The sequence below is a fragment of the Pseudomonadota bacterium genome (genome assembly GCA_030859565.1).
Classification (GTDB): domain Bacteria; phylum Pseudomonadota; class Gammaproteobacteria; order JACCXJ01; family JACCXJ01; genus USCg-Taylor.
On the sequence record JALZJW010000006.1, the window covers coordinates 1 to 52,716 of the forward strand.

A 52,716-nucleotide genomic window follows, 5' to 3' on the forward strand; every position below is an offset into this window, starting at 1 on the left:
CCGCGAGTCCGTGCTGAAGCGCTTGCTAGACCCCGCTTCGGCCCTGGTGCGGCGGCAGCACAGCATCCGCATCAACGACCAGTGGCGCGTGTGCTTCCGCTGGTCGGAGGGCGACGCGGAAGATGTCGAGATCGTGGACTATCACTGACGGAGAAAACGCATGCGCAAAGTGCCTTATCCCACCCCCGGCGAGATCCTGCTGGAGGAGTTCCTGAAGCCGAGAGGCATAACGCAGTACCGGTTGGCGAAGGAGATCGGCGTGCCGCAGCGCCGCATCGGCGAGATCGTGGCGGGCAAGCGGGCGATCACCGCCGATACCGGCCTGCGCCTGTCGCGCTTCTTCGGAATGTCGGACAGCTTCTGGATCGGCTTGCAAGCCGACTATGACCGCGAGACGGCCAAGGACGCCTTGGCCGAGACCTTGGCGCAGATCAAGCCGTGGCGAGCAGGAGACGCACATGCCGGTGGCCAGGGTTGAGTTGTGAAATGGCGGTCCAACGGCTATTCATCGCCGAGTGCCGCCTATTCATTCCAGCGGACATCGAAAAACGCCGTTGATATCACCCCTTATCCGTCACCCCGGCAGGATCGCCGGGGTCCAGTGGCATGACCATCCCTCGCGGTTTCGCATCCCTCCGCCGTGGGGCCGGTTAAGGTGCGTGAGACTGGCATAGGCGTTGGGTCCTTAGCGCGAAAAATACCGCTTCAAATACTCCTCGAATGAAATGTGATCGGCCGCTTCGATCTTCTGCTGTTTCAGTAGAGATTGCCGTGCCGCTTCGATAAGCGCGTTCGAGCGATCGTCGGGTAGGCTTAATTGTTTGAAGTATTGGATGTGTTGATTTGACAGGCGCAAGGAGAATTCCAGGAAAGACTCGTGCTCGTGCCGCATCTCGGCGAGCATGCGCGCGGAGGGAAGCAGGTCGGGCGACGCCGCGGCGTGCCCTTGCGCAATGAGCGCCGCGGAATAAGGATGTTCGGGATCGCCATCATCAAGGATCGCGCACACCGCCGCGGTCCGAGCAAGGATGTCGGCCGCCCAATCCGTTGGTACGCGCGCCTGGTCATGATCACGGAGTATCAAGTCGGGTTGTCGTCCGCGGGCCGCGACCAGCAGCTCGTTGCGTTCGAATTCACGGCGGTCGTTCTCGCGTAGGGGCGGGCTTTCGGAGAACAAGCACATGAGCAAGAAGCCCTCGAGGAATCGGAGTTGCAGCAGGTTCACCCCAGTCGGATCGTACGTTTGGACATCGAGCGCTCGAACCTCCACGTACTTCACACCGCGCCTCGTCAACGCGACGGTTGGGCGCTCACCGGACGCCGCGATCTGTTTGGGCCGCACAAAGCTGTAATATTCGTTCTCGATTTGGAGAATGTGGGTGTTGAGTTGCCGGTACTCGCCATGGACCTTGGCGCCGATGCGTTCGTAGTCCGGATTAGGCGTGTCGATCGCATGAGCAAGTCCGGCGACGTACTCCGCCAGGCTGTTATAGGAGATATTCAGGCTTGACTGGGTGCTGTTCTTATAACCAATATCGCTCATACGCAAGGAGGTAGCATCCGGCCGAAACAGCGTTTCCGCATCGAACTGCTCGAACTCCCGGCTATGGCCTGTCAAGAATGATTTGGAAAAGGCCGGTGAAGCGCCGAACAAATAAGGAATGATCCAGCCCCAGCGCTGCAGATTTCGAACCAAGGCGAAATAGCAACTAGAGATGAAGCCCTGCAGCGGCTGCGGATCTGCTTCTAAATCCTTATAAATGGGCCAGAACTCCTCGGGTAGCGAATAGTTAAAATGTACCCCGGCAATCGCCTGCATCGCACGCCCATAGCGATATGCCAGGCCACGGCGGTAGATGTGTTTCATGCGGCCGACATTGGAACCTCCGTAGTGTGCAATCGGAATACTCTCGTCACCTTGCAGCTCACAGGGCATGCTCGATGCCCACAGCAGCTCGACGCCGAGGCGCCCTTCCGCGAACTGGTGCAGTTCGGTAAGAAAATCCAGCGTCTCCTGCGCGTGCTTGCAAGGGGGGGTGCGGAACTCGAGCAGGGCTTCCGAATAGTCGGTCGTGATATAGGGGTGTGTCAGCGCGGAGCCGAGCGCGGCCGGATGCGGCGTCTGCGCGATCTGCCCGCCGGGAGTTACGCGCAAACATTCCTTTTCAAGGCCCTTCAGTCCTCGGGCTAGCAAGCGGCCGAGCGCCAGGTCCGTGAGGCGCCGCAGGCGGGTTTCGAAGAGCGTGGACACTTAGGCTAGGGTGTACAAAATAACCGCATAGCGCGCGGCCTTACCGATGGCGATCGCTGTCAACGATCTCAAGAAGGGAAGCCGCAACCATCCCGCGGCCAGGCACAACGCATCGCCGATGAGAGGCAGCCAGGACAGTAACAACACCGGTGTGCCCCAGCGGCGCACCATCAGGAGAGCCCGCTCACCCTTTCCCTTCGCGAAGCGTTCGATGGGATAGCCGCGGGCGGCGAAATACCCAAGGAGCCAGGTCGTCAGGGCACCGAGGGTGTTGCCGGCGGTTGCTACCGATAGCAATAGGCTGGGCGCAATTTCCGAGCGCAGCGCGAGCCAGGCAAGGACCGCCTCCGAGCCGCCGGGCGCCACCGTTGCCGAAATGAAAGCGCTGACAAAGAGCGATATTAGCCCGAGATCGGGCGCGCTGTCGGTCATGGCCGCATTCCGTGGTCACCGTGGTGCTTTCGAAGGATCAACCGGCAAGCTGCCGCAGCACGTAGGGTAGGATCCCGCTGTGCTGGTAATACTCCCACTCCTTCGGCGTATCGACGCGCACATCGGCGGCAAAACGCTGCGTGCGGCCGCCCGCTCCCGCCGCCAGAACCGCGACGTCGCGCGCGCCGGCTTCGATCTCCTCGATATCGTAACTCTCCGCGCCGGTGAGCCCCAAGGTCTCGGCGTTCTGCCCGTCCTTGAAGGTCAACGGCAGGACCCCCATGCCGACCAGGTTCGAGCGATGGATGCGCTCGAAGCTCTCGGCGAGCACCACGCGGACCCCGAGCAGCCGCGTGCCCTTCGCGGCCCAGTCACGGGAAGAGCCGGTGCCGTATTCCTTGCCGCCAATGATCAATAACGGGACCCCTTCGTCTTGATAGCGGACGGCGGCGTCGTAAATGCTAAGCTGCTCGCCGGAGGGCTGATACCGCGTCCACCCCCCTTCGGTTCCGGGCGCCAGGCGGTTGCGCAAGCGTATATTGGCGAAGGTGCCGCGCATCATGACCTCATGATTGCCGCGGCGCGCCCCATAAGAATTGAAATCCTTGGGTTGCACTCCGCGCTCGATCAGATAACGCCCCGCCGGGCTATCGACCTTGATTGAACCCGCAGGAGAGATGTGATCGGTGGTGATGGAATCCCCCAAGAGGGCCAGCACCCGCGCCCGATTGACTGGATGTATCTCCGGTGGCTCCCTTCCCATGCCGTCGAAGTAGGGGGGATTCTTGATATACGTCGATGCCGGGTCCCACCGGTACAGCGTGCCGGTGGGCACGTTCATGCCGGCCCAGCGCGAATCCCCCGTAAATACACCGTTGTAACTCGCCGAGAACATCGCCGAGTCGAGTGTGCGCAGGACCGTATCGTTGATTTCCCGTTGGGTGGGCCAAATGTCCTTGAGATAGACCGGCGCACCGGACTGGTCCGTTCCCAACGCATCAGTATAGAGGTCGATGTCCATGGTGCCGGCGATGGTATAGGCAACGACCAGCGGCGGCGAGGCCAAGAAGTTCATTTTGACCTCGGGGTGAACGCGGCCCTCGAAATTCCGATTTCCCGACAGAACTGAGCATACGGCCAGGCTGCCTTTCGTGATGCCTTGACTGACCGCATCGGGTAAGGGACCCGAGTTGCCGATGCAGGTCGTGCAACCGTAGCCGACAACGTGGAAGCCAAGCTCTTCGAGGTAAGGCATGAGCCCCGCCTTCCGCAAATACGCGCTCACAACCTGCGAACCGGGGGCGAGACTGGTCTTGACCCAGGGCTTGACCCGCAGGCCGCGCTCGCACGCTTTCTTTGCCAGCAGACCGGCCGCCATCATCACGCTCGGATTGGAGGTGTTCGTGCAAGAGGTGATCGCCCCGATCACGATGGCGCCGTCCTTGAGCGCCGCGTCGTGCCCGTTGATTTTGATCATTTCCACACCCGTGTGATGGGCTTCCTCGCCGCCCACCGCGGTTCCGCCGCCCTCATTGTGAAAGCGTGCCATGTCCCGGTCCTTTCCGGCCGCCCCCGAGCGCTCTTCCTGATAGACGCGCAGCACCTTCGACACCACCTCCTTGGCGTTCTTGAGCGCGATCCGATCCTGGGGCCGCTTGGGTCCGGCAAGCGACGGTTCGACGCTGCCCATGTCGAGCGCGAGCACCTCGGTGTAACGAGCGGTGGGGCTCTTAGCGTCGCGCCAAAACCCTTGTGCGCGCGCATAGGTCTCCACCAAAGCGACCTGTTCCGGGGCGCGGCCGGAGAGCCGCAGGTAGTTGATGGTTTCCCGATCGATGGGGAAAATACCGCAGGTCGCGCCGTACTCGGGCGCCATGTTGGCGATCGTGGCCCGATCGGCCAAGGGGAGGTGGTCGAGTCCCTCGCCGAAGAATTCGACGAACTTACCGACCACGCCCTTTTTCCTGAGTATATGCGTGACGGTGAGCACGAGATCGGTCGCGGTCGCCCCCTCCGGTAGACGGCCGGTGAGGCGAAATCCGACCACTTGCGGGATCAGCATCGTGATCGGTTGCCCTAACATCGCCGCCTCGGCCTCGATGCCCCCGACGCCCCACCCAAGCACCCCGAGCCCATTGATCATCGTCGTGTGCGAGTCGGTTCCGACCACGGTGTCCGGATAGGCTTGGGCGGTTCCGTTGACACCTTGAGAGTAGACGGCACGGGCGAGATATTCGAGGTTGACCTGATGGACGATGCCGGTGTCGGGCGGCACGACCTTGAAGTTCGAGAAGGCCTGTTGCCCCCAGCGCAGAAACACGTAGCGCTCTTGATTGCGCTCGAATTCGATCGCCGCGTTTTTTTGCACGGCACCCGTGCTGCCGAAGACATCGACCTGAACGGAGTGGTCGATGACCAGCTCGGCGGGAGACAAGGGATTGATCTTGGCGGGATCGCCTCCGAGGCGCTGCATGGCTTCCCGCATGGCGGCGAGATCGACTACCGCCGGCACGCCCGTGAAGTCTTGCATCAGGACGCGTGCCGGCGTGAAGGCGATCTCTTTACTGGGTTCGGCCTTCGGGTCCCAGGTGGCAAGCGCCTCGATGTCTGCTTTGGTAACGTTAAGGCCGTCCTCATGGCGCAAGAGGTTTTCCAAGAGGATCTTGAGGGAGTAGGGGAGCATCCTCGTGGGATAACGGCGCTCAAGGGCCGTGAGATTGTAGATTTGATAATGCGCGTTAGCGGCCTCGATGAACTCCCGCGTGTTATAACTGTCGTTCATGATCCCTCCCAGGTAAAGGAACGAGGAGCCGCGTAATACTAGCCCGCAGGCGATATTATCAATTATCCGCTATCCGGCGGTGAACCGATAGGCTATCCAGGGGCGCCGTGGAATACGCGATCGATGCTCGCGCCGCCTAAACACACTTCCTCCTGATAGAACACCGCGGCTTGGCCGGGCGTGACCGCCCACTGTGGCGCCTCGAACACGAGCCGGCAGCGGCCAGCGCCGATCGCGGTGATCGTGGCCGGCTGGTCGGCTTGGCGGTAGCGGATCTTCACCGTACATCGCAATGGAAGCACCGGGGCACGACCGGCCACCCAGTGCAAAGACGACGCCTCCAATGACTGGCTGAGAAGCCGCGGATGATCATGTCCTTGCCCCACCACGAGCACATTATTTTTCAGGTCCTTCTCCAAGACGTACCAGGGCGCTTCTAAGGCTCCCTTGACGCCGCCGATCCCGAGCCCCTCGCGCTGGCCAAGCGTGTAATAGACGACCCCGGGGTGCTCTCCGATCACCTCGCCTTCTAGGCTACGGATCTCGCCCGGGGCGATGGGAAGGTAGCGGCTGAGAAACGGCCGAAAGCGGCGCTCGCCGATAAAGCAGATCCCGGTGCTGTCGCGTTTTTCGTGTACCGCGAGCCGTGCCTCGGCGGCCGCCGCGCGTACTTCTGATTTACGCATGGACCCGATCGGAAATACACTATGAGCTAACTGAGGCTGGCCGAGCATATAGAGGAAATAGCTCTGATCCTTGGCCGGGTCGATCCCTCGCAACAGTTGTAACTGCCCATCGCGATGCGCGATCCTCGCGTAGTGTCCCGTGGCCATGGAGTCACCACCCAACGACAGCGCGTGGTCGAGGCAGGCCTTAAATTTGACCTCGCGGTTGCATACCACGTCCGGGTTGGGCGTCCGTCCCGCTTGAAGCTCAGCTAGAAAACGGCTGAATACGCGCTGGCGATACTCGGCGGCGAAGTTGACGACTTCGATATCGATGCCGACGCGCTCGGCGACCGCCACGGCGTCGATGAGATCTTCGCGGCTCCGACAGTCGCTTTCCGTATCGTCGTCCTCCCAATTTTTCATGAACACGCCGCTGACCACATAGCCTTGACGCCTCATGAGCAGGGCCGCGACGGCGGAGTCCACCCCGCCCGAGAGGGCGACGATGATGCGTTGGTTTCGGCACGCGTCGAAGAGGTACATTCCGCTCATGCGCCGCGTTCCGCCATACGATCGAGCGGAAAGCGGCCGTCGCGCTCGCTGATGACGGTAACAATTACTTGAGAATTCCATTGCATGGCTAGACTTTATCATAGATGATGCGGCACACGTTTTGCCTTTTCTAAACCCGGCGCTGGCGAGATCCCACCTACCGCCCGCACAAATTGTTTATCTAATAGCGAACAACGTGCTATCTTTTACCCTGCCGACGAGGTGAGAGGCTTTAAGCTTTGCCGAACCGCGATAGCATACTCCCGCAACCTTTAGAATCTTACGACACTACCGGCCTGCCGCAGTGACGGAGGCATGTCCATGATGCCGAAAATTCGATGGCTGCTGATTGCGTTCCTGGTTGCTCTCACGCAAGGGAGCTGGGGCGCCTCACCGCGTGTCGGCGATGCCGAGCTGATTGCGGCACCCGAGCATCGGCGCACCACCAAACTCATCGCGCATTACCTCGCCAATTACCATTACAAGAAGGTGAGCTTCGATGATGCCATGTCGGCCGAGGTGTTGAAACGCTACGTCGAGTCTTTGGATCCAAATCGCAGTTATTTCCTGCTCGAAGACATGAACCGCTTTGCGGTCTATCGAGACCAATTGGACGAGGCCGTGAAGGAGGCTAAGCTTGAGCCGGCGTTCGAGATCTTCAAGGTGTTCCGCGGGAGGCTCGAGGAGCGGGTCACCTACGCCCGTGAGCTGCTCGCGCAGCCGCTTGATTTCACCGTTGATGAGGCGTTTGTGCTCGACCGCAGCCGCGCTCCGTGGGCGCGCGACCGCGGTGAGCTTGAGGGCCTCTGGCGCAAGCGCGTTAAGAATGACGTGTTGAACCTCGTGATCACCGGCCAGGATAAAAAGGAAGCCGTAAGCACCGTATCCAACCGATATCAGGTGCTTGCGCGCCATACTTATCAAATGTCGGCCGATGACGTTTACGAGGTCTTCATCAACTCCTACACGGCGAGTGTGGAACCGCACACATCCTACTTTTCACCGCGCAACTCCGAGGACTTCAAGATCCGCATGAGCCTATCGCTGGAAGGCGTGGGCGCGGTGTTACGGAATGAGAACGAGTACACGATCGTACAGCAGGTGGTTGCCGGGGGGCCCGCGGCCAAGAGCGGGCGGCTCAAGCCGGAGGATCGGATCGTCGCCGTTGCGCAGGGGGCGGCGGGTTCTTGGGCCGATATCATCGGATGGCGCCTGGAAAAAGTCGTGGACCTCATTCGCGGGCCGCGCGGCACCGTCGTCAGACTACAGCTCATTCCGAAGGGTGCGGCCACGAGCGCGCCGACGACGGTGATCGCCCTGACGCGCGAGAAGATAACATTGGAAGATCAAGCCGCGAAGCAGGCCGTGATCGAGGTGCCGCACGAGAAGCCCGCCATGCGCATCGGCGTGCTCACGCTCCCCGCGTTTTATATCGACTTTGCCGCGCGGGCGCGGGGCGAGAAAGATTATCGCAGCACCACCCGCGATGTGAGAGCATTGATCGTCAAGTTGATGCAAGCCAAGGTGGATGGAATCGTCATGGACTTGCGTGGCAACGGAGGCGGATCTTTAGTCGAGGCCACGGAGCTTACGGGCTTGTTTATTCCCGAGGGCCCGATCGTGCAAGTGCGGGACGCCTCGGGTGCGATCGATGTGAATGAAGATCCGGACCCCTCCGTGGTTTATAAGGGGCCGCTTGCCGTTTTGGTGAACCGGCAGAGCGCCTCCGCCTCGGAGATCTTTGCGGCCGCGATCCAGGATTACCGGCGCGGGATCGTGGTCGGCGAGCCCACGTTCGGCAAGGGAACCGTGCAGAATCTAATCGACCTCGATCAAATCGATGGCACCGAGGGCGACGAACTCGGCCAACTCAAGGCCACGGTGGCGCAGTTCTTCCGTATCAACGGCAGTAGTACACAACACCGCGGTGTAGTGCCGGATATCGTGTTCCCGGCGGTATTACACACCACCGATCTGGGCGAACGGACGTTCGACAACGCCTTGCCCTGGGATCGGATCGGAGCGGCCAAGTACGCCCCGTTGAGCGCTCCGCTGCACACGCTTCAGGAGGCCCGGTGGCGCCACAAATCCCGGGTTAGCCAGGCGCCTATCTTTTCGCTGTTGATTCATGAAGCGCAACGCCAGCGGCAGGAAGAGGTGCGCAATCGCGTCAGTCTCCTTGAGCGTAAGCGCCGCGAACGGCAGGAAGCCGATGCGAGCTGGCAAAGCGAAGTGGAAAAGCGTTATCGCGAAATTTTTAAAGCGACGCCGACACCTTACCGCAAAGCAAGCGATTCGAGCGCCGCTAATGACGATAAACCTATTGATATCGGCCAGGTGACGCTGTACGAGACCGCCCATGTGCTCCACGACATAATTGAGTTGGCGCGGAGCGGGGCGGCACGCGCGGCGAGCGCGGGCGGCAAGCGGAGGCCGGGCTTGGCGAAGCGGTAGTTTTCCCCTGCACGCAAGCCGCTTACACGGCCCGCTTGAAATTCGTGCCGTGATCGTAGAACAAAGACACTAACTCGTTCAGATAGCGGAGACCGAGCGCCGTGGGTTGGATATGCCCAGCTCTGTAATCGACGAGGCCGCGTTCGGCGGCGTCGATCAAGGAAGGCTCGATGATCTCTATGGGAAAGCCCGTGTGCTGGTTGAAAAGTGCCGAGGGGAATCCGTGTCTCAGCCGCAGGGCGTTGATCATGAACTCGACGATAATTTCGTCCGCGCCGACGCGGTGTTCATCCTGGATCGCGGCCGCGGTCCCGGCGCCGTCCATGAAGATCTTGGGGTTGCGGCGCTTGGCCGTGCGCACGATCCGCTGTTCGACCGCATCGCTGATTTTTCCGTGGGCGCCCGCGCCGATGCCCAAGTAATCGCCGAAACGCCAGTAGTTGAGGTTATGCCGGCAGCGGCGCTCCCCGCGCGCGTAGGCCGATACCTCGTACTGGACATAGCCGTGCGCGGCGAGCGCGGCCTGGCCGTCCTGGTAGATCTCCCAGAGCGCGTCGTCATCGGGAAGCGGTGGCGGGCGGCGGAAAAACGCGGTGTTGGGCTCGATGGTCAACTGGTACCACGACAGGTGCTCAGGCCCGAGGGCGATGGCTTGCGTTAAATCGTAAAGCGCGCCTTCGCGAGTATCTTCCGGGAGCCCGAACATCAAGTCCAGGTTGATGTTGTCGAATCCGGCCTCGCGCGCGGCGTGGAACGCACGCCGTGCCTCTACCCCGCTGTGGATGCGGCCGAGCGACGCCAATTGGGGATCGCGCAGGCTTTGGACGCCGATCGACAAGCGGTTGACCCCGGCGTGCTTGTAGTCCCGGAGGTGCTCGGCGGTTAGCGTGCCGGGATTGGATTCCAAGGTGATCTCGGTTTGCGCGCCGAGCCGCAGCCGCCCGCGGATCCCATCCAGCAGAGCGCTCAGCGCCTCTCCGGACAGCAGGCTCGGCGTGCCGCCCCCGATAAACACGCTCAGCACCTCGCGCTTCGGGACGCGGGCCCGTTCGTAGGCGAGATCCCGCAGCAAGGCTTGTAAGTAGTCTTGCTCAGGCAGATCGCCGCGGACTTCGTGCGAGTTGAAGTCACAATACGGGCATTTGCGCACGCACCACGGGAAGTGGACATAGAGCGAAAGCGGTGGCGGCTCTCGCAGCTTCATGGGCTACGGCAGGCGATAGTGCGCGCATAGCAGCGCGTAGAGTTGTCGCAACGCGTGACCCCGGTGGCTCAAGCGGTTCTTGGTTTCCGGATCCAGATCGGCGGCCGAGCACGCATGGTGCGGTAGGTAAAAGATAGGGTCATAGCCGAACCCATTGCGGCCCTGGGGGGCGCGAAGCAGACGGCCTACCCAAACGCCCTGGGCGATGAGCGGAGTGGGATCGGCGGCCTGCCTGAGATAAACCATGGTGCAATGAAATCGAGCCTGGCGGCGGTCGTCCGGGACCGGCGCCGCTTCGCGCAATACCTTGTCTACATTCTCTTGATCGCTAGCCTCCGGTCCGGCATAGCGCGCCGAATAGATCCCGGGAGCGCCGCCGAGGGCCTCGACCTCAAGGCCGGAATCATCGGCGATGGCGGGAAGACCCGTCCGGGCCGCGGCCCAGCGTGCTTTAATAATAGCATTTTCAACGAACGTGAGCCCGGTTTCCGCGGCCGCGCCGAGGTGAAATTCCGACTGTGCGAGAACCTCGATTCCCACGCCGCCGAGGATCGCCGCGATCTCTTGAAGCTTGCCGCGATTGGCGCTCGCGACGAGAACCCGGCGCGGAAGGATCTCGTTTGCCGCGATCGTCACGCGGCTAATATTTGGCGTTGCAGCGCGATAAGCTTGGCGGTTCCTTGACGGGCGAGGTCAAGCATCTTGTGCAGCTCATCCGTGCGAAAGGCGTGACCTTCGGCGGTTCCTTGCAGTTCGATAAAGTTACCCATCTCGTTCATCACCACATTCATGTCGGTTTCCGCTTCGCTGTCCTCGCTGTAATCGAGATCCACGACGGGATTGCCGCGGTAAATGCCCACCGACACGGCGGCGGCCATGCCGTGGATCGGGCTTGCCTTAAACACGCCTTTGCGGACCAGCATGGCGATCGCGTCGGCCAGGGCCACGTAGCCGCCGGTGATGGAAGCGGTGCGCGTGCCCCCGTCGGCTTGAATGACGTCACAGTCGATCGTGACCGTGCGTTCGCCTAAAGCGCTAAAATCAACCACCGCGCGCAAGGATCGGCCGATGAGCCGCTGGATCTCGAGCGTCCTGCCGCTTTGCCTCCCGTCGCTCGATTCCCGTCGCATGCGGCTATTCGTGGCCCGCGGCAGCATTCCGTACTCGGCGGTCACCCAGCCTTTCCCGCTACCGCGCAGAAACGGAGGAACGCGCTCATCGATGCTCGCGTTGCAAATGACCCGCGTGTGCCCGTATTCGACTAACACAGAACCTTCGGCATAGCGGGTAAAGTTGCGTTTGATCGCAATCGGTCGTAATTCATCGGCCTTTCGTCCGCTCGGACGCATATTTCCCTCTCCTTCAAACTGAATCGGCCGGGCATTATAAACTGGAACCGCAGCGCGAAGCTCAAGACCAACACGGTGTTATAGACGGGGTAAAATCTTGGACAGGTTGGTACACAAAGCCGTATTATTCCCGTTCAGTGAAGAGAGCTGTCCAAGGACCCGTGGGAACTGAATGAACCAAGCTGGTCCAGCGGCTGCGGTGCAACATTGAGCGGACGGAGCAGGGGGAAAGTTATGAACCAGAGAAGATCTAAACCCGTAAACGCGGCGCTGGTGATCGTCGTCATGACGTTCGGCGTTTCGTGCGCGGATTCGGCTTCACTTGCCGGCGAGCAGGCATCGAGTTACGCGCCCGTCGATATCAAAGAGGCCTTCGCCAACACCATGTCACGCACGAAGGCAGCGAAAGGGGAGGTCATGCAACGGCAGAAGGATTTGCTGGAGGAGCGTTATGACCTTTCCGACCGCCCGGCCGAGGGCGTGACCATGACGGGCGGCAAACGGATCCAGGAAGGGGTGCGGGTCCAGCTCCCCGAGGGAGTGACGTGGGCCAGGCTCGCGGCGATGAGTCCGGCCGAGATCCAGAGCCAGGACGCCTGGCCCGCGGGCCTCTACCCCTTGCCGCATCCGAACCATCCGGAGGGCGGCATGGTCTTTCCGGAGTTTCACATCAAGGAGATCAAGAAGCAAGAAGACCGGGACCTCACCCGCTTCGATCTCGACTTCGATCTGCCGGACCATTTTCTGCCCGAGTTTCCGCCGCCGATCTTTCTGACCACCCGCCCCGACTTGGGCGATGTCTCGCATGGCAAGCTCGTGACGATTGAAAACTACTATGAGTTCTTCAACGGCATCCTGAATCCCAAGCAGATCGAGGGGCTGCGCCTGCTGCTCACCCCCTTTCCGCAGCAGCAATTCAACCAGACCGAGGACCGGCGCAGCGAGCGCCCGAGCCGCGGTGTGACGTGTTTTGAGTGCCACGCGAACGGCCATACGAACGCGGCGACGCATCTCGCCGGCGATGTCCGCCCGCAGGAGTTTCGCCACCGCATCGACACGCCTACGCTGCGCGGGGTCAACATCCAGCGGCTCTTCGGCTCTCAACGCGCCTTGCGGAGCGTGGAAGACTTCACCGAGTTCGAGCAGCGCGCCGCCTACTTCGACGGCGATCCGGTCATCGCCCAGAAGAAGGGCGTTAACATCCTCGAGCGCGGCAGCCAGGTCCACTTCATGGCGGAACTCCAAGAGCTGCTGGACTTCCCGCCCGCCCCGAAGCTCGATGTCTTCGGCAAGCTAGACAAGCAAAAGGCCGCGGAGGCCGAGATGCGCGGCCAGCGGGTGTTCTTCGGCAAGGGCCAGTGCGCCACCTGCCACACGCCGCCGTATTACACCGATAACCTCATGCACAATCTCCAGGTGGAACGCTTCTACAAGCCGCGGATGATCAACGGCAGGATGGCCTCCGCCGATGGCCCCATCAAGACCTTCCCCTTGCGCGGCATCAAGGATTCACCGCCGTATCTGCACGATGGGCGGCTGCTGACCCTGGAGGATACCGTGGAATTCTTCAATCTGGTACTGGCGCTCAAGTTGACCGACCTGGAGAAAAAGGACCTGGTCGCGTTCCTATGGGTGTTATAGGCCGCCTCTCAGGTCCTACCTGAGCCTAGTATGTATACGTATTACTCAATTAAGATAGATCGAAAGGAGAAAACGATGAAACAGGCAATCTGGATTAACTCAGTCATCGCGTTGCTGGCGGCAGCTTCCGTGCACGCCGCGGAAGGTGAATTCAAGAAAGATTGCACCATGGGTCTCGCGATGAAGCAGCACATAGCCACCGACTGCTCGGTCAACTGGGCCGGGGAGGACGGCAAGACCTATTGCTTCGGCAACGAAGCGGCCAAGACGGAGTTTTTGAAAGACGTTCCGGGCAATATGAGCAAGGCGCAAATCTTCTGGGAACAAGGCAAGACGCGCTGAGATGGTGGCTAAGCCCTTCCTAACCGACATCAAGGCCTTGCGCGAGCGCGCCCGCCGGCACCTCGAGGCGGGCGCGGTCACGGAAGGCTACAAAGCCGACCGGGCGACGGTGCTGAAGCTACTCAACGAGGCGCTCGCCACCGAGATCGTCTGCGTATTGCGCTACAAGCGCCATTACTTCATGGCCTCGGGCATCAATGCGCAGAGCGTCGCCGCGGAGTTCCTGCAACATGCGAACGAGGAACAGATGCACGCCGACCAGATCGCCGCCCGCATCGTGCAGCTCGGCGGGGAGCCGAACTTCTCCCCCGAGGGGCTCCTTACGCGCAGCCATGCCGAGTACGTCGAGGGTGATTCGCTCATCGACATGATTAAGGAGGATCTCGTGGCCGAACGCATCGCGATCGATAGCTATCGCGAGATGGTCGCTTATCTCGGCAGCGATGACCCGACCACCCGCCGGATGCTGGAGGGGATCCTGGCTATGGAAGAGGAGCATGCCGATGATTTGGTGAGCCTGTTGGAGGAAATGGGCAGCGGCTGAAATTTCACCCCGCACTCTTTGAGGGAGGCGCCCATGATCTTCCGGCAACTCTACGACGATGCGTCCTCGACATACACCTATCTCATCGCCGATCGCCATACCAAGGAAGCGGTTTTGATCGATCCCGTCGCCACCAACATCAGTGATTACGTGGCGCTGCTCTCGCAGCTCGGCTGTCGGCTGAAATACTCGATCGAGACCCACGTGCACGCCGATCATGTCACCGCGGGTGGGCTCTTGCGCGAACGCTTGGGCGCCGAGACTGCGGTCAGCCAGCGCTGCGGGGCGGTATGCGCCGATCACCAGCTGCGGGACGGCGATATCCTGCGCTTCGGGGAAGCCGAGGAAATCGCGGTCATCGCCACGCCGGGGCATACGCCGGGCAGCGTGTCCTACCTATGGCGTGAGCGCCTGTTCACGGGCGACAGCCTCTTGATCAACGGTTGCGGCCGCACCGATTTCCAGGACGGGGATGCCGGAACGCTCTATGACACTATCACCAAGCGGTTGTTTCGCTTGCCGGGCGAGACGCTGGTCTATCCCGGCCACGATTATCACGGCTATCGGGTTAGCAGCATCCAGCAAGAGCGTTCGATCAATCCGCGCCTGGCGGGCAAGACCCGCGAGCAGTTCATCGCGATCATGCATGCGCTGAAGCTAGCGAAACCGCGGCTCATCGATCAGGCCGTCCGGGCCAACCGCCTGTGCGGCTTGTCTCAGGCGGAGATGCGCCAGGGCTGATCTCGGGCTCGGCGGCGCGCTTTAAATGGAATTGCCCTATCCAGCGGTCCCAATCGCTGAAGCTGGTCGGCTGGAACGGTGTTGTACACAGGGGTCGATCGGCGGTAGAGGCCTGAGGCGGCCCGGCTTGGGCCCTTGTGGCAGGCGGCTTGGCGAGGATTAAACCTCATGCCAGGCGCAACTTTTAATTAAAACTCTGGAGGCAGATATGAAGAAGAAACTTACGCTCATCACATCCCTGGGGGCAGCGACCTTGGCATTGACCCCGCTCGCTAGTTCGGAGGAGCAAACACCGGCCGAGGGCTTCAACATCCACGTCGTGGCGCCCCATCGTCACGAGGACGGCACGGAGCACGGGCCATATCACCATTACTGCAAACAAATCAAGCCCGAGATCCTGCAGTGCATGATCTTCCTCTCGGCCGATCCCAACGCCGAGCTGGTGGAGATCGAGTACTTTATCGACAAGAAGCTCGCACGCACGAACGTGACCTTGGAGCAATGGAACAAACACTTCCACGACCACAAGGAAGAGATCGCGAGCGGCCGGGTGCAGGTGCTCGATGTGCCGCCCGAGAAGGCCAAGGAGATCGCGGAGGCGGCCTCCAAGACCGACGGCATTATCTTCCATCTCTGGCCGGTCGGGAAGAAGATCCCGAACGGTGAGGTCATGTTCCCAACCGCGGTCAGTCACAAGCCCGTGGCGAAACTGGAGATCCCGGAGTAGGGATTGAGGGCGGTGGTGCTCGAGGTGGGCAACGCATCGAAGCGCTGCGCAGGCGTCATATTGGGTTCGATCGCTTTGTGTAGTTTGCCGGCATTCGCGCAGACGCGCATCGCGGTGCTGGAGTTCGAGTTGAACGATTTGACGCTCCTGCCGCGTACGCCGGAGGAGTTGGAACGGACCGCCTCAGTTGCGCCTTTGTTGCGAGCGGCATTGGTAAAAAAAGGCGGTTATGAGTCGGTGACGATCGCGCCAGACACCCAAGCGAAAGCGAACGCGGCGTTTGGTTACCTTTTCGACCACCCGGAGGTCGCAGCCGAGCTGGGCGCCCGATTCGGGGCTGAATGGGTTGCGATCGGGCGCCTTCATAAGCCGAGTTTTTTGTTCGCTTATTTGATGGTCCATTTAGTGAACGTTAATACTCAGCGGCTTACCGGCGATTTCGTGGTCAGAATCGAGGGTCGCGTGAAAAAAGTGACTGAGAGAGGAGTAGTACACTTAGCGGAGCGGATTGTTCAAACAATTAATGCGAAAGCTGAGATGTTTCAAAAGCTTGCCCGGACGCAGGCTGCAGCAATCAGCGATTTTCCCGGGCCCGGGCGCCGGGTTGCAATGACGGTATTCCGCACCGGGGGCGGGATATGGTAAGCAGCATGACGGCATTTTCGCGCCAGGCGGGACAGGGGGAATGGGCCGGCGCTATCTGGGAATTGCGCTCGGTCAATCATCGTTACCTGGAGATCTCCGTGCGTCTTCCGGAGGAGTTACGCGGTCTCGAAGGGCGCGTGCGCGATCTGGTCGGGAGCCGTATCCAACGCGGAAAGATAGACTGTGTGTTACGGTACAGTCCGGCGGAGAGCGACTCGATGGCGCCGGTGCTACGGTTGGAGCTGGTGCGCCGATTGATCGATGCCTGCGAGCGAGTCAACGCTTTACTCGATCGGCCTGCTCCCATCAGCGCGGTTGAGCTGCTGCGCTGGCCGGGGGCGGTGGCGCTGGCGCCGCCCGATGTTGAGGCGATCGGCGAGCCGTTGTTGCGGATCCTGGACACGGCGCTCAGCGCGCTCGTCGAGGCGCGGCGGCGCGAAGGGGGACGGTTGCGGAGCGTCATCGAAGAACGCTGCGCCGCCGCCGCCGCGCGGCTCGCATGGCTGCGGGAGCGGGTGCCGGAAATCATGAGCGCGCTCAAGGATCGATTCATGAGCCGGGTGCCGGAGCTCGCGAGCGGTATGGAACCCGGGCGCTTGGAGCAGGAGATGATGTTGCTGGCGCAGCGGTTGGATGTCGCGGAGGAGTTGGACCGGCTCGAGATCCATTTGGATGAGGTTAAGAGCTCGTTCGGCACCGCGTCGCCCATCGGCCGGCGTTTGGATTTTTTGTTGCAGGAGATGAACCGCGAGGCCAATACCATCGCCTCGAAATCGGCGCACGCGGAGACCACATCGAGCGCGGTCGAGCTGAAAGTGTTCATCGAGCAGATGCGAGAGCAGGTGCAGAATATTGAATGATCGACCCGCGGCGTGCGGTCTGCTGTATGTCGTCTCGGCCGCTTCGGGCGCCGGGAAGACGAGCCTCGTCAACGCCTTGACCGCGGCGCAGCCCGGCGTCTCCTTGTCGATCTCCTTTACCACGCGGCCGATACGCGCGGGTGAACGCGAAGGGGTGGATTACCATTTCATCGGCGAGGCGAGGTTCGAGGCAATGATTGCCCAGTCGGCGTTCATGGAATTCGCGCGGGTGTTCGGCCATTACTATGGAACCTCGCGGGAATGGGTGGAGTCGCACTTGACGAATGGGACCGATGTGGTGTTGGAAATCGATTGGCAAGGCGCGCGGCAGGTACGCAAGGCATGGCCGCAATCGATAGGGATCTTTATCCTTCCCCCGTCCTACCAAGATTTGGAACATCGGCTAAAGACCCGCGGCATGGATGACGAGGAGGTCATTCGGCGCCGCATGCTGGCGGCCGTGAACGAGATGTCGCATTATTCCGAATACGACTATCTGCTCGTCAATGACGACTTTGACCGCGCGCTCGGCGATCTGCGCGCGATCCTGCGCGCCGGCCGTCTTGGCAGCGAACGCCAACGCGCCGCGCTGCACTCGCTGGTGCGGGATCTATTGGAGCCCAAGATTACGTAAGCTTAAATCAGAGGAAACACTATGGCGCGAATCACCGTGGAAGATTGCCTTCCTTACGCTAACAATCGCTTTGATCTCGTGATGCTGGCAAGCAAGCGTGCCCGCCAGCTCGCAATGGGGTCGCAACCGTTGGTGGCCGCGGAGAATGATAAACCGGCGGTCATTGCGCTGCGCGAGATCGCCGAGGGCTTGATTACCCGGGATATTTTGGCCGCCATCGAAGCCAAGGAGAAGGGAGAGGACATTTTCTATCCGCTTCCCGATTCCACCAAGAGTTTGTGAAAAAACTGTCGTGAGCGAAGGGAGGTCGTATTCCGCCGGAGCGCAGGACCGTTTCGCCGGGAGCGAAACGGAGCGCAAGCCCCGAAGGGGCGAGTCCCAAGGATGGGACGAGCAACCGGAGTGTATGTTGATATACATGAGGATTCCGAGCACCGCCGGAAAGCCAGGGCCAGGGAGTGGCCCTGTTTGGCGCGCCGAGGATGCAGCGCGAGATCCCGAGCGCAGTAGGTTTTTTCACAAACACTAAGCGTGACTAGCTGCGGGCCCGCGCGCGGGGGCTCGCTAGCAGGCAGCATCAACATGAAGATTTGGCCGTTTCTTCCCCTGGCTTCAACCCGAGCGGCGAAGGAATTGTCCGTGCCTTCGGCCTCGGCGCTACGCCAAATCGAGGAGGTGTGCCTGCTTGCCAGCGAATACCTGAAGCCCGCTCAAGTCACGGCGCTGCGGCGCGCCTACGAGTTCGGGGCCCGGGCGCATGAAGGTCAGCGGCGAATGAGCGGGGAGCCGTACATCGAGCATCCCCTCGCCGTCGCGCGCATCCTGCTCGGGATGCGGATGGATTACGAAACCTTGACCGCCGCCATCCTGCACGATGTACTCGAGGATACGGCCACGGAAAAGCAGCAGATCAGCCACGAGTTCGGTGACGAGGTGGCGAAGCTCGTCGACGGTGTGAGCAAGCTCACGCAAATGGAATTCGAGACTTACGCCGAAGCGCAAGCGGAGAACTTCCGCAAGATGTTGTTGGCCATGACCCATGATATCCGGGTCATCCTGGTGAAACTGGCGGACCGGCTCCACAACATGCGCACGCTCGGCGCGTTACCGCAGGAGAAACGCCGGCTGGTGGCCCGCGAGACCCTGGACATCTACGCCCCCATCGCGCAACGGCTCGGGATCAACGCGCTGCGCCGCGAGCTCGAGGACCTCGGATTCGCGGCCTTGTTCCCGAACCGCCACCGGGTCCTGTCGAACGTCATTAAACAATCGCGGGGAAATCGCAAGGAACTGATGTTGCAAATCAAAAGCTCCATCGAGCGGCGTCTAAGGCAGGAAGACCTCCCCGCGGGAGTCGCCGGACGCGAAAAGCACCTCTACAGCATCTATAAAAAGATGCACGCCAAGCGCCTGCCGTTCTCCGAAGTCTTGGACGTGTATGCCTGCCGCATCGTCGTCGATACCGTGGACGCCGCGTATCGCGTACTCGGCGTCGTGCATCACCTGTTCAAACCGGTGCCTGGACGTTTCAAGGATTATATCGCGATCCCCAAGGCCAACGGTTATCAATCGCTGCACACGATCTTATTCGGGCCGCATGGGGTCCCGATCGAGGTGCAGATCCGCACCAAGGAGATGGACGCCGTGGCCGAACATGGAATCGCGGCGCATTGGCTCTATAAAAGCGGCGAAAGCGCCAGCAATACGGCGCAAAAACGCGCCCGCGATTGGTTGCGCACCATTCTCGAGATCCAGAGCCAGGCCGGGAATTCCGAAGAATTCTTGGAAAACGTGAAGATTGACCTCTTCCCGGACGAGATCTACGTGTTCACCCCCAAAGGTGACATTCTGAAGTTGCCGCGCGGCGCCACGGCGGTGGATCTCGCCTACGCCGTGCACACCGATATCGGGAACCGGTGCGTGGCCGCGCGCATCGATCGGCGCCTGGTGCCGTTACGCACGGCATTGAGCAACGGCCAGACCGTGGAGATCATCACCGCCCCCGGCGCCTGTCCGAGCCCGGCTTGGCTCAACTTCGTCATTACGGCCAAGGCGCGGGCGAATATCCGCCATCTTCTTAAGAACCTGCAGCGCGATGAGGCGCGGGGTCTCGGTCAGCGGATGCTGAATCGCGAGCTGCAACATCTTGGATTCGAGTTCAATGCCCTACCGCGCGAACGCTTGGATGCCGCCCTCAAAGAATGCAAGATCGAGAGCGTCGACGCGATGCTGGAGGAGATCGGCCTCGGCAAGCGCATGGCGCCCATCGTCGCGCGCTATCTGATCCCGGTCACCGCCGAAGACAGCGCGCGCAATGCCCCGGCGGCGCACGCCGCGCCGCTCGCCATTAAAGGCACCGAAGGCATGGTGGTCTCGTTTCCGAAATGCTGTTATCCCATTCCGGGAGATTCCGTCCTCGGGTATGTGTCCTCGGGGCGGGGGATCGTGATCCACCGGCAATCGTGCAAGAATCTCGCTGAATACCGGAATCATCCGGAGAAATGGATCGATGTGGAATGGGGTTCGGACGTGAAGGGCGAGTTTCCGGCGGGGATCCGTCTGGAGGCGACCAACGAGCGCGGGGCGCTGGCGACGATCGCCGCCGCGATCGCCGCCGAAGGCGCTAATATCGAGTTTGTGGGAATGAATGAACGCGAGGATCGGATCGCCGCGCTGACGCTGACCGTCGAGGTGCGCGATCGCCTGCATCTGGCCCGCGTCATGAAGGCTGTCCGGCGCCTGCAACCGGTGACGCGCGTGATCCGGATGCGTACGTAGCCGGGAATATTTACTTAATCATAAGACAAACCATGGCACGTACCTTTGTCTCCACCGGCCAAGCGCCCCAAGCGATCGGCACCTACTCGCAAGCGGTACGGGTAGCAAACACGGTCTATTTATCCGGTCAGATCCCACTCGATCCCGCCAGCATGCAGATGGTCCAGGGGGAGATGCGGTCTCAGGTCGTGCGCGTGTTTCAAAACCTCCAAGCCGTTGCCGAAGCTGCGGGTGGGACACTCGCGGATGTCGTTAAGCTGAATGTCTACCTCACCGATTTAAGCCATTTCCCGCTCGTCAACGAGGTTATGGCGAGTTATTTCCATGAACCGTACCCGGCAAGGGCGGTCGTGGGCGTCGCCGCGTTACCTCGGGCGGCGCCGATCGAGATCGACGCGATCATGGTCTTCCCCGCGTGATGCAGGGCAGGCGGCCGGCGAGCCTCAATTGCGCCGTACCGCCCGACCGCGGTCTGGAGGCGCTATGGGGCCGCCGGTCCTTGTTCCATCTCCAGGGGAAACCGCTCGTCGAGGTTTTCTTGCCGGATCTATGTCCGTCTTCGATGTTCCCCGAACGCTAGTATCCAAGTGGCTGCGGCGCGTCACCACGCACCCGCGCTGGTGGCTCATCAAAGATCGGTCGCTGCAGTACGCACGCCTCATGCGTCTCGATAAGCCCATCGGGATCTTACTGCTCTTGTGGCCTACGCTGTGGGCGCTTTGGATCGCTGGTCATGCCCGTCCCGATCCCGGAGTCCTCGTGGTGTTCGTGCTCGGTGTGATCCTGATGCGCTCGGCGGGATGCGTGATCAACGACTACGCCGACCGGGGTTTCGATGCGCGGGTCGAGCGCACGCGTAACCGGCCCTTGGTGACCGGAGAGGTCAGCCCCAGGGAGGCGATCGCGCTTTTTTGCGGCTTGCTCTTGATGGCCTTCCTGCTGGTCATGCTGATGAATACCTTGACTGTGCTCTTGGCCTTCGCCGGCGCGCTGCTCGCGGCGACCTACCCCTTTATCAAACGCTACACCTATCTTCCCCAGGTGCATCTCGGCCTCGCCTTCGGTTGGGCCGTGCCGATGGCGTTCGCGGCGCAGACGGGGAGCGTGCCCAAGGTCGGCTGGCTGCTTTTGATCGCGAACCTGCTCTGGTCGGTGGCCTACGACACGATGTACGCGATGGTCGACCGCGAAGACGATCTCCGCATCGGAGTTAAATCCACCGCGATCCTATTCGCCGAGGCTGACCGCTTGATCACCGTCATGATCCAGGGACTCATGCTGATCACAATGCTGATCGTGGGTAAAGAGGCGGGGATGGGATGGGTCTATCACATGGGGCTCGCGGTGGCGGGAGGGTTGGCAGTGTACCAGCAATACTTGATTCGAAATCGCGACCGGATCGGGTGTTTTAAGGCATTCATTAACAACGGGTGGTACGGAGGGGTGATTTTTTTGGGGATCGCCGGGGATTATATTATGCGCTAATATTCAGGCAGCCAGCTGTAACGGGGCGTGCCGCCGTAAAAGACGGTGACGGATCCTGGATCAATAGCCGGGTGCGTAAGAATCTAAACCGGGCCGCGAATCGCCGACTCACGCGTTACCGAATGTGATCGATCTCGCACCCGGCCGCATCAAAGCGGGGTCAAAAAGTTTCGGAGCAGATCATGGCCATGATGGGTCATGATCGACTCGGGATGAAACTGCACGCCGAGCAGCGGGTGTTCGCGATGCCGGATCCCCATGATCTCGTCCCTTTCGCCGCCGGGGGTTTCGGTCCACGCGGTGATCTCCAAGCAGTCCGGCAAGGTCTCCTGGGCGATGACCAGCGAATGGTAGCGGGTCGCTTGAAACGGATTTTCCAGGCCTCGGAATAGGCCAGTGTTGCGATGCCGGATCAGCGATGTCTTGCCATGCATGATCTCGCGCGCATGCACGATTCGCCCGCCGAAGGCTTGTCCCATCGCCTGGTGACCTAGACAGACGCCTAAGATGGGGACCTTAGCGCAGAAGTAGGTGATCACCTCGATGGAGACGCCCGCTTCGTTCGGCGTGCACGGTCCCGGTGATATCACGATATGATCCGGCGCCAGCGCCTCGATTTCCCGGACGCCGATTTGGTCGTTGCGGTATACGCGCACGTCCGCCCCCAACTCACCGAGGTATTGCACCAGGTTGTAGGTGAACGAATCGTAATTGTCGATCATCAGAAGCATATCGCGGCTATTCTTTTGTTCTTTATGGCATCATCCCAGGATTTTCTACTTTGATACCCGCATGGATACCCGCTTGGGATACCCGACGCCGAAAGTTTGGAACCGAAAGCACGAATAGCGGCTATTTTCGCCTAGATTGGCCCAGGTATAAACCTGCATCTTCATCGGCTCACCCGATGCGCGTCAATCCCGCGGCTTGTTCCAGTAGCGCCCGCGCCAGTTCCCGCAGCATCGGCCGGTGTCCGCCTTTGAAGCCATTTTGCGAAACCTTCGCCTTGCCCTCTTCCGACTTCGGCCCGGTCGATTTCTCCCACGGTTTCCAGCGGGTGTCGGGGTCGGTTTCCTCGATATGCGCTAGCCGTACCCGGATCAAGGTTTCATCGTAGGCGGTCAGGGGGGTGGTTAGTCCGTTCTCTCAAAGAAGTCTCCATTCGCCGAGAGAGAGACGGCTAGCAGGCGGTTGAAGGCCGTGCGCATCGAGCGTCTGCACATCGTCCATGCCCCAGAGGCGGAATCCCCCGCGGAACGCCGTGAGGTTGTTTCCCACCCGCACACCCGGTGGCAGCAGTTTCATGTGCTTGGCGTTACCGCCGCCCAGCACGATGTAATCCACCTGGAACGCCTTTTGTAGAGGGGGAACGGCCTCCGCCACCCATTTCCTCCATGTTTTCTTCCCGACTTTTTCTAGGCTCCGTCGAGCCAAGAGCGCGCTGAGCGTGCTGTCTCTGAAGGGAAGGTCTCCCAGCTCGAGTGTGATGATTATGTGTTCGACGATAAGCGCCGATCCGATGCCTGTGCCCAAACCGAGAAACAGCATCCGTCCGCCTTCATAGCCGCCGAGCGCCTGCATGGCGGCGTCATTCGCCATTCGCACCGGACATCTAAAGGCGCCGGTGAAGTCGAAGCCGACCCAACCCGGACCGAGATTGCCGGGTTCCCCTAGAGGACCGTTTGCGCCGATCCGCGCCGGTAGCCCTATCGAGACGGCCTCATATTTCCATCCCTTTGCGAGTTGTTTTACTTGCTTCACCATAGCGAGGGGGGTGAGCTCTGGGCCTGATGGCATCTTTCGCGCGTCCGTGGCGCCGCTCGCCAAGATTTTGACCTTCGTGCCGCCGATGTCGACCGCAAGGATGCGCCTCGGCGCCGACGGCTTTCGTTTCTGTATCGCAGTACTTGTCTTAGTCGCCATACGCATGAGCGTGGTGGAAATAGATAGATACTACTGCCCCGACTGCGGCGGCACTCTTGAAGATCATCGAGCTTGCTCGTTACGTTTCACACCCTTCGTGCCCCGAAGGTAGCCGCCGCGCCAGCATGCATTTTCAACGTCATGCCAATGAATTTCAACCCATAGGGGTTCGCTTATTCAAGGTGACGCGCTAGGCGCGTCGAGCGGGTGGGTTACGGGCTGCGCGCCTCACCCGCCCGATGCGCTTTGGCTTAGGCACCGATGGGAAGCGTTAGAGAAGACGTGCCGCAGCCGGTACAATTCGAGTTACTGGTAAAAAGCGAGTTGGAAGCCATGTCGAACGCACCCTCTACGGCCCGTCAGACGCCGCTCTTTTCTTGGCACGCCGCCCACGGCGCCAGAATGGTCGGATTCGGGGGGTGGACAATGCCGCTACATTACCAGAGCGGTATCCTGCGGGAGCATCTCGCCACGCGCGGGCGCGCGGGTCTTTTCGACGTTTCCCATATGGGGCGGTTCAAGATCGAGGGAGAGGCGGCCGAGGATTTCGCGCTTACGCTGCTGACGAATAACGCGGGATCTCTGGAACTACTTCAGGCGCAATACACCTTCCTGGCCAATGAGCAGGGCGGTGCGATCGATGACGCCTACTTGTATAAGGTGGCGCGGAGCCAATTTCTCCTCGTGGTCAACGCGTCGAACCGTGCCAAAGACTGGCTATGGCTACAGAGCCATAAATACGCGGGGATGGATCTTTTGGATGTGAGTGAAGAGACAGCCATGATCGCTATCCAAGGCCCTGCCTCGGCTTCAATTCTTGAAGCCGTCGTCGGCAGGGAAGCGCTGCCGGAGAGCAGAAGAAATTGCTGCCGTATCGCGAGGGTCGATGGACAACCGCTGCTCATCGCGCGTACCGGTTATACGGGCGAGGTGATCGGTTTTGAATTGTTCCCGAAGTCGGAGCATCTCCCGGCGCTTTGGGAACGGCTAATCAGCCTCGGAGCGGTCCCCGCGGGGTTGGGCGCGCGCGATACGCTTCGAATCGAAGCCGGACTGCCGCTTTACGGTCACGAATTGGGCCGGGATCACGACGGTAATGACATCCCTATTTTCGCGAATACATTTGCGAGCTTTGCCGTCCGGGTCCCCGATCGACATGATTACATTGGTCAGGCGCGGTTAGACGATCAGAGAAAAGAGCTTCAATTGATTAAACGAGGCGAGTTACACACGCCGCTTGGCGACCGCATCTTAAAGCGCTTAGTGCGGCCGATCATGAGTCGTACTGACAAGCGGCCTTTCAGGGCCGGATCGAAAGTTTTCCGCGGCGATGAATTGCTTGGTTATGTTAGCTCGGGGACCGTGGCGCCGTATTTCTGGAAATCGGATAGAGAGGGTAAAGCAATGGAAACCGAGGAGCCGTTGCTGCGGCCCATCGGCTTGGCCTTAATCGATTCCACGCTCGGGTATCGGAACGATCCATCCTTGGTACTGCGGGTGATCGATGATCGCGGCCGCGGCATGGAGGCCGAGTGGGTGACCAGCAATCTCGTCGGCGCATACGACGCGCGTCCTGCTGCGAGGTGACGCGCTTCGCGCGTCGAGTCGGTACGGCGCGGCGCCTAAACCACCCGTGGGCTAGATTTCATCCGGCAGATTAGCAGGGTGCAGGCATGCACCGCTGTTAAAGTGCTGTCGGATACTTCTATGATCAAGAACACATCGCCGGGGCCCGGATGCGCGTCGAAATAGCGGCGCTTCTGCAAGATCGCTATGTCGGGATACACCTCACCGTAATCCCCTAGCTAGCTGCACTGGATTCTGAACGCGGATACGTGACTGGGGCCCGCGTCTCGAATCGGGCGCGCAGCCGGCGGCGCTCGATTTCATCTTCGTCGGTTGCCCGCCAGTTGTGAACGGGCACGGTCTTGGGGCAGAAGCTTTGCGTTCTATAGGCGCCATGCTGGTTTGAAGGATAAGGAATTCGCGCTTATCTGGCGACTGAATCAGAGGGTGCCGCCGGCTCCTTGGGTCAGCGCGCGCCGTGCTCTCCCTAACCGGGGATCTAGCCATGAGCTTTTGCCCGTTGCCGGCCGTTCCTCGCCGGCATAGCTCGGCCGGCGGCGTTATTGCACCGCAGCACCTATTGGTTTATCGTTTGTTATGGTTACAAATGACTCGGGAGGGCGGGCATGAACGCAATTGCGAAAGGCTTTTACAGGTATGTGGGGTTGGTGAGCGGCATGGTCCTGAGCGCGGGCGCGGGCGCCTTGGAGTGCGGGGACTTCACCTTCCCCAAATGCTCGGCGCCCGATGCTCAATACGCCGGGGGTTTTGATCCGGGCGCCGGATTCGGCGGATTTGGCGGTGGGGAATGCAAGGCGGTACGGACACCGGTGGTCTTTATCCACGGTAATGCCGATCGCGCCATCAGTTGGGACTCGCCGGTACAGGGCGGCGTGGCCGGTTATACCCCCCCGGTCCGCTCCGTGTACGAGGAATTCAAACAGCAGGGGTACAACGACTGCGAGCTGTTCGGCGTGACCTATCTCAGCGCCGAGGAACAGCAAGATCCGCAGGATAACTTCCACCGCCGGGGCAAGTACGAGATCATCAGTAAATTCATCGACGCGGTACGAGCCTATACCGGTAGCGCCACGGTCGATCTCGTGACCCATTCGCTCGGGGTGTCCATGGCTATCGCCACCCTCGAGGCCAACGACGCCTGGGCCGGCATCCGCCGTTTCGTCAATATCGCCGGCGGCATACGCGGCCTCAATTCCTGCCTCTATGTCGGTCCCGCCAACCCCGTCGTCGCAACCTGCGGTTCGCAGAACATCTTCGATCCCTACGTGTTCGGCTTTTACCCCGCCTATAACCGCTGGACCGGCGCCTCGGACGAACACAGCCTGCGCCTTATCCCTGGCCGCTACCGGCAGGTGCTGTTCTATACGCTGTACGCCGGCAAACACGATCAGGTCCATTGCAGCACCGCAAAGGGTTTCAGCGATTGCACCAAGGGTGCGCTGTTCGCGGCCGGGCGCAACGTGCGGGCGCAGCTTGATGTGGGTGCGGGCTCGACGGCCGGCCGGGTCGATTTTGATTTTACCCGGTTGGTCCCGGTCCCGGCGCAGTCGGTCAAGGTCAACACCATGGGCGGGGATACCGACGGTATCGGCCATTTCAAGGCCCGCAACGACACCGGCGCGATTATCTACACCATGCTGAACGGGGACTGTAAAAAAATTTCCTGTCAGGGGCCATATCGGGGCGGGCCGGTGCGAGCCAAGTGACAACTTTTGGGAGGGCACACATGGTCCTCGGCGCGCTGCCCCTATTGCTGTGCCTATTGCTGCGGCGCACAAACCTCGGCTATCATGCGCGCATTGCTCCCCGGTTGAAAGAGGGAAATCAGCATGACTACCCTGTTAGATGTCCGCGGCACGATGACTCTGGACTACGAACGCATCCTCACGCCCGAGGCCCTGGCGTTTGTGGAAGAGCTGGTCAAGAGATTCGGGCCGCGGCGTAAAGAGTTACTGGCGATCCGGGTCCGTCGGCAGCAGTTCTTCGATGCCGGCGGGCTGCCGGATTTTCTTCCCGAAACCAAGTACGTCCGTGAAGGCGAGTGGAAGGTCGCGCCCATCCCCGCCGATCTGGTGGACCGGCGGGTGGAGATCACTGGTCCGGTCGAACGCAAGATGATCATCAACGCGCTCAATTCCGGGGCGAATACCTTCATGGCGGACTTCGAGGACGCCTCGAGCCCTACTTGGGAGCAGATGATGGATGGGCAGGTCAACCTGCGCGACGCGATCGACGGCGCCATCTCCTACACCGGACCGGAGGGCAAGGTCTACCGGCTCAATGACGGCAAGCTCGCGACTCTCATCGTGCGCCCACGCGGCTGGCACATGAAGGAGAAGCATGTGCTGCTCGACGACGAACCGATTCCCGCGAGCCTGTTCGATTTCGGCTTGTTCTTTTTCCATAACGCCAAGAAACTGATCGCCAAGGGCACGGCGCCCTATTTCTATCTGCCCAAGATGGAAAGCCGCAAGGAGGCCCGCTTGTGGAATGCTGTATTTCTCTACGCCCAGGACGCGCTCGGTATCCTGCGGAGGACCATCCGCGCCACGGCGCTCATCGAAACGCTGACGGCCGCCTTTGAGATGCACGAGTTTCTTTACGAGCTGCGGGAGCATGCGGCGGGACTCAACTGCGGACGCTGGGATTACATCTTCAGCTTCATCAAGTGCCTGCGCAATCACCCCGAATTTGTGCTGCCGGATCGCAGCCAGTTGACCATGAACCAGCACTTCCTGCACTCCTACTCAAGGCTCTTAGTTCAGAGCTGTCATCGCCGCGGTATTCATGCGATGGGCGGAATGGCCGCCCAGATCCCGATCAAGGAGGATGAGCTTGCCAACGAGGAGGCCCTCGCCAAGGTGCGGGCCGATAAGGAGCGCGAGGCCAAAGACGGTCACGATGGAACCTGGGTGGCCCATCCCCTGCTCGCGCCGATCGCCAAAGCGGTATTCGACAAGCACATGCCGGGACCGAATCAGATCCACAACCTGCGAGAGGATGTACAGGTCACCGCCGCGGACCTGCTGCGCATGCCCGAGGGCACGATTACGATGAAGGGACTGCGGCACAACATCAGCGCCGCGCTGCGCTACACCGACTCCTGGCTGAGCGGGAAGGGGGCGGTGCCGATCGCCCATCTGATGGAAGACGCGGCGACCGCGGAGATCTCACGGGCACAACTCTGGCAGTGGATCCGCTATCCGAGGGGTGTGCTGGAAGACGGCCGCAAGATCACCCTGGACGTGTTCCGCGAGAGCCTGACTCAGGAACTGGCCCAAGTCCGGGAAGAGATCGGAGAGCAGCAATTCGCAAGCTGCAAGTTCAACGAGGCCGCAAGGCTCCTGGATAAGCTGGTGACGACGACCAAGCTACCGGCGTTCTTGACCTTGGAAGCCTACGGCATGCTGTAGGAAACCCGCGGAAGGCTTGCTTTAAACCGAAGGTTTCCTGCGGCCGTTCAAGACTCGCACTCGATGCGGAAACGGCGCGGTCTCACCGCGTCTTCCGCGATCCGCTGCGACGCCCACCGATCCGTGCTCGTGCCGTACCTAAGCCTCCCATCCGGAATCGAAGTTATCCTCCATCCAAGCCGGAGGTACTCATCGATTGACCTCATCGATTGCTTTCTGCCCGCTTGGGATGGCCATGCACACTCGCGCCGGTAGGGTTTAAACCGTTCCGGTCTTGGTACCGAGGCGGTGCGAGATCGACGATCCTTGCATTGACATGCGGTGGTGTATCGGGTGTGATACCAAGCTTTTTCTCGGCGCGCTCCTCAAGAAAAGTGATCAGATGTTCTCGGAGCCGGTAATAGTCCGGATGGTCCATGATCTCTTTGCGATCGCGCGGACGCGGAAAACGCACGTTTAATATCTTGCCGACCTCCGCCTCCGGCCCGTTGGTCATCATCACCACTCGGTCGGCGAGATAGAGCGCTTCGTCGACGTCGTGGGTCACCATAAACGCGGTCTTCTGATCGCGCCCCCACAGATCCAATAACGCCTTTTGTAATTCAAAACGCGTCAAGGAATCGAGCATCCCAAAAGGTTCATCCAAGAGCAACATCTTGGGCGCTAAGGCGAATGCGCGCGCTATACCGACACGCTGGCGCATGCCCTGGGAAAGCTCCGCCGGCCGCCTGTGCATCGCGTCCGCGAGGCCGACCAGGCTCAGATAGTACTCGGCGAGATCATGCCGCTCTGTCCGGCTGGCCTTGTAATAGACCTGATCCACCCCGAGCATCACGTTTCCGAACGCCGAGAGCCAGGGCAACAGACACGGGTATTGAAACACCATGCCGCGATCGGGTCCGGGTCCCTTTATCTCTTTACCGGCCAGCACCATGACGCCGCTCGTGACTTCGGTTAGGCCGGCCAGCATGGAAAGCACCGTGGTCTTTCCGCAGCCGGAATGCCCTATGAGGCAAACAAACTCGCCTGTATTCACATCAAGATCGAAGTCTCTTACGATCACCGCCGGACCTTTTGGCGTAGCGTAAATCTTGGTGAGACGAGAGATAGTCAGAAATGCGCTCATACGGGTAAAGTTGTAGATTTTTCCGTTGTTAGCACAGCGGTTAAGTCTCGATCTCCACGGTCTCTTTCTTGAATTCCTTGCTGCGCAGGGGGCCGCGGCGGAACAGCGAAGATGGTGAAGGCTTACCATAGGATAAATCTTCAGGTTCTATCTCCGGCAGATGGAGTTTACGGGTAACGGTCTTGCGGTGTTTTACGCCAACACCCAGGAGAAAGTCCATCACCTGGTGCCGGGTCTGCTTGAACCGCGGGTCGTGATTTATGGCTTTACGGTCGCGCGGCCTAGGGATCTCGACCGGCACGGCGGGCCCCAGCGTCGCATCGGGGCCATGGGTCAATGGAATGATGCGGTCCGCGAGCAGGATGCCTTCATCCACATCGTTGGTGATGAGCACCACGGTTTTCTTATCCTGATCCCAGATCTTAGCGATCTCGCCCTGGAGCGTTGCCCGGGTCAGCGCGTCGAGGGCGCTGAGGGGTTCATCGAGCAACAAGATCCGTGGGTCGGTGGCCAATGCGCGCGCGACCGACACCCGCTGGCGCATGCCCCCGGAAAGCTCAGCCGGGCGCTTTTCCAGCGCGGGCAATAGATTTACCATGTCGATGTATTTCTCCGCGTGAGCCTCCTTTTGGGCGGGTGACCAGTCCCGGAAAACCTGGTCCACGGCCAGATAAACATTTTCATAAGTCGTCAGCCACGGCAGCAGCGAATAGTTTTGAAAGACTATCCCGCGGTCCGGACCTGGCCCGCTTATTTTAGCGCCGTCTAAGGTGATGGTGCCGGTATCGGGCTGGATCAATCCTGCCATCAAAGAAATGAGCGTGGTCTTGCCGGAGCCCGAATAACCGACGATGGCGACAAACTCGCCGTTTTCGACTGAGAGATTTATGTCGCGCAGGACCGGCGTGATGACGCCGTTGGAACGGTAAGCTTTGCTGACACGCTCTAATTCCAAGAAAGCCATGGCCGCTATCTCAAATGGTTTTGAATCGGGATTCCACCAAGCTCATGAGCCGGTCGAGTATGAAACCGACAAAACCGATGGTGAGAATGCACAAGATAATGTGCTCGTAGATGAGGCTGTTGTATTCCTGCCAGAGGAACCCGCCGACGCCAGGCACGCCGGTCAGCATTTCCGCCGCGACAATGACCAACCAGGCGATGCCAAGGCTCAACCGGAAGCCGGTAAACATGTAGGGCATGGTGGCCGGGATTAATACCTTGAACAGAGTTTTCACCCGCGACAATTTCAGGACCCGCGCGACATTGAGATAGTCTTGGGGGACCGAACGTACGCCCACCGCGGTATTCAATACCGTGGGCCACATCGCGCACACGGCGATGGTAAAGAGCGCGGCCGGTTCCGATTTCTGGAACAGCACCAGACCCAACGGCAACCAGGCAAGCGGCGAGACCGGACGCAGGATCTGAATAATGGGATCGAAGCTCTTGGCAAACATCTTCGAAAGCCCGAGGAGAAGACCCAGCGGCGTGCCTATCAAAATGGCCAGTACGTAGCCCTTGGCGACCAGCACCAGCGAATACCAGGTGAACCTGAGAATACCCTGGTCCAGCTCGCCGCGTTTCGCAAAAGGCTCCACGATGTAGAGTTTGCTCACCTCCCAGGTCTTCAGAGGGGAAGGCAGGTTGGTGCCCGGCAGCGAGCTCCACAGCGTCCATATCCCAATCACGGCCATTCCTCCTAGCATGGGCAGGACGAGCCAATCAATGTCATATCTGTTCTTGCTCATAGCGATGGTTCTCCACATGGGTAACAGTTTGATTACATGATCAGTACTGTCTACTATCCTTTCATGCTGTGGACTTCGAACGCAGTGGCGTACTCTTCCGCCTTTGCAGGATCAAACGTCTTGCCGTCGAACAGGGTTTCCGGGGCGTTACTGAGCCCCCCGTGCTTATAACCGATCTCCTTCATCGCCTCCTCATAGAGATCCGTCCGCATCACCTGTTTGGCAATGCCCTCGTAATCGGGCGGGCCCTCGACCATGCCCCAGCGGCGAAATTGGCTCAGAAACCACTTTGCGTATTTCGGTTGAGGATAGTTGCAGTTACGCTCGCTGAAGATCATGTAGTTGGGGTCTTCCGTTTTGCGGCCGTCGCCGAAATCGTAATGACCCTGCAAGCGGCTCAGGATGATTTCCGGCGGACAGTTAATGTAAGTCGCCTTGGAGACGATCTCGGACTGCTCGGAGCGGTTTTCCATCTTGTCCAACCACACGCTCGCCTCGTGCAAGGCTTTCAGGACAGCCTTCACGGTCCTTGGATTCTGATCCGCAAATTCCTCGGTGAAGGCGCACACCTTTTCCGGATGATCCTTCCAAATATCTTGGGTGTTGACCGACGTAAACCCGATCGCTTCGATGACGGCGCGTGCGTTCCACGGTTCCCCGACACAAAATCCGTCCATCTTCCCCACATTTATGTTGGCTATCATCTGCGGAGGCGGAATGGTGATGAGGGCGACGTCCTTGTCCGGGTTGATCCCCCCCGCGCCAAGATAAAAACGCATCCACATGGCGTGCGTCCCGGGCGGGAACGTCATCGCGAAGGTCATCGGTTCGCCTGCTTTCTTTGCCTCCTCAACCAGCGGTTTAAGGGCTTTGGGATCGGCCACCACCTTGCCTTTCAAATCGGCTTTCAAGGTAATGGACTGGCCGTTGCGGTTGAGGATCCACGGGGCGATCATAGGTTTCTTAGGCGAACCCAAAAGCCCCATGGTGGAAGCGATCGGCATCCCGATCAGCATGTGAGTAGCCTGAATATCACCGTTGGAGAGCGAGTCGCGAATGGCTGCCCAGTTGGCGCCTTTGCTGACCGTGGAGTTGATGCCGTATTTTCTGAAGAAGCCCTTCTCGTGGGCGATGACGATCGGAGAGCAGTCCGTGAGCGCGATCATCCCGAACTTTATATTCGAGGTTTCCGGCCCCTCATCGGCATAGGCCCCGCCGATCCAGCCTCTTGGCAGCCCGGATGATAGTAGGGCCGCGGCACCCAAGCCTTTGGCGGCCGTGGTTAAAAACTGACGGCGGCTGATCTCCGATGCTCCTGCCGAAGCGGACTGTGTTTCATGCGTTGTGACGTTACCTTGGGATCGATCCGCTGCGTTGTTTTTCATGGAATTGGTTCTCCGGTGCATAAAAACGCCGCTGCTGCAGGCTTGCGTCGTCGGGCGCTCTAGCGCCACGCAGCGCCGTGTTCCAGCGCCCTAAAACTTAAACTGCACATAGGTCCAGGCCTTCTCGAGATCGAAGGCCTGCCCCGAGATGCTGTTTCGCGCCTGATTGAGCGCATCGCCAGAAGCGTCGTAATAGGCGTATTTGACCCCGACGAGGAGGTTATTCGCGATCGGTTTCTCCAGCACCAGGTCCCATTCCGTGCCGTAATCGTAATCGGCGTCATTCGCCGAAAAGTCGTGCCACATGGCCATGAAAGTGGCGCCCCAGACTTTCATCTGCAAGGTGACGAAGAGGTCCTCGATGCCGTCGGCCGGGGTGATCAGGAAGCGGTCGGCCCAACCTTGGAAGGTGTGATTCGTGCCGAGAGGCGTCTGGAAGGCGCGAGCGACGCGCCCGCCGCAACAGCCGGTCACCAGCTCTGGGCCATCGCCTTCCAACACCTCGTAGCTCGCTTTCACGGTAACCGCCTCGATGGGACTATCGATGAACGTATGGGTGGCGCCGAGTTCGCCTAGGTAATAGTTGACATCGATATCGGCTGGGTTTTCGGCATAGTCAATTTGATGTGCGAGCTCACCGGTGTAGAGGATGGAAACCGGGTAGCTGATGAGGTCATACGCACCTTGAAAACGCAGGCCGAAGGTGGCCGTCGAAAATCCCTCCGACGCATTGCTTTCGAAGGCCAGCAAATAGGTATACGGTTCGAATTTCCCGTACGGGAACCCGCTGTACTGTACATTAATGAAGTGACTGTCCATGCGAAAGTCACTGCGGTCCGGGATCTCGTTGTCCTCGCCGAAGATGCGGTTGGTGTTCCACACATAGGCATAGTCGATCACCGTTGCCGGCAGATATTCGTTCAGCGCCCGGAATCCATCGAAGCTCTGCCAGTTCTGCCGCCATAGGATATTGCCGATGTAGCGGTGCAAGGGCGCCTGGCGATGTTCGATCTCCTGACGCCCGAGCTTGAGTGCGGTATAAGGGAGACCCGCGTAGCGAAGATTGGCCTGCTGGATCTCGGTGCCCTCCGGGTCCACCACCACGGCCTTGTCGACGACGCCGTTGGCGCCCCCGTCGTTGTAGGCATCGTTGTCGGCCGCGCGTACGTCCTCGAACTGGACGTAGGCCCCGAAGTCATAGAAGAGCCCCGTGCTGTACCCGAGCGCGGTGCGTAGGGTGTTCGCGTAGGCCGCTTCGAGTGGCCGATTGTCCGTCGGCGGGCAGCCCGAAACTACGCAATTATCGTCATCCACGAATTCAAAGCGATAGCGCAGGTACAGGTCTACCTTCCCTCCCGTCAACGCATCGATAAGGTTGTCGCCGGCGTAGAGTGGGCCGGCCACGCCCGTGCCCAAAAGGCCCACGAACGCGGCGGTATAATGTCGTGATCGAACGGCGCGAGTCATAAGGATTTATCCTTTCTTCTTGATACATCGGTATTGCCGAACCGGGACAGGCTTCTTTGCCCTCGCGTTCGACCGCACCGCTACGGTCCAGCCACCCCGCTCCGCCGTTCGCCCTAGGCACCAGGCCCGGCGCGACGGATCTGTGCGGGTTTACAGCAATCCCGGGACCACGTTGGTAACGCGTTGATCTGACGATTTATATTCTAGAAGGCCGCACTCGGACGCATCTGCCGGCGGTTCAGCCGCACCATCATGGTGAGCGCGCACACGCGGATGGCCCGTCCTAGTGCATGCGGTCAGGAGGCAGCACCCAGGCGGCGAAACGCGGCCACGGCCTTTGGGAGATCCCGCGCATAGGCTGCGTTGGGGAGACACAGTGGCGCGAGCAAGGCACAGGCGGTGAGATCGGCCCTGGAGAAGCCTCCCGAGCCCGCCAGGTAGCGGCGCCCGCGCACGGCCTCGTTCAGGTGCACCAAAGCGGCGCGCAGTTGCAACTCGGAGCGCGCGGCGTTCTCGGCGTCGATGCGCATGCTTGCGCTGGCGCCGGAATTGGTCGGCATAGGAACAGGTACGTCCAGCGTGCCGAATCTGATGACCTGAAAGGGGCGCCAGGCGTGAAAATGACGAAAAAAGGAGGAAAATGACTGCAAATCATATGCTGTAGTCATTTCCACGCAAAGACCGCAGCCTACACGGTCAGATCGCCTTGGCTACTTGGTCCGCACTCGTGCGTTCGAGAACATGGCCGGACAACTATAGCGCGACGCATTAGAATACGTACTGAAGCTGCGGTCTCAGCTCCACGAGGTCCGCGCTGGCTGTGCCTGATTCGATGATGCCCAACCGGATGCGGAAGGAGAGCCCTTCAAGAAATCCCTTCAAGGCGTCGTAGGTGAGATCGATGTCCGTCTCCGTCGTATCCGGAGCGATGTCGCGCTCGTAGGCGACAAAACTCACCCTGGCAGTGAAAGGGTCCCAGAATTTGTAGTCGAGCGCGACTCTGAAGGCGTCGCCAGCGTCGCTATTCTCCAGCGTCTCCACCATCGAATTCGTGAACAGCGGGCCGGTGGCAAAGGAGAACGGCGCCAGCACAGCCCCGTTCCTGAACGCGCCGCCCTCGCTCACGACGTGGTTGTAGGCGAATAGAAGGCCGAAAGGACCCCGCTTGCCACTGATCTTTACGCCGAAGCCGTTCACATCGACGTCCCCCAGGAAGTCGTCGCCACTATTCCCTTCATAAATATACTGTGCCGCCAGATCGGGGGTCACGCCCCAGACTTGCGGGAAGGAGTAATCGGCCTGCAGATAGGCGACGTGAAAGAGATCGGGAAAGAAGTAGCCCCAGCCTTGCAGCTTCATTGATTTCGCACTGTACACCGCACCCATAATGCCGGTGCCTCGGTTGGAAGATTTCGCCATCCCCAGGCGATCGGTGGTGAACCGCCCAACGTTCACGAACTCGTCGCTCGGTCGATTCTTGATGCGGTCCAGGTAGTAGGCACTGACCGTCAGATTCTTGATACTCGTATTCGAGAGACTGATCGTCTCGAAGGTAATAGGGATCATAAAGGCGTCCGAAGGATTTGCGAGCGGCGTGTCGATTTTCTGCCGACCGATGCCGAACACGGTGTCGAAGCCCCGATACTGAAAATAGGCCTCGCCGAAAACATACGCATCGTCGGGTAGGTTAGTATTCCTCCGCGCCGGGTCCTCGTCTCTGGTGCCTACGTCGTCTGACATGTAAAAGGTCCCACCCACAGTAGCACCGTACAGGGGTGCAGTTTCGGCGTGCAGGTGTCCACCCAGGGCGAATGCCGAGGTATCGGGTTTGGTATCAAAGTCCCTGAAGTTGTAGTAAGAGCGAACCGCGCCGCTCACCTTCCCTTCCGAGATGACTTCCTTGAGGGTTTCCGCGCCCAGTGCAGTAGTCGGTATACTCAGGCTAGTGATGATTAGTAGACCGAAGACCCATGTCGCTCTCATGACTTCTCCTCCCGGCGACGTAAAGGTTGGTGATCGATTAGGACAGGATGCGCCTGGCTCAACTTCTCCTACCCCGAGTTCCTGTCATAACAAGTGGACCTCAGAAAAAGTTTCGCCACCAGGAACCATCGTTTGTTCGCAAATCGGAATTACTTCGCGGCGCCGAAACTCGCGAAGTATTGCGCCAGCGCCTGAAGCTCGCCTTCGCTCGTGGCCGACACTACCGCGCGCATCACGCCGTCGATATCGTTGCGGCGCTTGCCGTGTTTAAAATCCAGCAGCTGCGTTTCCAAGTATGCCGCGTGCTGCCCGGCCAGACGCGGATTGCCGCCACGTCCCTCGCCGTTGGCACCGTGACAACTGCTGCACGCCGGAATGCCGCGTGTGCCGTCACCGCGCCGGTGGAGCTGCTCCGCGGTCTTTCGATCCTGCATCGCCGCCAGCGTCGCTGTGCTGCGCGGCGACTGCGCATTGAAGTAGCGCGCGACCGCGGCGATATCGGCGTCGCTCAGTAGTTCCGCCGTCGCTTGCATGGTACCGGCGCGCTGGTGCGACCGGAAATCGCGCAGCTGTTTGACCAGGTAGTCGACCGTCTGCCCGGCCAGACGCGGGAATCTCTCCATGCGCGAATTGCCGTCGAGCTCGTGACAATAACCACAACGTTCGTGCGGTGCTTGCCCGCTGCTATCGATAGAGTCCGCCGCAGCCGTTCCCGCCCCGAGCCACAGCAGCGTGCCCACGACACGGGCAACGAGCGCCGGGATGCCGGTCGGCGGTGCCACGCGATCACGTGCTGGGTACCGTGGTTGGCCGCGGCGCCTGCGTATACAACGCTATGATGGAACTCAACTGCCGTGCGACCTGCGTCGGTTCGAGCGGCGGAACGAAGCGCGCGTACACGCGCCCCGCGGGATCGAGCAGAAAAATTTCGCCGCTGTGGCTCACGCGGTAGTCGCCGACGGCCGACGGTTGTTCCAGGCGATGGAAAGTCGCGAACGGTTGCTCGAGCGTCTTTATCTGCGCGGCGTCGCCGGTCACGCCGATGAAACTGCGGTCAAAACCCGACAGATACTGTGCCAGATGCGCCGGCGTGTCGCGCCCCGGATCCACACTGACGAACATGTAGCGCGGCTGCGCGAGTTTGGGATATTGCTGCGCTAACGCCCGCTTGATCGCGCCGAACTGTGCCAGGTTAACCGGGCACACGTCGTGGCAGTGAATGAATCCGAACGTGAGCAAGGTCCATTGACCGACGAACGAAGACTCGGTGACGGTCAGTCCGTGCTGGTCGATGAGGCGCAGCGGCGTGAGTTTTACCGGATTGCTCAGCAGCACGTCGCGCAGATCGTCCGGCAGCACCGCCGGGCGCGTGCCCGCGAGTAACCATCCAGCGGCGCCGGCCAGCGCGAGCACGGCAGCGACTCCCAGGGCTCTCGACCTCCAGTGCGGCGTCATGAATTACAGCTCGTCGTGTTGCTGCGCGAAGGCGCGCAGCGATTCCGCCCGTATCAGATCGATGCAGCGCCGCTTGGTCGCAATGTAGTGCTGGTCCGACACAACCTCGACAGCGCGCGGGCGCGGCAGCTCTACTTTGATGTCGGCGATCAGCCGCCCCGGGCTCGCGCTCATGACGATGATGCGATCGGCCAGGAACACCGCCTCGTCGATATCGTGCGTAACGAAGATCACGGTAATGCCGAACTCGCCCCAGATCTGCAGCAGGTCTCCTGCATCATGGCGCGCGTCTGCGCATCGAGCGCACCGAAGGGTTCGTCCATCAATAATACGTTCGGATAGTTGGCCAAGGCGCGCGCGATACCGACGCGCTGTTTCATACCGCCCGAGAGCACGGCCGGGTAACTTTTCTCATGCGCGCTCAAACCGACCATGCCCAACAACGTGCGCGCGGTCGCATCGGCCTCGGTCTTCCCCTTCTTAGCCATGAGCGGTCCGAAACTGACGTTGTCCCGGACCGTCTTCCACGGAAACAGCGAGTGCTGCTGGAACACCATGCCGCGATCGGGACCCGGTTTTACCACGCGCGCGCCGTCGACCTTGACTTCGCCCGCCGTCGGCTTCACGAAGCCGGCGACGCAATTCATCAGCGTCGACTTGCCGCAACCCGACGGACCCAGCAGGCACACGAACTCGCCGGGGCGCACGTCGAGCGTGGCGTCCTCGACCGCGACTACGCCGCCCTTGAACAGGACCGTGACATTGTCGAGCGCGACATGGCCCTTCGAGACCGGATGATGCTGACGGTGCAGCTTTGGCAGTGCCGGCAGTGGCGCTTCAACCACGACATCCTCGATGCCGGTATGGGTCGTTGTCATTTCATGGGGCAAGCACGTGGGACGCGGCGGCCAGGTCACGTAGCTGCTGCACGATAATGCCGACGAACAGCGCCAGGCCGAGCAGCGTCAAAATCATTCCGGCCGGCTCGAGCCACAAGGCGAGCGAGACGCCCATGCCGAGCATGGCGAGCGGCACGACCCAGGAGGGTGTGGCACAGCACACGACCCACGTGAGCGTGGCACTGGTCAGGCCAACGAGCGCCGTGCCAATGCCGGCGGTCGCATAGGCCCGTGCCGACGAGGTCGGGCAGGCGACCTCTTTACTTTTCGTCACCAGCACCGCGACCGTTGCGATCAGCGTACTGGTCAGGAACACCAGCAGCATCTTCGGCGGGATCAGCATGTAGCTCCAGGTCGCGATACCGTAGTAGTACGGATTCTTGTAACCGGTCTCGAACCAGGGCTCGTCCACCAGGATCGCGAGCGCATCCGACAATGCCGGCGTGCCGTCGAAGATGAGTTTGTAAGCGCCGAACACGTCATGGAACACGACGTAGTTCGGGATCTCGCCGAAACGCAGCATCGTGAGCGCCAAGAGCCCGACGTAGTACAGCACCACAAATCCCACGCTAACGGCGAGCCAGCGCGCACGCTGACGCGCGATGGTGTGGCACATGACGTCGAGATAGCCACGCATCAGTCACGCTCCTCCTGCCAGCGCAGCGCCGGCTTGGACGCCTGACGCACGAGCCAGGTTGAGAGCGTCCCGAGTGCGCCGATGGTGAGCATGCCGACGATGATGTTGGGATACTCGACCAGTGAGTACGAGTTCCACGTGAAGTAACCGATGCCATATTGGCCGCTGATGATTTCGCCGGCCAGCAACGAGAACCACGACACGCCCATGCCGATGGCGAGCCCGGCCATGATGCTCGGCAGTGCGCCCGGCAAAATGACGTGCCACAACATCGACCAGGTGTTGGCGCCGAAAGACAGCGCTATCCGAATCAGCGTGTCCGGTGTCTGTTGCACGCCGTGCACGGTGTTCAACACGATCGGGAAGAAGGCACCGAGGAAGGTGATATAAATGATGCTCGACTCCTCGGTCGGAAACATCAGGATCGCGAGCGGGATCCAGGCCACCGCCGGGATCGGCCGCAGGATTTCGATGTAGGGCATCATGATGTCGGTGGCGATGCGCAGGCGACCCATGAGCACGCCGACCGTGACGCCGAGACCGGTCGCGAGGGTGAAGGCGATCAGGATGCGTCTCATACTCACGCCAATGTGCATATAGAACTGCGGAGTGGACAGCAGCTGCAGGAAACGCTCGCCGACGACCATCGGTGTCGGGATGTTTTCAAAACTGATGATGAACTTTAGCTTGGCGGCCGAGGCCAGCTGCCACAGCAGGATCGCGCCGACGATAGCAAGCGTGCGTACCAGATAGCTGCGCCAGGGAATGCCGGCTGGCGTCTTGCGCCGCGCTGCACGGCGTCGCGCCTTGGCCAACAGCACGTCGGGCATCGCGGTTGGCAGCGTGTTCGCGTCAGCGATGGCGTCGGACAGCTCGTCCATGCCTTGCGTTCGATCCGCGCCAGCCCTGTTTTTGCGTTCATGTTGAATCCCGTGCATCGCTAAGGAGTTCGCGATTCGCGTTACTGGTTTGCCGCTACTGCCGTGCCGGTTGGGCGTTGCGGCGTGGCAGCCGCTTTCAGCACCTCGTCGAAGCGCCCCAGTGTGCCGCCGGATGCCTTGCCGAATTTCTCCGCATCCGGCTTCCGCATGAAGGCGGTGACGTTGCCGTTCTTGGCTGTCACAAAGTGCGCCACGTGGCCGAAGATCTTGATACCGGTGATCTGGTCGTATACATAGGCCGCGCGCAGCTCGCCATCCGTCTTGAAGCCCTCCGCTGCCTTGAGCATAGCCGCCACACTCGGATAGCTGATGACGCCCTTCTTCGCGTGCCACAGCTCCGCCGGCGGCAATTTATTGAGCGCGGTCTTGGGGTCGTGGATGACGTTGAGATCCTTGTCATAGTCTCGGCCAAGTGCCTTGTAGGCCTCACGGATATAGCGATCGTCGATCCACTTGGCGAAATCCAGCGGTGGGATCTGCATCTCGGTTGCTAGCACCAGGTGGTCGAGTTTCAGGGTCTCGATCCACTTCGTCTTGATGGTCGGGTCCAGGGTGAGCGTGCCGCCGACGCTGAAGTACAGGTACTGCACTTCTTTTTCCACACCGGTCCACTTCTCGAGCATGGTGGCAGTCCGCACCGGGTCCTTGCGCACCCAGTCACCGGCCTCGATTACGGCCTTCATGAAGGCGACCAAGATCTCGGGATATTTCTCGGCGTAGTCCTTGCGCACCACGACGCCGTGCAGATACGGCACGCTGGCCTCGCTGCCGTCGAATATCTTGCGACCGGTACCGCGGAACTCCATGATCTCCGACCACGGGCAGAAATCGGCGTGCGCGTCGATCTTGCTCTCGGCGATGTTGGCCGCGCCCACGGGCGGGCTCTGGTTCTTGATCTCGATATCGCTCTGCGCCAGGCCGCTGTCCCGTATCGCCTTCAACGTCATGCCCCAAGCGGCGCTGCCGACCGGGACCGAGATCGACTTGCCTTTCAGGTCCTTCAGCGTGTGCACGTCGGACTTCAACGGCACCACGACGGCGTTGCCCGAACCGTGCAGGTTATAGCCGGTGCCGGCGATGTAAATCGTCTCGAGGCTCTTGGTCTGCTGAAACTTGGCGCCGTTCACAATTAGCGGATAGTCGCCCATGACGCCGAAGTCGAGCTTGTTCGCCAGCATCTGGTTGGTGACCGGCGCACCCGACTCGTAGTCCTTCCAGTCGAGTTCATAGGTCGCACCCTTGTACTTTCCGTCCTTGGGCAGATACTTCTCGATCAGGTGCAGTTCTTTCACGATGATGCCGGCGGAGTACGTGTCGGTGCACTTGGTCTGGTGGCCGATGGCAATCCGGATGGCTTCTGCGTTGGCGGCGCTGCTGAGTCCCAACAACAGTGCCGCGGTCACTACACTCAAAAGTCTCATGGCTCAATCCTCGATGTTAACTCTGCTAGTTGTGTTGTCCATGTTGCATGCGCGAATCGTCTGATTCGATTTGACGCCCGGTCCCAGGGAGACCTTATCGCGCTTGCTTGCATGGTAGAGATCTCTGGTCCGAAGTAATGATGATGCGGTCGTCCGTTCACTCCGCTGCTGCCATTGCGAGCACTGTAACGCGGAAGAAATATTCACCACAAAGAATATATTTATATTTTTATATAACTATGGATCCGGGACGCGAGGTGCCCGCGCTAGCCGCGCAGCTCCTGGGCCGTCAGGTTCACGGTATGTTCCCGGTCAGTAGAAACGCGCGCGGTGGTCCATGCGCCTTGGTTTCGGCCGATTCCGCGGCGGTATCGGAATTTTATTAGGCAAGAGCTTTGCCCTTCTCCGCCATCTCGACGCAACCTATTTATTTATTGAGATTTCCAGGATCGTAAGCGGATTAAACCCGGCACCGAAGTGATAATGGCATGCTCCGTTATGGAGCCGTCATGCCTATAGATGCCCCATAAAGGTGCGTCGGACCGCTACCGGCCGACCCGGTGACCTACCAGATCCCGAGCCCGGCAGGCGGCGTGCAGATGGAAACCTTCATCCCCTGGACGCTGGTCAAGCGCGGGGTAAACGGCAGGTCTTCACGCTGCTAGACGCGCCGGAGGAGTTCCGGAGGCCGCTTAGGAGCAGCGGGAGCGGGACGCGGCGCAGCATGCGCCCCTGATCCGGGCGTTGGGGCTGGCGCACCACTGGCAGCGGCTGCGGGACGAAGGCAAGTACCGGACGATCACCGAGATCGCTGCCACCGAGGGGCTCGACCGGGGACAGGTGAGCCGGTTTGCACAGCACGCCTCGACGATATCGGGCGCGAGTCGCGTCGCGGCGCTGCTGGCCGACATAGCGAACGCGCGCGACGGGCTGTCTGCAGACACGGTGCAGGAGGTGCTTCAAGCAAGCCCGTAAACTGCGCAAGGCTTTCGCAAGTCTCTCCGACATCGATTTTTTCCCCGGCGAGGCCCAGCGGCAAGCGGATGTGCGGCCCTCCAAGAGCTGGACCTTGCAACGGCTCGGGTGCTCGCTCCGGATGAGCCGCGCCCGGTCGAGGGCACGATCTCACGCCGGTCGATCAGCGACTACCAAGGGCGCATCTGGGCGACCCGGCGACACCCTTGGGTGGATCGACTGGCCTGCGCCTGCCGATCTGGCGCTTCATCGACCCGCAGGCTCGCCTGCTCTGGCTGGCCTCCCCAAGCGACTGTCCGGTCGATGCACTCGGTTTCGACTTCGACGGCGCGACCTTCAGCCACGTCGATGGCCACGTCACCTTCGAGGTGCTGTTGGCCAGCTTCAGTCTTGAGCATGCGGCGCTTAAGCGGCTCGGCGCACTGGTGCATTACCTCGATGTCGGTGGCGTGCAGCCACCCGAGGCGGCCGGGGTGGAAAGCGTGCTCGCCGGTCTGCGCGAAGCCATCACCGACGACGATCAAATGTTGGCCGGCGCGAGCGGCGTGTTCGACGGTCTGCTCGCCGCCTTCGACAAAGGAGTACCCACCCCATGAACCAACCCGATGCGCTCGCCATCAAGAGCACCGAATCCATGCCTTCACCAGCGAGCTTCTGGCAGGCCTTCGCCTTCTGGCTCAAGCTCGGTTTCATCAGCTTCGGCGGCCCGGCTGGACAGATTGCCACCATGCACGAAGAGTTGGTTGAGCGCCGGCGCTGGATCTCGGAGCGGCGTTTCCTGCACGCGCTGAACTACTGTATGGTCTTGCCCGGCCCGGAAGCGCAACAACTCGCGACCTACATCGGCTGGCTAATGCACCGGACATGTGGCGGCATCGTGGCAGGCGCCGTGCTGCCTTCGCTATTGATCCTGATCGCCCTGTCGTGGGTCTATATCGCCTTCGGCGACGTGCCACTTGTCGCGGGGCTGTTCTACGGCATCAAGCCCGCCGTCACGGCCATCGTGGTGCAGGCCGCCGGGATCGATACGTCCATCATCATTTCACCGTCCCTACAGCATCAATGACCGCCCGACCAACGATGGTCGCGCTCAGCACCTGCGCCGCCGCTTTACCGTTCAACCTAAGTCCGACAGGCTGCTAGCCGAAACCGATCCGGATACCGCGCTCGGGCCCCTGCAATCGGCGGTTGCACCTACCGCATTGCGCTTAGGCCTAGGGCGGGGCAAAAAGTGCTTAGCTTGCAAACCGTCCCCGGCCAAGGGGCGCCGCCCACCCCACGCTGTGTCAACGAGCAGGGCTTTAGTCTGCATGCCGGGGGTGCGGCTCGGCATCAATCAGGGCCACAAACTTGAGCACCTGTGCCGCTATATCACCCGCCCCGCCATCGCCAACGATAAGCCAGATACATGGGCTATCGCTGTAAGCTCCTACGCTTTTTCGGGGACTGGGCCCCGAAAAAGTGGCCCCCGGGGCAGCGCATATCGACAAAAATTTGTCGATGTCGTTCTGGTAAGGGTCTACGCTTTTCGGAGAACTACGCTCCGAAAAGTGGCCCATGTCGGGGCAGTTCGTGGCACCGCAACTATCGACAATTTTTTGTCGATGTTGTTTCGGTAAGCGCCTATACATATAAGTCGACCCCATCGACGTCGAGAACGCGCCCACCCGAACCCGATGCGGTATAGAGAGGACGCGGCGGCCAATGGAGAGTTGGTACGGGTGTTGCCCCCCCGGCATGACTCTGCGGGCGCGCTCATAGAGCTTCGCGGAACGGGAGTTCAGATTCCGGAAAGATGTGTGTGATTACCATGTTGACGCGGCTGATGTCAACGATCGGAGGGCTGTCAGAGAGGTTGTGCAAGACCGGTGCGGTCGTGTATGGTCGCGCCCTGGAGGATGTTCCATGTCTGACTGTCTTTTCTGCACCTTTCCTGAAAAGCATCCTGAGCTTGTCGTCTATTAATCGGAGCGATGGTCGGTGTTCCACACCTTCCGATTCTGGCCAGAAGGCTCCCTCGTGCTGGTTCCCAAGGTTCATGGATTGTTCCACGAGATCTCCGCAAAGGATTGGAAAGAGGCAGCGCCGATCATCGCTGGGGTTTCGCGCATGATCATCGAAATTGAGAAGCCGGACCGTACCTACGTCCTCTCGTTTGGGGAGGAGAACACGCATCTTCACATCATGATGGTCGTCAGGTGTCCCGAGCATCCGGCTGCCTATGGAGGCAAGCTCGGCCTGGATTTGGCATACGCAATAAGGTCGGAGAAACGGGAGCTCGATGCCAAATTGGTCGCGGCGAGCGTCAGTCGATACCGAGAGCGCGTGGCAGAGTACATAAAGCGCGCCTCTGCGTGAGATCAGGGCGGCGGTAGCGACGTGAGGTTCGCGCGCTACTTGGCCTCCCGCTACTTTCCCTTCGTCGACCTTCGTACGTACAGGTCGCGCGATCTCCCGCGCGACCTGATGGCGGCTGTTGCCCTGGTCTTCATGACCGTACCGCAGGGGGTTGCCTACGCTATTATCGCGGGGCTGCCACCGGCGATGGGCCTTTACGCGGCGGCAGTGCCCGCGGTCGTGGGCAGTCTGATGCGCAGCTCGCGTCACGTGGTGACCGGGCCGACCAATGCGGTGAGCCTGCTGGTGGGCGCCGCTGTTGCAGCCCAGGTTGGCGGCACACCCGCAGAGATCGGGGTGACGCTCGCGTTTACCGTGGGCTTGCTGCAGCTCTTCGCCGGCCTGGTCCGGATCGACGCACTGGTCGATTACATTTCGAACGCCGTTTTTCGTGGCTATATGACCGGGGCGGCGGTGTTGATCTTCGTCGGGCAGCTTCCGAACGTGACTGCAACCGCGGGGGCCACCGGCGACCTCGTCACGATGATGAGGGTGTGGCTGAGCGATATCGCCAGCACCAATGGCTTGTCCGTGGGTCTTGCCATCGGTACCGCGGTGGCGGTTCTCGGTCTGCGCAGGATCGATCCGCGCATCCCGGGGGCGATTCTTGCGCTGGTGGGAGGCATCGCGCTCGACGCCGTTGTCGACCTGAGGGCCCATGGTCTGAAGCTGGTTTCCGACCTGACGATGGCGCCGACTGGATTCGTTCCGTTCACGGTACCGAACTTCGCAGCAATGTCGGATCTTTTCCAAGCTGCGCTTGCGTGCGCCGTCTTATCGCTGGTCGAATCGAGCGCCGCGGCCCGGGCGATCGCCGCGCGGACCGCTCAGCGACTCGACATCGCCGCCGAGTTCTCGGGACAAGGATTGGCAAACGTTGCTGCTGGCCTGTTCGGCGGATATCCAGTTGGCGGGAGCCTCACGCGGTCGGTGCTCAACGAGCGCGCCGGGGCGGTCAGCCGGCTTTCCGGAGCGGCTTCCGGTGTGCTGATGCTGCTGGTTCTGCTTTTTCTTGGGCCGTTCGTCGACCGAACGCCGATCGCCAGCCTCGCTGGACTGGTGCTGGTCGTGGCGACCGATCTGATCGACAGACCGCGCATCCGCCGCGTCTTGTACGGAACGACCAGCGATCGAATCGCCTTTGTTGTGACACTCGTTGGGACGTGGATGCTGCCTTTGGACAAGGCGATCTATGTCGGCATCGCTATCAGCCTGGTGTTGTTTTTGCGCCGCGCAAGGCTGCTCGCCGTGCGCGAGATGGTCGTGGGCGATGACGGCCGCTTTCAGGAGATCGATCCGAAACCGGGCGGCGCGGTGCATCGTTGCGGAGCCATCCGCATTCTGAACGTAGCCGGCCCACTTTTCTTTGCCGTCGCCGGCGAACTCGAGGCGGCCCTCATCGCTGCGGCATCCGAGCCGGGCGTCCGCGTCGTCGTGCTCAGAATGCGGCAGGCGCAAGATCTCGACGCCACGACGGTGGCCGTCATCGAGGCGACCAGGGACAGGCTGGCGCGCGAGGGCAAGCGGCTGGTCTTGCTTGGCATGCGCGAAGCCGCGATAGAGCAGTTCGAGCGGACCGGCGCAGCCGAGCGGATAGGGCGGGAGAATCTGTTCGCCGCTCAGCCGGGGTGGTTCATCGCGATGGAGTCGGCGCTTGCACGTGCGCTCGAGCTTGCAGGGCCGCATGCGTGCCATGAGGGGGGCGAAGGCTGTCCGTTCGAACGCTACCTGGCCGCGGTCAAGCCAGCAGCTTCTTCACGATCCTTCCCTCCACATCCGTCAGGCGGAAGTTCCGACCCTGGAACTTGACGTCGTAGATCGTGAACGTGCACGACGTCCTCGACGGCGTTGAAGCCGAGCTCGTCGGTGCGGCTGAGGATTGCGCCTCGGGCCGATAAATATCCCGGAAAGTCCCCAATCCTGGACCCAGGACACGCGTGATTGACACCCAGCAGGTTAAGCAGTACCTTCACTCGAAAAAAGGACGTTTAAAAATCCTATACGTGAGGTGCGCATGATACCGTGGTCCGGCCTTTGTCGGTGGCACCGGCCAGGCGCTTGCTAAGCTCGAACAACAGTTCGATGCATCACACCGCTACGGCGCCGGCTATCCCGATGGCGCTTACTCGGTCGAGCACAGCAGTGATGTCTATCTAAATCGATCCCAACGTTCGGTTGCGCGCCAAATTCCGACAGCCGCTGTACCCCGAGACAGTGGCGGATCCGTTCGTCGCGATCGCTTCTGATTATGCGCGATCACAGCAAGCCTCGCTTACGTCGGGCTGGCCTGCTGCTAGGCATGAAGGCTGACTCCAACCACCCCACCCGTCGCAGTATTACAGCCATATCCAAAGGAGACAGAGAAATAACATGACCAGCAAGTTCAGAAAGATAAAACAAAGCGTGGTAGACACGAAGACCATCAACTCGGAGGTGCCAAATGGCTAAAAGACCAAACATCCTCTTCTTCCATGTCGATAACCTAGGCATGGGCGAATTGGGTTGCTACGGCGGCGGCATCCTGCGTGGAGCTGACACCAAGCGCATGGATCAGTTCTCCAAGGAAGGCGCCAAGCTGACGCACTACGTCGTCGAACCTCAATGCACGCCGACCCGCTCGGCTCTGATGACTGGACGTTTCCCGATCCGCTCCGGCAACCACACAATTGCCTTGGGTGGCAATGCGGGCGGATTAGTGGCATGGGAGAAGACCATAGCCGAAATCCTTGCCGATGCTGGCTACGTTTCGTCGTGCCTCGGCAAGTGGCACATAGGCGCGGAAGATGGGCGCTGGCCAACAGATCACGGCTTTGACGAGTGGTACGGTCCGCTTCGCACCTACGACGAATGCATGTGGCTGGAAGATCCGCATTACGTGCCGGAGCGCGACGGCTACTCCCATATGCACGAGGGCCGAAAAGGCAAAGGCGTGCGGGCGCTCAAAGATCAGCAACTCACCATGGACATGAAGAAGAACTGTGACCTCGAATACCAAAAGCGTGGGCTGGACTTCATGAAGCGCAGCGCGGCTGCGGACAAGCCGTTTTTTCTCTACTTCAATCATTCGCTGATGCATTTTCCAATGATCCCGCGCGACGAATTCAAAGGGGTCAGCACCAATGGCGATTGGGGCGACTGCCTGCTGATGCTGGACCACGACTTCGGCGTGCTGCTTGACCAGCTTGACGAGTTCGGGATCGCCGACAACACCATCGTTGTTATGTGTGGTGATAACGGAGCCGAAGATCACTTGGTAGGGCGGGGAACCGCTGGTTTCTTCGATGGCTCGTATTTCAGTTCGGCGGAAGGAGGCATTCGCACGCCGTTCCTCATTCGCTGGCCTGGCCATATCAAGCCAGGAACTGAGAGCAACGAGATGGTGCACGTCACCGACATGTTCACTACGTTGCTAGGGTTCGTCGGGTGCAAATCGCCAGCTGATCGGCTGATCGACGGCATAGACCAAGGCTCTTTCTTTCTGGGCGAACAGGAAACTTCCAATCGCGAATCCTGCATGGTATGGCTCAAGGACGAGCTGCACGCCGTCAAATGGAAAGACTTCAAGATCAACTTCAAACGCCAGCAGCACTTTCACGACCCGGAACTGCCGCTGGGCTTTGCCCGCATTACTCACCTGCAGGAGGACCCGAAAGAACGAGAGCCCGTCAGCCAGCGGTACGTGCGCTGGTGGGTGATGCAGCACGCGCAACGAATCGTACGGGAATTCGAGGACAGCACCAAGAAAGAACAGCTCATTCCGCCCGGATCGCCGATCGACTTCGTACCGAAAACCGGAGCGTCGTCCTAGACTCATGTCCGCACAGAAGGCAAGCGCGCAACCGCGGAAGAACCCGCCATCGCGGAGCGGACCAACGTCCGTTGCGATGGAGAAGGCGGGCCGCGCGGCTGACACAGCGGGCCGGGGACATATGATTTGGGTGCCGGGCGGCAGCTTCCTCATGGGTTCGAACCATTTTTACCCCGAGGAGCGCCCAGTTTGCCGGGAGACTGTCCGTGGATTCTGGATGGACTCACGTCCGGCGACCAACGCGGAGTTCCGGCAATTCGTCAGCGCGACCGGATACATCACCGGCTGCGAGCGCCCGCCCGATTCCGCTACGTACCCGCACGCCGACCCATCTCTCTTAGTGCCCGGTTCCCTGGTGTTTAGGAAGCCGAGTGGCCCCATGGATCTGCGTAACTATCGTGCCTGGTGGGAATACGCACCCGGGGCGGATTGGCGGCATCCCGAGGGTCCGGACAGCACCCTCAACGGTCGGGATGACCACCCGGTAGTTCACGTCACTTACGAGGATGCTTGCGCATACGCAGACTGGGCGGGAAAGGCGTTACCGATCGAATCCGAATGGGAATTCGCGGCCCGCGGCGGTCTGGAAGGCGCGCCTTACGCGTGGGGCGAAACGTTTGCTCCGGAGGGGCGGGCAATGGCTAACACCTGGCAAGGCCGATTCCCCTGGGAGAACCTCAAAGTCGATGGATACGAGGGCACCTCTCCGGTCGAGGCGTTTCCCGCAAATGGCTATGGGCTCTACGACATGACCGGCAACGTATGGGAGTGGACCGGGAGTTCCTTCACGCCGCGTCGCGCCGAAAACATAAAAAAATCCTGTTGCGTTCCGAGCGGGCCCGGCGGACATATCGCGCGCCGAGTGGTGAAAGGCGGTTCACATCTCTGCGCGCCCAACTACTGCCTACGCTACCGGCCGGCGGCGCGCCAAGGCGAGGCGGTTGACACCTCGGCCTGCCACATTGGTTTTCGCTGCGTCGTGCGTATGTCGAAGATTGAATGCAGGCTTTAGCCGTCGCGTCGCCCGCCTGGTCGCGCCCCAAGGGATGAAAGACGACGGTTTCGTCCACGCGATTGATGAACTCCGGACGAAAACGCTGCCCGACGTTTGCGGGCCGCTCAGCCGCACCATAATCGTGAGCGCGCAAACGTCGATGTCCCATCGTAGTGCACGCGGTCGGGCGACAGCACCCAGGCGGCGGAAGGTCCACAAGGGGACTTCGGCTCTCATCGCATGGACTCCACCCCCGACGTTCAGGGCATGGCGAGGACCGAGTGCTAGCTAGCGCTCGCGGCCGGCGGTCAAACGTCGCGGTGGCGATAACGGCCGTAGGTCTCGACCACCCAGCCGAAGAAAGGATCGGCCTCATGCTCGGTGCGAAACGCGGCCACGGCCTTTGGGAGATCCCGCGCATAGGCTGCGTTGGGGAGACACAGTGGCGCGAGCAAGGCACAGGCGGTGAGATCGGCCCTGGAGAAGCCTCCCGAGCCCGCCAGGTAGCGGCGCCCGCGCACGCCTCGTTCAGGTGCACCAAAGCGGCGCGCAGTTGCAACTCGGAGCGCGCGGCGTTCTCGGCGTCGATGCGCATGAGCGAGCGCATGGCGCGCCGCACGGCCGGGAAGATGAGGGCATAGAGCGGAGCCCCGTACCCGGCGCACCCTGCAAGAGAAACCGCGCCGCGAGCTTGCGCTCGGGTAGGATATGGAAATAAAACCAGCGGCGGATCGTGACCCCGATCTCGCGATCGAGGTAGCGCTCCCATTCGTGCGCCTCTTGCGCCGCGCTCGCCCCGACCGGGGTCAAGCGGGCGCCTGGACAGCGCTTGGCGAGGTAGTCGATGATTTCGGAGGAGCCCTGAATGACCCGCTCCCCATCGACGAGGATCGGGACATGGCTGCGCGGGGCCAAGCGCTCGGTGACGAGCCGGTGGGGGCCCGGGACGAGGTTGCGCGTGCGGTAGTCGAGCCCTTTGTAGTCGAGCGCCACGGGGCTTCTCGCAGTAGTGAGAGCATTCAAACTGATACAGCGTGAGCATCGGATCGTCCGCCGCCGCGACGGGTGGCCGTGGCTTTCAAAGTTTCCGTAACGAGATCCTCAGTCTATGGGGCTGAGAGCGCGCTAGCAAGCACGGCCGGCCGCGTTGAGCCGCCGGCGATATTGACGAACGACGGATGCCGGCCCAGGCGTCGTCGGCTTCGAGGGTGGCGATGGCCATGGATACCCCGAGCGGCCCTAATGCTTTTTTTGTAACGTAAGGTGACAACCCCGCCGGGCTCACACTAAGTTACGAACAGCACTCGCATACCACCCTGCCATGCGATATAAGAACACCGTGACGAAAGACAGCGTTCTCGTCGTTGACGATGATCGCGAGATCCGGACGCTCTTGTGCGATTACCTGGAGCAGAACGGTTATCGTGCCAATGCGGTTCCCAACGGAAAAGCGATGTGGGCAGCCCTTGAATCGAGCCACGTGGACCTCGTGGTGCTCGACCTCATGTTGCCCGGCGAGGATGGGCTCGCGCTCTGTCGCGAGATGCGAGCACGGATGGACACGCCGGTGATCATGTTGACCGCGCGTGGCGAGGAGATAGACCGCATCATCGGTCTGGAAATGGGCGCCGACGATTACTTGCCCAAGCCCTTCAATCCGCGTGAGCTGCTGGCGCGCGTGAAGAGCGTACTGCGCCGATCCCGAAGCCTGCCCCGCAACCTGCAGCCGGAAGACGCACGATTGATCCGGTTCGCCGGTTGGACGCTGGATCCCGCCCTGCGCCAGTTGACCTCCGCCGACGGCGTCGTCGTTCCGCTAGGCGGCGCCGAATACCGGTTGCTGCGGATACTGCTCAATCACTCCAACCGTGTTTTGAGCCGCGACCAGATCATGGAGCTGGCGAAGGGGCGAGAAACCGATCCCTTCGAACGCAGCATAGACGCCCAGGTGAGCCGGCTGCGCCAGCGGCTCCGCGACGACCCGCGGGAGCCTGTCATCATCCAGACCGTCCGCGGGGAGGGATACGTGCTCTCTGCTAGAGTGGAAGTAGTGAGATAGTGCTTCCCAAGTCTCTGTTCGGCAGGATGATCCTGATCCAGGTGCTGGGCCTCGTGGTGGCGGGCGGGGTCGGCGCGGCGATCCATTCCTGGGAGGTGGACAGGATCTTTGCACAAACCGACGCGGCCCAGGCCGCCCAGCGGATCGCCGACATCGTGAGTCTGCTCGACACGCTGGAGCCCGCCGAGCGCGGGAAAGTCGTCGCCATCCTCAACACCCGCCGGTGGTTTGCTTCGCTCGATCCGGCGGCAGCACAGCGCACCGGGGCCGGCGGACAACAACACCCGGCGCTGGCGACATTTGAAGACTGGGTGCGCCGAGCGCTCGGCAGTCGCGCCCTCAAGGTCGTCTTGGCCGATCAGGGTGCGACCGGCGCATCTTACCTCGTGCAGGCGCGCTTGACGGA

General features: G+C 60.7%; 47 protein-coding genes and 6 pseudogenes. 27 read left to right on the forward strand and 26 right to left on the reverse strand.

All coding sequences use genetic code 11. The annotated features are described in order from the left end of the window. Window positions 1–148 (forward strand): type II toxin-antitoxin system RelE/ParE family toxin (locus M3436_01825; GenBank protein MDQ3562913.1); only part of this gene is annotated, 148 nt, incomplete at its 5' end. A 12-nt stretch (window positions 149–160) separates the two neighbouring features. After that, entirely contained in the window at window positions 161–478 is a 318-nt protein-coding gene (locus M3436_01830) for a HigA family addiction module antitoxin (protein MDQ3562914.1), read from the forward strand. 207 nt (window positions 479–685) lie between these two features. Here the strand turns inward: M3436_01830 and gshA are convergent, their stop codons facing one another. From gshA to mnmA, 4 genes are all read right to left on the reverse strand, one after another. Next, complete coding sequence (gshA, locus tag M3436_01835; protein ID MDQ3562915.1) at window positions 686–2,251, reverse strand: glutamate--cysteine ligase; 1,566 nt, start codon at window positions 2,249–2,251, stop codon at window positions 686–688. Then, window positions 2,252–2,683 (reverse strand): DedA family protein, encoded by a 432-nt coding sequence (locus M3436_01840; GenBank protein MDQ3562916.1) that lies wholly within the window; start codon window positions 2,681–2,683, stop codon window positions 2,252–2,254. A gap of 37 nt (window positions 2,684–2,720) precedes the next feature. After that, window positions 2,721–5,465, reverse strand: a complete 2,745-nt coding sequence (gene acnA, locus M3436_01845) for an aconitate hydratase AcnA (protein ID MDQ3562917.1) — start codon at window positions 5,463–5,465, stop codon at window positions 2,721–2,723. A 92-nt stretch (window positions 5,466–5,557) separates the two neighbouring features. Continuing rightward, complete coding sequence (gene mnmA, locus M3436_01850; protein MDQ3562918.1) at window positions 5,558–6,676, reverse strand: tRNA 2-thiouridine(34) synthase MnmA; 1,119 nt, start codon at window positions 6,674–6,676, stop codon at window positions 5,558–5,560. Between the two features lie 330 nt (window positions 6,677–7,006). Here mnmA and M3436_01855 point away from each other — a divergent pair, with 330 nt between their 5' ends. Continuing rightward, window positions 7,007–9,139 carry a carboxy terminal-processing peptidase gene (locus M3436_01855; GenBank protein MDQ3562919.1) on the forward strand — a complete coding sequence of 711 codons (2,133 nt, stop codon included), beginning with the start codon at window positions 7,007–7,009 and terminating at the stop codon, window positions 9,137–9,139. Between the two features lie 22 nt (window positions 9,140–9,161). On the opposite strand, the gene hemW is transcribed toward M3436_01855, so the two are convergent. The 3 genes from hemW to rph are packed head-to-tail and all read right to left on the reverse strand — an operon-like array spanning window position 9,162 to window position 11,692. Beyond that, window positions 9,162–10,337 carry a radical SAM family heme chaperone HemW gene (gene hemW, locus M3436_01860; GenBank protein MDQ3562920.1) on the reverse strand — a complete coding sequence of 392 codons (1,176 nt, stop codon included), beginning with the start codon at window positions 10,335–10,337 and terminating at the stop codon, window positions 9,162–9,164. A gap of 9 nt (window positions 10,338–10,346) precedes the next feature. Further along, window positions 10,347–10,979: an RdgB/HAM1 family non-canonical purine NTP pyrophosphatase gene (gene rdgB / locus M3436_01865; GenBank protein MDQ3562921.1), complete on the reverse strand. Its 633-nt coding sequence runs from the start codon at window positions 10,977–10,979 to the stop codon at window positions 10,347–10,349. Beyond that, window positions 10,976–11,692: a ribonuclease PH gene (gene rph, locus M3436_01870; GenBank protein ID MDQ3562922.1), complete on the reverse strand. Its 717-nt coding sequence runs from the start codon at window positions 11,690–11,692 to the stop codon at window positions 10,976–10,978. Before rph ends, rdgB begins: the two co-directional genes overlap by 4 nt. Before the next feature lie 285 nt (window positions 11,693–11,977). Between rph and M3436_01875 the strand changes: the two genes are divergently transcribed. The 12 genes from M3436_01875 to ubiA all read left to right on the forward strand — a co-directional run bounded on the left by M3436_01875 (window position 11,978) and on the right by ubiA (window position 22,089). Further along, window positions 11,978–13,333 (forward strand): cytochrome B6, encoded by a 1,356-nt coding sequence (locus M3436_01875; protein ID MDQ3562923.1) that lies wholly within the window; start codon window positions 11,978–11,980, stop codon window positions 13,331–13,333. Window positions 13,334–13,408: 75 nt separating this feature from the next. Then, window positions 13,409–13,675 (forward strand): hypothetical protein, encoded by a 267-nt coding sequence (locus M3436_01880; protein MDQ3562924.1) that lies wholly within the window; start codon window positions 13,409–13,411, stop codon window positions 13,673–13,675. 1 nt (window position 13,676) lies between these two features. Next, window positions 13,677–14,219 (forward strand): bacterioferritin, encoded by a 543-nt coding sequence (locus tag M3436_01885; protein MDQ3562925.1) that lies wholly within the window; start codon window positions 13,677–13,679, stop codon window positions 14,217–14,219. A gap of 33 nt (window positions 14,220–14,252) precedes the next feature. Continuing rightward, window positions 14,253–14,960 carry an MBL fold metallo-hydrolase gene (locus M3436_01890; GenBank protein MDQ3562926.1) on the forward strand — a complete coding sequence of 236 codons (708 nt, stop codon included), beginning with the start codon at window positions 14,253–14,255 and terminating at the stop codon, window positions 14,958–14,960. Window positions 14,961–15,168: 208 nt separating this feature from the next. Continuing rightward, the gene (locus M3436_01895) at window positions 15,169–15,687 is read left to right on the forward strand and encodes an OBAP family protein (GenBank protein MDQ3562927.1); all 519 of its coding nucleotides are present in this window, start codon (window positions 15,169–15,171) and stop codon (window positions 15,685–15,687) included. A 12-nt stretch (window positions 15,688–15,699) separates the two neighbouring features. After that, the gene (locus M3436_01900; GenBank protein MDQ3562928.1) at window positions 15,700–16,332 is read left to right on the forward strand and encodes a DUF3280 domain-containing protein; all 633 of its coding nucleotides are present in this window, start codon (window positions 15,700–15,702) and stop codon (window positions 16,330–16,332) included. Window positions 16,333–16,337: 5 nt separating this feature from the next. Continuing rightward, window positions 16,338–17,192 (forward strand): YicC family protein, encoded by an 855-nt coding sequence (locus tag M3436_01905; GenBank protein MDQ3562929.1) that lies wholly within the window; start codon window positions 16,338–16,340, stop codon window positions 17,190–17,192. Next, complete coding sequence (gene gmk, locus M3436_01910) at window positions 17,185–17,826, forward strand: guanylate kinase (protein ID MDQ3562930.1); 642 nt, start codon at window positions 17,185–17,187, stop codon at window positions 17,824–17,826. The genes M3436_01905 and gmk overlap by 8 nt, the downstream gene beginning before the upstream one ends. 21 nt (window positions 17,827–17,847) lie before the next feature. Further along, window positions 17,848–18,108: a DNA-directed RNA polymerase subunit omega gene (rpoZ, locus tag M3436_01915; protein MDQ3562931.1), complete on the forward strand. Its 261-nt coding sequence runs from the start codon at window positions 17,848–17,850 to the stop codon at window positions 18,106–18,108. A gap of 300 nt (window positions 18,109–18,408) precedes the next feature. Further along, window positions 18,409–20,604: a bifunctional GTP diphosphokinase/guanosine-3',5'-bis pyrophosphate 3'-pyrophosphohydrolase gene (spoT, locus tag M3436_01920; protein ID MDQ3562932.1), complete on the forward strand. Its 2,196-nt coding sequence runs from the start codon at window positions 18,409–18,411 to the stop codon at window positions 20,602–20,604. 32 nt (window positions 20,605–20,636) lie between these two features. Next, entirely contained in the window at window positions 20,637–21,023 is a 387-nt protein-coding gene (locus tag M3436_01925) for a RidA family protein (GenBank protein ID MDQ3562933.1), read from the forward strand. Between the two features lie 208 nt (window positions 21,024–21,231). Then, window positions 21,232–22,089, forward strand: a complete 858-nt coding sequence (gene ubiA / locus M3436_01930) for a 4-hydroxybenzoate octaprenyltransferase (protein ID MDQ3562934.1) — start codon at window positions 21,232–21,234, stop codon at window positions 22,087–22,089. Between the two features lie 149 nt (window positions 22,090–22,238). Here the strand turns inward: ubiA and M3436_01935 are convergent, their stop codons facing one another. From M3436_01935 to M3436_01945, 3 genes are all read right to left on the reverse strand, one after another. Continuing rightward, on the reverse strand, window positions 22,239–22,820 hold the full coding sequence (locus M3436_01935) for an aminodeoxychorismate/anthranilate synthase component II (GenBank protein MDQ3562935.1): 582 nt from the start codon (window positions 22,818–22,820) through the stop codon (window positions 22,239–22,241). A 169-nt stretch (window positions 22,821–22,989) separates the two neighbouring features. Beyond that, complete coding sequence (locus M3436_01940) at window positions 22,990–23,193, reverse strand: hypothetical protein (protein MDQ3562936.1); 204 nt, start codon at window positions 23,191–23,193, stop codon at window positions 22,990–22,992. 42 nt (window positions 23,194–23,235) lie between these two features. Beyond that, a complete protein-coding gene (locus M3436_01945) occupies window positions 23,236–24,012 on the reverse strand; it encodes an ROK family protein (GenBank protein ID MDQ3562937.1) in 777 nt (258 codons plus the stop codon). A gap of 261 nt (window positions 24,013–24,273) precedes the next feature. On the opposite strand from M3436_01945, the gene gcvT reads away from it, so the two are divergent. From gcvT to aceB, 3 genes are all read left to right on the forward strand, one after another. Beyond that, window positions 24,274–25,599, forward strand: a complete 1,326-nt coding sequence (gcvT, locus tag M3436_01950; GenBank protein MDQ3562938.1) for a glycine cleavage system aminomethyltransferase GcvT — start codon at window positions 24,274–24,276, stop codon at window positions 25,597–25,599. 605 nt (window positions 25,600–26,204) lie between these two features. Next, window positions 26,205–27,305, forward strand: coding sequence for a lipase family protein (locus tag M3436_01955; protein MDQ3562939.1), 1,101 nt, complete (start codon window positions 26,205–26,207; stop codon window positions 27,303–27,305). Between the two features lie 123 nt (window positions 27,306–27,428). Beyond that, window positions 27,429–29,012 (forward strand): malate synthase A, encoded by a 1,584-nt coding sequence (gene aceB, locus M3436_01960; GenBank protein ID MDQ3562940.1) that lies wholly within the window; start codon window positions 27,429–27,431, stop codon window positions 29,010–29,012. A gap of 202 nt (window positions 29,013–29,214) precedes the next feature. On the opposite strand, the gene M3436_01965 is transcribed toward aceB, so the two are convergent. From M3436_01965 to M3436_02025, 13 genes and pseudogenes are all read right to left on the reverse strand, one after another. Continuing rightward, window positions 29,215–30,138 (reverse strand): ABC transporter ATP-binding protein, encoded by a 924-nt coding sequence (locus M3436_01965; GenBank protein ID MDQ3562941.1) that lies wholly within the window; start codon window positions 30,136–30,138, stop codon window positions 29,215–29,217. A gap of 40 nt (window positions 30,139–30,178) precedes the next feature. Then, on the reverse strand, window positions 30,179–31,102 hold the full coding sequence (locus tag M3436_01970) for an ABC transporter ATP-binding protein (protein MDQ3562942.1): 924 nt from the start codon (window positions 31,100–31,102) through the stop codon (window positions 30,179–30,181). A gap of 10 nt (window positions 31,103–31,112) precedes the next feature. Next, window positions 31,113–31,889: a nitrate ABC transporter permease gene (gene ntrB / locus M3436_01975; protein MDQ3562943.1), complete on the reverse strand. Its 777-nt coding sequence runs from the start codon at window positions 31,887–31,889 to the stop codon at window positions 31,113–31,115. Window positions 31,890–31,942: 53 nt separating this feature from the next. After that, entirely contained in the window at window positions 31,943–33,274 is a 1,332-nt protein-coding gene (locus tag M3436_01980; protein MDQ3562944.1) for an ABC transporter substrate-binding protein, read from the reverse strand. A gap of 90 nt (window positions 33,275–33,364) precedes the next feature. Beyond that, entirely contained in the window at window positions 33,365–34,741 is a 1,377-nt protein-coding gene (locus tag M3436_01985; GenBank protein MDQ3562945.1) for an alginate export family protein, read from the reverse strand. Window positions 34,742–35,037: 296 nt separating this feature from the next. Beyond that, the gene (locus M3436_01990) at window positions 35,038–35,301 is read right to left on the reverse strand and encodes a hypothetical protein (protein MDQ3562946.1); all 264 of its coding nucleotides are present in this window, start codon (window positions 35,299–35,301) and stop codon (window positions 35,038–35,040) included. Between the two features lie 208 nt (window positions 35,302–35,509). Continuing rightward, window positions 35,510–36,724 (reverse strand): OprD family porin, encoded by a 1,215-nt coding sequence (locus tag M3436_01995; protein ID MDQ3562947.1) that lies wholly within the window; start codon window positions 36,722–36,724, stop codon window positions 35,510–35,512. Between the two features lie 149 nt (window positions 36,725–36,873). Then, complete coding sequence (locus tag M3436_02000) at window positions 36,874–37,506, reverse strand: c-type cytochrome (GenBank protein MDQ3562948.1); 633 nt, start codon at window positions 37,504–37,506, stop codon at window positions 36,874–36,876. A 4-nt stretch (window positions 37,507–37,510) separates the two neighbouring features. Next, window positions 37,511–38,137, reverse strand: coding sequence for an SCO family protein (locus M3436_02005; protein MDQ3562949.1), 627 nt, complete (start codon window positions 38,135–38,137; stop codon window positions 37,511–37,513). A gap of 45 nt (window positions 38,138–38,182) precedes the next feature. Further along, window positions 38,183–39,009 (reverse strand): annotated as a pseudogene (locus M3436_02010) (ABC transporter ATP-binding protein). 49 nt (window positions 39,010–39,058) lie between these two features. After that, window positions 39,059–39,715, reverse strand: coding sequence for a hypothetical protein (locus tag M3436_02015; GenBank protein ID MDQ3562950.1), 657 nt, complete (start codon window positions 39,713–39,715; stop codon window positions 39,059–39,061). Further along, the gene (locus M3436_02020; protein MDQ3562951.1) at window positions 39,715–40,596 is read right to left on the reverse strand and encodes an ABC transporter permease; all 882 of its coding nucleotides are present in this window, start codon (window positions 40,594–40,596) and stop codon (window positions 39,715–39,717) included. The genes M3436_02015 and M3436_02020 overlap by 1 nt, the downstream gene beginning before the upstream one ends. An 80-nt stretch (window positions 40,597–40,676) precedes the next feature. Next, a complete protein-coding gene (locus M3436_02025; GenBank protein ID MDQ3562952.1) occupies window positions 40,677–42,059 on the reverse strand; it encodes an ABC transporter substrate-binding protein in 1,383 nt (460 codons plus the stop codon). A 578-nt stretch (window positions 42,060–42,637) separates the two neighbouring features. Here M3436_02025 and M3436_02030 point away from each other — a divergent pair. The 5 genes and pseudogenes from M3436_02030 to M3436_02050 all read left to right on the forward strand — a co-directional run bounded on the left by M3436_02030 (window position 42,638) and on the right by M3436_02050 (window position 47,006). After that, window positions 42,638–42,926, forward strand: a pseudogene (locus tag M3436_02030) (LacI family transcriptional regulator). A 112-nt stretch (window positions 42,927–43,038) separates the two neighbouring features. Beyond that, a pseudogene (locus M3436_02035) lies at window positions 43,039–43,648 on the forward strand (chromate resistance protein). Continuing rightward, window positions 43,645–44,070, forward strand: a pseudogene (locus tag M3436_02040) (chromate transporter). The pseudogenes M3436_02035 and M3436_02040 overlap by 4 nt, the downstream one beginning before the upstream one ends. Before the next feature lie 1,001 nt (window positions 44,071–45,071). Beyond that, window positions 45,072–45,410, forward strand: a complete 339-nt coding sequence (locus M3436_02045; protein ID MDQ3562953.1) for a hypothetical protein — start codon at window positions 45,072–45,074, stop codon at window positions 45,408–45,410. Window positions 45,411–45,542: 132 nt separating this feature from the next. After that, window positions 45,543–47,006 (forward strand): annotated as a pseudogene (locus M3436_02050) (SulP family inorganic anion transporter). A gap of 181 nt (window positions 47,007–47,187) precedes the next feature. Here the strand turns inward: M3436_02050 and M3436_02055 are convergent. Next, a pseudogene (locus M3436_02055) lies at window positions 47,188–47,317 on the reverse strand (DUF1501 domain-containing protein). Window positions 47,318–47,889: 572 nt separating this feature from the next. On the opposite strand from M3436_02055, the gene M3436_02060 reads away from it, so the two are divergent. Further along, entirely contained in the window at window positions 47,890–49,257 is a 1,368-nt protein-coding gene (locus M3436_02060; protein ID MDQ3562954.1) for an arylsulfatase, read from the forward strand. Between the two features lie 76 nt (window positions 49,258–49,333). After that, a complete protein-coding gene (locus M3436_02065; protein ID MDQ3562955.1) occupies window positions 49,334–50,269 on the forward strand; it encodes a formylglycine-generating enzyme family protein in 936 nt (311 codons plus the stop codon). A 290-nt stretch (window positions 50,270–50,559) separates the two neighbouring features. Here the strand turns inward: M3436_02065 and M3436_02070 are convergent, their stop codons facing one another. After that, the gene (locus M3436_02070; GenBank protein ID MDQ3562956.1) at window positions 50,560–50,772 is read right to left on the reverse strand and encodes a hypothetical protein; all 213 of its coding nucleotides are present in this window, start codon (window positions 50,770–50,772) and stop codon (window positions 50,560–50,562) included. 7 nt (window positions 50,773–50,779) lie between these two features. Continuing rightward, on the reverse strand, window positions 50,780–51,244 hold the full coding sequence (locus tag M3436_02075) for a glutathione S-transferase N-terminal domain-containing protein (GenBank protein ID MDQ3562957.1): 465 nt from the start codon (window positions 51,242–51,244) through the stop codon (window positions 50,780–50,782). Between the two features lie 328 nt (window positions 51,245–51,572). Here M3436_02075 and M3436_02080 point away from each other — a divergent pair, with 328 nt between their 5' ends. Both M3436_02080 and M3436_02085 read left to right on the forward strand, forming a co-directional pair. Beyond that, window positions 51,573–52,310, forward strand: a complete 738-nt coding sequence (locus M3436_02080; protein ID MDQ3562958.1) for a response regulator — start codon at window positions 51,573–51,575, stop codon at window positions 52,308–52,310. After that, a partial coding sequence (locus M3436_02085) for a two-component sensor histidine kinase (GenBank protein MDQ3562959.1) occupies window positions 52,310–52,716 on the forward strand: 407 nt, incomplete at its 3' end. The genes M3436_02080 and M3436_02085, both read left to right, overlap by 1 nt.

Bases quoted from the DNA above. Each gene is read 5' to 3' on its own strand.
- ntrB (MDQ3562943.1), bottom strand. From the start codon at position 31,889: ATGAGCAAGAACAGATATGACATTGATTGGCTCGTCCTGCCCATGCTA.
- M3436_02020 (MDQ3562951.1), bottom strand. From the start codon at position 40,596: ATGGACGAGCTGTCCGACGCCATCGCTGACGCGAACACGCTGCCAACC.
- M3436_02080 (MDQ3562958.1), top strand. From the start codon at position 51,573: ATGCGATATAAGAACACCGTGACGAAAGACAGCGTTCTCGTCGTTGAC.
- mnmA (MDQ3562918.1), bottom strand. From the start codon at position 6,676: ATGTACCTCTTCGACGCGTGCCGAAACCAACGCATCATCGTCGCCCTC.
- M3436_01990 (MDQ3562946.1), bottom strand. From the start codon at position 35,301: ATGCCGACCAATTCCGGCGCCAGCGCAAGCATGCGCATCGACGCCGAG.
- M3436_01880 (MDQ3562924.1), top strand. From the start codon at position 13,409: ATGAAACAGGCAATCTGGATTAACTCAGTCATCGCGTTGCTGGCGGCA.
- rpoZ (MDQ3562931.1), top strand. From the start codon at position 17,848: ATGGCGCGAATCACCGTGGAAGATTGCCTTCCTTACGCTAACAATCGC.
- M3436_01895 (MDQ3562927.1), top strand. From the start codon at position 15,169: ATGAAGAAGAAACTTACGCTCATCACATCCCTGGGGGCAGCGACCTTG.
- M3436_01955 (MDQ3562939.1), top strand. From the start codon at position 26,205: ATGAACGCAATTGCGAAAGGCTTTTACAGGTATGTGGGGTTGGTGAGC.
- M3436_01875 (MDQ3562923.1), top strand. From the start codon at position 11,978: ATGACGTTCGGCGTTTCGTGCGCGGATTCGGCTTCACTTGCCGGCGAG.
- M3436_01935 (MDQ3562935.1), bottom strand. From the start codon at position 22,820: ATGCTTCTGATGATCGACAATTACGATTCGTTCACCTACAACCTGGTG.
- spoT (MDQ3562932.1), top strand. From the start codon at position 18,409: ATGAAGATTTGGCCGTTTCTTCCCCTGGCTTCAACCCGAGCGGCGAAG.
- M3436_01905 (MDQ3562929.1), top strand. From the start codon at position 16,338: ATGACGGCATTTTCGCGCCAGGCGGGACAGGGGGAATGGGCCGGCGCT.
- aceB (MDQ3562940.1), top strand. From the start codon at position 27,429: ATGACTACCCTGTTAGATGTCCGCGGCACGATGACTCTGGACTACGAA.
- M3436_01965 (MDQ3562941.1), bottom strand. From the start codon at position 30,138: ATGAGCGCATTTCTGACTATCTCTCGTCTCACCAAGATTTACGCTACG.
- M3436_01985 (MDQ3562945.1), bottom strand. From the start codon at position 34,741: ATGACTCGCGCCGTTCGATCACGACATTATACCGCCGCGTTCGTGGGC.
- M3436_01970 (MDQ3562942.1), bottom strand. From the start codon at position 31,102: ATGGCTTTCTTGGAATTAGAGCGTGTCAGCAAAGCTTACCGTTCCAAC.
- M3436_02065 (MDQ3562955.1), top strand. From the start codon at position 49,334: ATGGAGAAGGCGGGCCGCGCGGCTGACACAGCGGGCCGGGGACATATG.
- M3436_01995 (MDQ3562947.1), bottom strand. From the start codon at position 36,724: ATGAGAGCGACATGGGTCTTCGGTCTACTAATCATCACTAGCCTGAGT.
- M3436_01830 (MDQ3562914.1), top strand. From the start codon at position 161: ATGCGCAAAGTGCCTTATCCCACCCCCGGCGAGATCCTGCTGGAGGAG.
- M3436_01890 (MDQ3562926.1), top strand. From the start codon at position 14,253: ATGATCTTCCGGCAACTCTACGACGATGCGTCCTCGACATACACCTAT.
- M3436_01945 (MDQ3562937.1), bottom strand. From the start codon at position 24,012: ATGGCGACTAAGACAAGTACTGCGATACAGAAACGAAAGCCGTCGGCG.
- M3436_01855 (MDQ3562919.1), top strand. From the start codon at position 7,007: ATGATGCCGAAAATTCGATGGCTGCTGATTGCGTTCCTGGTTGCTCTC.
- M3436_02060 (MDQ3562954.1), top strand. From the start codon at position 47,890: ATGGCTAAAAGACCAAACATCCTCTTCTTCCATGTCGATAACCTAGGC.
- gcvT (MDQ3562938.1), top strand. From the start codon at position 24,274: ATGGGAAGCGTTAGAGAAGACGTGCCGCAGCCGGTACAATTCGAGTTA.
- M3436_01885 (MDQ3562925.1), top strand. From the start codon at position 13,677: ATGGTGGCTAAGCCCTTCCTAACCGACATCAAGGCCTTGCGCGAGCGC.
- acnA (MDQ3562917.1), bottom strand. From the start codon at position 5,465: ATGAACGACAGTTATAACACGCGGGAGTTCATCGAGGCCGCTAACGCG.
- M3436_01925 (MDQ3562933.1), top strand. From the start codon at position 20,637: ATGGCACGTACCTTTGTCTCCACCGGCCAAGCGCCCCAAGCGATCGGC.
- M3436_01980 (MDQ3562944.1), bottom strand. From the start codon at position 33,274: ATGAAAAACAACGCAGCGGATCGATCCCAAGGTAACGTCACAACGCAT.
- rph (MDQ3562922.1), bottom strand. From the start codon at position 11,692: ATGCGTCCGAGCGGACGAAAGGCCGATGAATTACGACCGATTGCGATC.
- M3436_01840 (MDQ3562916.1), bottom strand. From the start codon at position 2,683: ATGACCGACAGCGCGCCCGATCTCGGGCTAATATCGCTCTTTGTCAGC.
- M3436_02015 (MDQ3562950.1), bottom strand. From the start codon at position 39,715: ATGCGTGGCTATCTCGACGTCATGTGCCACACCATCGCGCGTCAGCGT.